A 57,671-nucleotide genomic window follows, 5' to 3' on the forward strand; every position below is an offset into this window, starting at 1 on the left:
AGGATGCCGCTTCTATCAGGGCTAGGCATTTCGGTTCTTAGAATCCTAAAGCTGCTGCGATATCATGTCTTAAAATAACAGCTCCGGTAATCATGATGTTAATGATCGAAAGCGGAATTAAAATTCTCCAGCCTAAATTCATTAATTGATCGTATCTGAATCTTGGAATTGTCCAACGTACCCACATATAGAAAAATATGAAGAAACATATTTTAGCAAACAATACTACTATACCTAAAATATTACCGGCATTTACGCCTACATTTTCTACCATCCAGCTCATTCCAGGGTAGTTGTATCCACCGAAAAATAATACAGAAATAATAGTGGCAGAGATAAACATACTCGCATATTCAGCAAATAAATAGAATCCCATTTTCATGGATGAATATTCAGTATGATAACCTCCAATTAATTCGTTTTCACATTCTGCTAAGTCAAAAGGAGTTCTGTTAGTTTCTGCAAACGAACAAATTAGGAATATCAGGAAAGATAATGGTTGGTAAAAAACATTCCAGTTCATTCCTTCTTGTTGTAATGAAATCTCTCTTAAACTTAATGTTCCTGTCATCATCAATAAAGCAATCATCGATAATCCCATGGCAACTTCATAAGAAACCATCTGTGAAGCTGCACGAACAGCTCCCATCAAAGAGAATTTATTGTTAGAAGCCCATCCTCCAATCATGATACCGTAAACTCCAACAGAAAGTACTCCAAATATGTACAAGATACCAATGTTAATATCAGTAGCCTGCAAATAAACATCACGACCAAAAACATGCAATTTGTCTCCCCACGGAATAACAGCACTTGTCATTAAAGCAGTACTCATGGCAATTGCAGGTCCTACAACAAATAAAAATTTATTAGGTGTATTTGGGAAAAATTCTTCTTTCGAGAACAATTTCATACCATCGGCAAGAGGTTGTAATAATCCTCCCCATCCGGCACGGTTTGGTCCCACACGGTCTTGAAGATAAGCTGCAACTTTACGTTCAGCCCAGGTAGAATACATTGCCATAATCATGGTTATCGCAAAAACAACAACAATAACGACACTTTTTTCTATAATAAATGCACTTTCCATTTCTTAAGATTTTTTATCATTAGTAATTAATGGAATTGCAGCCATACTAATTTTTTTACGATCAATATCTCTACCTAAAAGGATATTTTTTTCTGTATCAATTTCAACTTTCTCTAATTTTTGAGTGTAATTGTTTTGGTTGATTACAGAGTCTTTTTCGAATTCTCTTGGTCCTTCAATTACCCAGTCGCTTACATTTTTATGGTCAAAACGACAGCTATTGCAAATGAATTCTTCCACTTCATGGTACTCGTCTTTACGACCGGTTACACGTTGAATTTCTCCTCCAAACATCCATACAGTTGTTTTTCCACAACATCCAGGAGTGGTACATTCTCTGTGAGCGTTGAAAGGTTTGTTGAACCAAACTCTTGATTTAAAACGGAAAGTTTTGTCTGTTAAAGCTCCAACCGGACAAACGTCGATCATGTTTCCAGAAAACTCATTGTCGATTGCTTTAGAAATTCCAGTTGAAATATTAGCGTGGTCACCACGATCTAATACTCCGTGAACTCTGTTGTCTGTCAATTGATCGGCAACTTGCACGCATCTTTGACATAAGATACAACGGTTCATATGCAGTTGAATATTTGGACCAATATCTTCTGGTTCAAATGTTCTTTTTTCTTCAATAAAACGTGATTTTGGGTTTCCGTGCTCAAAACTTAAGTTTTGAAGATCACATTCTCCGGCCTGATCACAAATAGGACAATCTAACGGGTGATTGATTAATAAAAATTCGGTTACAGATTTACGGGCTTCTGTTACACGATCAGAAGATTTACTGTTCACTTCCATTCCGTCCATACATCCTGTTACACAAGATGCCATTAATTTTGGCATTGGTCTTGGGTCAGCTTCACTTCCTTTAGAAACTTCAACTAAACAACAACGACATTTACCGCCGCTGCCTTTTAATTTTGAGTAATAGCACATGGCTGGCGGAACTAAATCTCCTCCAATCATACGTGCAGCCTGCAGGATTGTTGTTCCTGGCTCTACGTCTATACTTTGACCGTCTATGGTTACTTTCATCTCTTTGTGTTGTTTTTTTAGTTTAAGGTTTAAAGTTTCAGGTTGTAGAACTTGAAACTAAAAAAAACTTAAACTTGAAACTATATTTTTAAACTGTTTGTTTGCCTATTAAATGTTTTACTTGCGAAAAAGGTTCAGCTACAAAGTGATCTCTGTTTTTTATTTTTTCAGGAAAACGAACGTGATATTCAAATTCTTCTCTAAAGTGACGGATTGCTGCGGCTACTGGCCACGAAGCTGCGTCACCAAGAGGGCAAATCGTGTTTCCTTCGATTTTACTTTGAATGCTCCACAATAATTCGATATCCTCTTCACGGCCCTGACCGTTTTCAATTCTCCATAAGATTTTTTCCAACCAACCTGTTCCTTCACGACAAGGCGTACATTGTCCGCAAGATTCGTGGTGGTAAAAACGGGCAAAATTCCAGGTGTTTCTAACCACACAGGCAGTGTCGTTGTAAACAATAAACCCTCCTGAACCTAACATCGATCCGGTAGCAAAACCACCATCACTTAAAGATTCGTAAGTCATTAATCGGTCTTCGCCATTTGCTGTTTTGAAAATTAATTCGGCAGGTAAAATTGGCACCGAAGATCCTCCAGGTACAAACGCTTTTAAAGGTCTGCTGGAAGACATTCCGCCTAAGTATTCATCAGAATTCATAAATTCGTCAACACTTAAACCTAGCTCAATTTCGTAAACTCCCGGGTTTTTGATGTGCCCTGAAGCCGAAATTAGTTTAGTTCCTGTAGAACGGCCAATTCCAATTTTTGCATAATCGTCACCAGAATTGTTTACAATCCATGGCACAGTAGCGATAGTTTCTACGTTGTTTACTACTGTTGGATTTGCCCAAAGTCCTGAAACCGCAGGGAAAGGTGGTTTAATACGAGGATTTCCTCTTTTACCCTCCAGAGATTCGATAAGTGCAGTTTCTTCTCCGCAAATATAAGCTCCGGCTCCACAGTGAACGTGTAATTCTAAATCGTAACCTGTACCTAATATATTTTTTCCTAACCAGCCGGCAGCTTTAGCTTCGGCGATTGCTCTTTCTAAAATTTTGAAAACCCACATATATTCTCCACGAATGTAGATATAAGAAAGGTTAGCGCCTAACGCATAACTTGAGGTTATCATTCCTTCGATCAATAAGTGAGGAATAAATTCCATCAAATAACGATCTTTGAAAGTTCCCGGTTCAGACTCGTCGGCATTACATACTAAATGTCTTGGTTTTCCTGATTTTTTATCAATAAAACTCCATTTCATTCCGGCAGGGAAACCTGCACCACCACGGCCACGAAGTCCTGATTTTTTTACTTCTTCGGTAACTTCATCCGGAGTAAGTGTTTTCAAAGCTTTTTCTACAGAGGCATATCCACCATTTTGACGATATACTTCGTAGGTTTTGATACCAGGAATGTTGATTTTATCTAATAATATTTTCTGTGACATCTTATTTATCGTGTAATATTATTTTATCATCTCTACAATCAGCAATTAACTGATCGATTTTTTCTTCTGTCAATTTTTCTTTGTAGAAATCTCCCAACTGCATCATCGGAGCGTATCCGCAAGCACCTAAACATTCTACACCGGCAATGGTAAACATTCCGTCTGGAGTTGTTTCTCCCATTTTAATGCCTAATTTCTCAGAAGTGTAATCCATTAAATTTTCAGCACCATTTAAACAACAACAAGAAGTTTGGCAAAATTCGAACATGTATTTTCCAATTGGTTTTTGGTTGTACATGGTATAAAAAGTAACCACTTCATAAACCTCAATTGGTTTGATGTGCAAAATTTCGGCGACTTTATCCTGTAACTCTGTACTCAACCAGTTGTCATGAGCATCCTGCACTTCGTGCAAAACTGGTAACAAAGCCGATTTTCTTTTGTCCTCAGGATAATGACTGATCAATTCATTGATGCGGGACATCAACGCTTCGGTCATGTTTATTTCTTGTTTGTAATGTTTTCGTTCCATTTTTATTTTAGATTTTAGATTTTGGATTTCAGATTTTTTCAATCTTTGTCCATAACCCATATTCTGCAATCTTTATTAGTTTTTAGATTTTTCAATCTGAATTCTTCAATTCTATATAAGTCTAGATTTTTAATTTTAGATATATCATTCTGCAATCTAAAATCTTCAATCTAAAATTTTTTACGCGTCTAATTCTCCTGCAATTACATTTAAACTGGATAGAATAACAATTGCATCCGAAAGTAAAGCTCCTTTAATCATATCTGGATAAGCCTGATAATAAATAAAACAAGGTCTTCTGAAATGTAATCTGTATGGTGTTCTGCTTCCGTCTGTAACTAAATAGAATCCGATTTCTCCATTTCCTCCTTCAACAGGATGGTAAATTTCTGCAACCGGTACAGGAACTTCTCCCATTACAATCTTAAAGTGATAAATTAAAGATTCCATCGAAGTGTAAACATCTTCTTTTGGAGGCAGGTAGTAGTCAGGAACTTCTGCATGGTATTCGTTTCCTGCCGGCATTTTAGCCAAAGCTTGACGAATAATGCTCAAACTCTCCCAAACTTCAGCATTACGAACACAGAAACGATCGTAAGTATCTCCTGATTTTCCAACAGGAACAACAAAATCGAAATCTTCGTAAGAGGAGTAAGGTTGTGCTACACGAACGTCGTAATCAACCCCCGCAGCACGTAAGTTTGGACCTGTAAATCCGTAAGCCATTGCCTGCTCTGCAGAGATTGCACCTACGTTTACAGTTCTGTCAAGGAAAATTCTGTTTCTTTCGAATAAGTTTACAAACTCTTGCCATGCAGCAGGGAATTCTTCTAAAAAGACATCCAGTTTGCGGAAAGCTTCTGGTGACCAGTCTCTTTCGAAACCACCAATTCTTCCCATATTTGTTGTTAAACGAGCGCCACAAATTTCTTCGTAAATCTCGTAAACTTTTTCTCTGAATTGAAAAACGTACAAGAAACCAGTATAAGCACCTGTATCTACACCCAGAATCGAGTTACAGATTAAGTGATCTGTAATACGGGCCAGCTCCATTACAATTACTCTAAGGTATTGTGCTCTTTTTGGAACTTCAATATTTAGTAATTTCTCTAAAGTCATCCACCATCCCATATTGTTAATAGGAGAGGAGCAATAGTTCATACGGTCTGTAAGAGGAGTAATCTGGTAAAAAGGACGATTTTCGGCAATTTTTTCGAAAGCTCTGTGAATGTAACCAATGGTTGGTTCAGCTTCAAGAATTCTTTCACCATCCATCAACAGGATATTTTGAAAAATACCGTGAGTCGCCGGGTGTGTAGGACCTAAATTCAGTACCGAAAGTTCACTTCCGTCTTCGTTTAGTTTATCCTTAATTATTTTAGCATATCGATGCTCTGGTGATAATAATAGTTCTGACATTTTATAATGTTGAATTATTTATTTTTAGCAATTTGTTGTTGTTCTTCCAAAGAATCTGTCGTCTTTATCAGTTCTTCCGCTGTCTTCCATTGGGAATTCTTTTCGCATTGGGAAAGACACCATTTCATCCATATTCAAAATACGTTTCAGTTGTGGGTGTCCAATAAAATTGACTCCGAAGAAATCGTAAGTTTCTCTTTCCATCCAGTTTGAACTTAAGAAAATATTTGAAATGGTTTTAATCTCCGGTTTTTCACCGTTTAGGTATACTTTGATTCGAATACGTTTGTTTTCGTACCAGTTATGCAAATGGTATACGATTGCATATTGGCGATCTGTTTCGTTGTCCGGATAATGAACACCGCATAAATCAGTTAAAAAGTGGAAGCGTAAATCGGAATCGTTTTTCAAAAAAAGAATCAGGGCTGTGATTTTATCAGCGGTAGTTTCCAGTGAAAAAATATCTCTTTCTTGTTGAAAGTTAAAAACACTTGTGTCAAATGTTTCTGTAAGTTTATCTTGAATCAGGGTGTTTTCTAAAGCCATCTTATGTAATATTATATGAAGCTAGTAATTCTTGGTATTCCGGAGAGCTTCTGCGTCTTACAGATTCGCTTTTTACCAATTCCTGAAGTTTCATTACTCCATCTACAATTTGTTCTGGTCTTGGCGGACATCCCGGTACGTAAACGTCAACCGGAATTACTTTGTCAATTCCTTGTAAAACGGAATAAGTGTCGAAAATTCCACCTGATGAAGCACAGGCTCCAACTGCAATTACCCAGCGAGGTTCAGACATTTGTTCGTAAACTTGTCTTAAAATAGGGGCCATTTTTTTTGAAATAGTTCCCATCACTAAAAGCATGTCAGCCTGACGAGGAGAGAAACTCACACGCTCAGAACCAAATCGTGCCAAATCGTAATGTGAAGCCATTGTTGCCATGAATTCGATACCACAGCATGAGGTTGCAAAAGGTAGTGGCCATAACGAATTGGCTCTTGCCAAACCTACAACATCATTTAGTTTTGTAGCGAAGAAACCTTCTCCTACAACTCCTTCTGGCGGCGCAACCATATTTACATTTGAATCGCTCATTTTTTATTTCAGATTTTAGATTTCTGATTTTAGATTTTTAACTCTGAAACCGAAATCAATATTTTAAAAATCAATATTGTGTTTTGATATATTAGCTTTCAAATCTAAAATTCCAGATCAGGTAATCTAGAATCTATGAATGTGAAATCTAAGATTTCTTTATTCCCAGTCTAAAGCTTTCTTTTTGATGATATAGAAAAAACCAACTAAAAGGAGCGACATGAAAACGATCATTTTTAACATTCCTTCGATGCCTAATTCCTTAAAGTTTACTGCCCAAGGGTAAAGGAAAATTACCTCTACGTCAAACAATACAAACAAAATGGCTACCAGGAAATATTTTACAGAAAAAGGAATACGGGCGTTACCAACGGATTCGATACCACATTCGAAGTTTTTATCTTTTACTTCAGAGCTTCTTTTTGGGCCTAATTTTCCGGAAATAATGATTGTTCCTACCACAAAACCGACAGCTAAAATTAACTGCATTAAAATAGGAATGTAACTGTATTGATCAGATTGCATAAACTTAGCTTTTTTACTTAAAGAATAAGCCACAAAGATAACTTTCAACTCTGTAAATCACAAGCTAAAAAATGATTTAAGTGTGCCCCGAAACCGCGTTACTAGCTAATTTTTATTGATTATAAATAACATGCTGAAATTTTAATATTTTTTTAAGATTTGAGCAAAAAAAAACGTTTCGAAATTAATCGAAACGTTTTGAAAACCATTCAGAGGCAAAAAAAATAAATTGCTATATTTTTCTTAGATTACTGCTACTTTAGCAGCAACTTTCCCTTTTCTTCCTTCTTCTTCTTCATAGCTTACACGGTCACCTTCGCGTAATTCTTCCGCGTTAATTCCTGAAGCGTGAACGAAGATGTCTTTTCCTGTTTCTTCGTCTGTAATGAATCCATAACCTTTAGATTCATTGAAAAATTTTACTGTACCTGTACGCATTGTAATTGTAATAATAATTTATAATAAAGCAAATGTAATATATAAATTCATACAAAAGACATATACCTGTTAAATTTTTGTAAAAATTATTGATTCACAGTCTTTTCGCTATTTATATTGCATCAAATTTGGTATGAGAGTACTTTATTTGAGAATCATTAATTATTATAAATAAATGTTAAAAAAGTAGCTTATGTTTTACAAATTTTTTGTATATTAAGCGGAATTGGTTAGTAAGAAGGTTATTTTTTGTGAGAAAATGCTTGATTTTACTGGTATTTGCTTTTGTTTGTTAAGATTTTATTAACGCGAAAAAAGAACCAAATGACGACAAAATGCATAAAAAAACGACAACTGAATCTTTAGTTGCCGTTTTTTTTATTTTTTCAAAAAGGAGAAAAAATTATTTCAAATCCAATTTAATGGCAAGTTCTTTTAATTGAGCGTCATCGATTGCGGCAGGAGCATCGATCATAACATCACGTCCTGAATTGTTTTTTGGAAATGCGATAAAGTCTCTAATGGTTTCCTGACCTCCTAAAATGGCTACTAAACGGTCTAATCCAAATGCCAGACCTCCGTGCGGTGGTGCTCCAAACTGGAAGGCGTCCATTAAAAAGCCAAATTGTGCTTTTGCTTCCTCTTCGGTAAAACCAAGATATTTGAACATCAATTGCTGAGTTGCTTTGTCGTGAATACGAATAGATCCTCCTCCAATTTCATTTCCGTTTAATACCATATCATAAGCATTGGCTCGTACTTTTCCAGGTTCCGTTTCTAATAATTGCATGTCTTCCGGTTTTGGAGAAGTAAACGGGTGGTGCATTGCGTGGTAACGCCCTGATTCTTCATCTAATTCCAATAAAGGAAAATCAACTACCCATAGCGGAGCAAATTCTTCCGGTTTGCGCAATCCTAAACGAGTTGCCAGTTCCATACGAAGTGCCGAAAGCTGTGCGCGGGTTTTATTAGCAGGCCCTGAAAGTACAAAAATCATGTCTCCTGGTTTTGCACCTGTAATTTTTGCCCATTGCCCTAAATCGTCCTGATCGTAAAATTTATCTACAGAAGATTTAAAAGTTCCATCGTCGTTACATTTTGCATACACCATTCCTGATGCTCCAACCTGCGGACGTTTTACCCAGTCAATTAACCCATCAATTTCTTTACGGGTGTAATTTCCGGCTCCCGGAACTGCAATTCCCACAACCAATTCAGCGGCATTGAATACCGGGAAATCTTTGTGTTGTGCAAATTCGTTTAATTCGCCAAATTCCATTCCGAAACGAATGTCCGGTTTGTCATTCCCATAAGTTTTCATGGCATAGTCATAGGTAATTCTTGGGAACTTGTCTACTTCAATGCCTTTAATTTCTTTTAATAAGTGTCTGGTCAGTCCTTCAAAAACATTTAAAATGTCTTCCTGCTCAACAAATGCTATCTCGCAGTCAATTTGTGTAAACTCAGGCTGACGGTCAGCACGTAAATCTTCGTCACGGAAACATTTTACAATCTGAAAATATTTATCCATTCCGCCCACCATCAATAATTGTTTGAAAGTTTGTGGCGATTGTGGTAGGGCATAAAACTGTCCTTCGTTCATACGGCTTGGTACAACGAAATCTCTGGCACCTTCCGGAGTCGATTTGATAAGGTATGGAGTTTCTACTTCGCAGAAATCTAAGTCCGATAAATATTTACGAACTTCCATTGCTACTTTATGACGGAATAATAAACTGTTTTTTACAGGATTTCTTCTAATGTCTAAGTAACGGTATTTCATTCGAATATCTTCACCTCCATCAGTTTCATCTTCGATGGTAAACGGAGGAGTTAAAGCGGCATTCAGAATGGTTAGTTCGGATACTAAAATTTCGATTTCACCGGTTGGAATATTTTTGTTCTTAGCTTCACGCTCAATTACAGTTCCTTTTACCTGAATTACAAATTCTCTTCCCAGTGTTTTTGCCAGTTCGAAAACTGTTTTTTCACTACGGCTTTCGTCAAAGATAAGTTGTGTAATTCCGTAACGGTCACGTAAATCAACCCAATTCATAAATCCTTTATCGCGTGATTTTTGAACCCAACCCGCTAGTGTAACTTCCGTGTTAATATTTGAGGCGTTTAATTCGCCACAATTATGACTTCTATACATGATCAAAATTTTAGACTGCAAAAGTAAACACAAAATTCAAATTAATATAGTAAAGTGATGACTTGATGCTTATAAATTTGAAATATTTTGTTAATTCTTAAATTTTGCGGCTCTAATTTCTTTAGATTTGAATAGCAAAATCAAAACTTTAATTTATATGAACAAATTTATTTTAACTGGTTTGTTGATTTGTAGTGCTTTAGGTGCTATCGGTCAGGCCAAGAGTCCAATTAAATTTACCGCTAAAATTACGAACAGAAACAGTGATACTTTAGTAATTACAGGAAAGAATAATTTTAAACAGGTGATTCCAATTAATAAGAAGGAAACTTTTGTATCTTCTTTTGATGCTCCAAAAGGATTTTATACGTTTTCGGATGGAACTGAAGCTTCTTATTTGTATTTAAAGCCAAATTCGGATATTAATCTGACGATGAACGCTAAGGAGTTTGACGAAACGATTGTTTATAAAGGCAAAGGGGTTGATGAAAGTAATTTTCTGGCCCAACAGAGTTTAAAAGATGAGAAGTTTCAAGCGGAAGCTTTTACTAAGGAAGCGAAAGAGTTTGCATCGCTTTTGGAAACAAAGCTGAAAACGGATCTGGAAAATTTAGAGAAAGGTAATTTTGATCCGGAATTTAAAACGGCTGTAAAAAAGAAATTTGACAGTTTTAATAATTATGCTGTAAGTGAGTACGAAAGTGCTGCGAAAGCTAATAAGATGACTGGAACTCCTTCTCCGGATTTTGATTACGAAAACCATAAAGGAGGAAAAACAAAGCTATCTGATTTAAAAGGAAAGTATGTTTATATTGATCTTTGGGCGACCTGGTGCGCACCTTGCCGAGCAGAGATTCCGTTCTTGCAAAAAATAGAAGAGAAGTATCATGGCAAAAATATTGAGTTTGTGAGTGTTTCTATTGACAAGGCAAAGGATAATGAAAAATGGAAGAAGTTTGTGATGGATAAAAAGTTGGGAGGAATTCAATTGTTTGCAGATAAAGATTGGGAATCTGAGTTTGTAACGAGTTATGGGGTAACCGGAATTCCAAGATTTATTATTGTAGATCCAAAGGGTAATATTTTAAGCAGTGATGCCGAAAGACCTTCATCTCCAGAGCTTCAGGCGAAATTAGATGCCTTATTGAAGTAATTTACATTCGAAAGTACAATCGTATTGTAATTTTTATTTTTTTATAAAACACCAGTAAAACCAAGGCATAAGCTTTGGTTTTTTTGTTTTTGGGAAATTTCCAATGTTAAGCTTTTATTCAATGTTACCAAATTGTTAAGTAAAAGTTTTTTTAATGTAAACAATTGATTATATTTGATAAAGATTTGATAACATTAATACCTAAAGATATGAAAAAGTGTGTAATTTTAGTTGCAATATTGTTCTCTGGAATTTTAGTTGCACAAGAGATAAAACCGGAATTGGAAGTTGTTGGAAATAGAGTAAAAGCTACTTATTACTATGAAGATGGTAATATTCAACAAGAAGGTTTCTTTAAAGACGGTAAATTAGATGGTGTTTGGGTATCGTATGATGCAAAAGGAAATAAGATGGCGGTTGGAGAGTACACGGAAGGAGTGAAAACTGGAAAATGGATTTTCTTTAACGACAAAAATCTTTGTGAAGTTGCTTATGAAAACAGCAAAGTAGCATCCGTTAAAAATTTACAGAAAAATGCTTTAGCAAACAGAAATTAATAAAATTTCAAATGATTTATAAAACCGCTTTTAAAGGCGGTTTTTTTATGTCTTTACTTTTTTTGATTTTTTGTTTCTTCCGTACCAGATTATAAAACCGGTTACGGGCAAGGCCGCAGCCGTGAGACTGATAAGGAAGGCAAGGATTTTTCCAGGCAGGTCTAAGATTTGCCCTGTATGAATACCATAATTCATTTCGACCACCTGTAAACCCAGACTTTTTTTGTGGTATGGGTCGCTTTGGATTAATTTTCCGCTGTTTGGATGGAAATAATAATTGCTTTGATGGTCGTATCGCAAGGTATGAGGGTAAGCTCCTGTACCGATTATATCGCCTTTTTGTTGCGGAAATGTGACATAATACATTCCGGCTTTGGGCTGAAGTTTTAAGGTTGTAGTAAAAGCACGATCGACCGCACTAATTGAATTGTTGCTGAATTTAGTGGTGTCAATTATTGGTGTTTTTGTTTCCAACACTTTATCTCCGCCAAAATTGAATGTTTTATAAATTCCGTCACCTACCCATTCGTAGGTAAAGGTTAAGCCGGTTATGGCAATAATGGCCGCTATTAGTGAAATGTAAAATCCGGAGGTGTTGTGCCAGTCGTAATTGACACGTCTCCATTTGGCAGACCATTTTATAGTAAAGCTTCGTTTCAGATCACTTTTTCGTTTGGGCCACCATTGAATGAGTCCTGAAATTAGTAATAGAATGAAGATGATGGTTGCTCCTCCAATAATATGTTTCCCAATATAATCCGGTAATAGTAAATACAGATGGATGTATTCGACAATGATAAAAAAATCAGTTTCGGGATCTTCAATTTTTAAATATTTTCCGGTGTAGGGATTAAAATAGAGATACAAACTTCCTATGTCAGAATAGGTATAAACCATTGCCGAACGGTTTTTTCCATAATACGAAACCATAGTCGATTTGTAATTTGGAAGAATTTCTTTGGCTTTTTGCTGTAATACAGAGGGCAGTACAAAGGGTTTGTTCTGAGGCTCAACAAGCCGCCATTCTTTGCGGGTAAGGTCTTTTATTTCGTCATGAAAGCAAAAAATACAACCGGTAATACTGACAATAAAAACAATAAGCCCGGAAATTAATCCGAGCCATTTGTGCAGAAATCGTATTTGCGTTTTGAATCCCATTTTTTAGTAAAACGTAAAAGTATACGCTAAATTAATGGGGAGCAAGTATTTCTAGTTATTTTTGAATAACAGCTTCTTTTTTAGGTTTTAAGGAATACGCCACATAAAGGGTTGTCGAAGCGAGAAAAATCCAGAAAACATCAATAAATAAAATCTGAATTTTGTTTTGCAGGAAAGAATCCCAAAACCAGGTTCCGGATACAATTCCATTTGTAATCGGAACTAAAAAACCTAGTATACTTCCTGAAATTAAGCAGCATTTGTTTGTAAAAGCATCATTCTTTTTGAGAATAAAAAATAGAGTAAGAATGAGCCATCCCACAAAATACACCAAGTATAGCTGGTCCTGAGTCAGGGGATAGAATATTTTGACTGCAATAAAAGCAAGTGCTGTAATGGGATACATGCTCAGGCATATTGCCAAATAAATTCGAACTACTGCTGCATTAAAACGTCTTTTCTTTTCAGGCAGGTTGTTTTTTTGTCTGGCTACCAACCAAATCATAACTCCTGAGATGATGACAAAACAGGTAATTATGCCTAAAACGAAACTTACAATTTTGAGCGCATAACCACCATAGTCTCCAAAATGTATGCGGTATAACACATTTTTTACGACATCTAAATAGTTGTTTTGAGTAACCGGATTTTTTCGGGCAATTTCTTTTCCGTCCGCAATTCGATACACTACTTTTCCAATTCCGGTGAATTTTTTATGGCTTAACATTTCACCTTCAACCAAAACGTGCATGTTGGCATCTCCGTAATTCTGAATAAAAACGCGGGTGATTTCAAAGTCCTTCCAATTGCTTTTAGCTTTGGCAACAAGCTGATCGATATTAAATGGAGCGGCTAATTTTTTGTTGTCGAATTTGTAATCAGGATCGGTGTATTCTAATTCTTTGTATAATTTATCCTGATCGCCTTTGTACAATGCCATTACAGCCGGAGCTACGATTAAAAGTTTAATCATAAAAAAAGTTCCCGTTACGGCATATACAAACTGAAAAGGCAGACCAATCATTCCTAAGGCAGTATGTGCGTCTGTCCATAGGGTTTTTAATTTTTCTTTTGGACGGAAGATGTAGAAGTTAGAGACGATTTTTTTCCAATGCAGTAAAAGTCCGGTTACGATGGCAAATAAAAAGAACAATGCAGTGAAACCTGATAGGTAGTACCCGACAGGATAGGGGATTTGTGCCAGGAAATGCAAGCGGTATAAAAATTCTCCCAGCGAATAAGATTCTTCGTAGGTAAAGGTTTTGAAGGTTTTGGTATCGAGATAAAAAAATGATCCTTCTTTTTGTTTTTTAGGAGCCAAAGTGTCCTTTGTGCCTTCCATATAAATGGCAACTCTTCGTTCTATGTTTGGTTTAGAAATGGTAAGATTTCTTCCGTGCAGGACGTATTCTTTGTCAAGTTTCTTTAGGGTCGAATTATAGTCCAGTTGAATTTCTCTATTTATAGCTGAGGATTCATTTCTTTCCCAATTGATGATTTCATCCCTGAAGAAAGAAAAGGAGCCTGCGAAAAAAATCACAAAAAGGACTACGCTGATCACAATTCCGCTAACGGTATGGGTATGAAAATAGATGTTGTAATTACGATTGTTCATAGGTTATTTTGCTATTGGATTGTAGGTTTGACCAAGGTATATTAAAAGAGAAAAAACTAAAGAAAGGAGGATGTAGATTCCCCAGATTTTCCATCCGTTTTTGGCCAGGAAAGCAATAACCATAAGGACCACCCAAAGAATGAATCCGCTAAAAGCCATGGTCATTAATATGTTGGCACGGTTGAACCAGGCCGCTAAGGCCAAATGAAAAGTAACTGAAACAAAATAGCCGCCTAATATAGCAGCTGTAATTTTGGCAAATCGTTGCCATTTGGATTGGGTTAAATATTTTGGATTTGCCGGCATATTTTGGTTAGCAATAAGTTAGTAGTAATAAAATTCCAGTAAAGCAGCGAGTATAAAAAAAGCAAGAATTGCGTATCGGTTTACTTTTTTGAGAGGTGCCAAAATGATGATGAGACTTCCAATGGTCATGAGCTGAATGAAGAACATAAAAGTTCCGCAGCACAAGGATTGTGTAAACAACCAAAGAATGTAAGCTAGTAAAAGAAGTCCCAGGCCCAAAAGTTTGGTTGGTTTAGGATTGCTTTTCATCCATTTTTCAAAACCTAAATCATACGATAATGCAGCTCTTTTTGAGGTGTAATAAAGGGTGTAAAAAGCTAAAAAAACGATTAGACTTGCAATTGTTATCATGATTGACAGAATTTAAAAACCACCTTTCCGTACAAAGAAAGGTGTTTTTTTGTTTTGTATTAGAATTTGTAAGCGAAGCTTGCCGCTACACTTCTCATGTTTCTTGGGTGAATGGTAGACCAGCCATCGTAAGTATCTGCGTTGGCGATGTTATCCATTTTTAAAGTCAAAGTAAATTTCTCTGCTGAATAGAAAATAGAAGAGTTTAGTACAGTGTATTCCGGAATTGTAAATGCTCCGGTTGTTTTTCTGTTCATGATCTTGTTATCTCCTACATAGTTTCCTCCAAAACCTAGTCCGAAGCCTTGTAGTGGTCCTTCCAGGAATTTGTAACTCGCCCAAAGATTGGCTAGGTTTTGTGCTCCGGCACTTTCAGGTCTGAAATTTACAAATTCAGGATCTCCGGCAGTTAATACCGCGTCGTTATAGCTGTAGCCAAATACGATGTTTAAACCAGCAACAGGGTTAGAAACGATTTCGGCTTCAAAACCTTTGTTCTTCTGACCTCCATTTTGGAAAGAAGTAGAGTTGGTAGCATCTGTTCTGATGCTGTAAACCTGATCGGTAACTTTGATGTCATAGTAGCTGAAAGTTGCATAAAGTTTGTCTTTGAAAAGGTTCAGTTTAGTACCAACTTCAAATTGATTAGCATGTTCCGGGTTGTAAACTCTTGGAGTTCCCACACCTGCAATCAGGTCTTCTCCGGGAGCAACGTTTGAAAATCCGTCCATATAATTGGCGAAAACAGAAACTTTATCCAAAATCGGCTGATACACTAATCCGAATTTAGGAGAAAAAGCAGTTTGATTGTATCCTCCGTTGTCGGCGTTCATAAAACGGTCTACACGTATACTTGCCATGGCAGACAATGCCGGAGTAAAATTGATGACATCCGAAACATAAACACTGTACACTTCCTGTTTTGTTTTGTTATTGTTTGTTTTTGCTTTTGCTAAAAGAGCATCGGTTCCGGCTTTGGATAAATTTCCATTATCACCGGTTGTAATGTATTTTGCAGGATCGGTAATTTTGTAGACCTCTTCGTTAACCGTTTTCAAACTGGCATTACCAATGTATACATCTCCATTTGCAACATATCCGGTACTGTTGTTTATCAATGAAGTGTTGAAGTAGTCAAAACCTGTAACAATTCTGTTTCTTAAGGCTCCTATTTTTAAATCGCCTATGAAATTCTGTTGAATATCAGTGGTTAAAGTTGTCGAATTTTGATAGTTTAAAGAACGACCTAATACTATTCCTTCGGAAATAGTGGGTATTGATTTCGTTTTTTCATACAGATAGGTGTAGTAACCTTCAGACTTTGTTGATCCTCTGGAAATAACGGTTTGAGAAGTCCATTCGTTATTAAACTTGTAAATCATCTGTCCTTGCAGGTTGTAAGATGGAGTTTCGATAGCAAGCTGGTTACTGGTATAAGAACGTTTATTGTCATAGCCCAGTTCTTTCATATTGTGAACTCTTAAAGGCGTAGCTCTGTCTAAAAATAACATGGTAGGATTCGTCGCTTTATTGTTCATAAATTCAGTATTAACAAAAAACGAAAGTTTATCGTTTACTTCGTAAGACAGAGAAGGGGCAAAAAAGAATGATTTTTTAAATCCTGCATCCTGAAAACTATTTTCATTGTGATAAGCAGAATTGATGCGTAGGTTTACTTTGTGCTCGTCGTCTAATGGGGTGTTAACGTCGGCAGTAACTCTGTTTAATCCGTAACTTGCAGCGGTGTAGCTTATCTCGCCTCCGAAATGATCGTAAGGTCTTTTGGTTGTGATGTTAATTAATCCTCCGTAGGAAATAAGGCTACTTCCAAACAAGGTTCCTGATGGTCCTTTGATTACTTCGATTCTGTCGATGTTTGCAGGATCAAGACTTCCGTTTGTTAGTCCCGGTAATCCGTTAATCATAGTAGGCTGAACAGCAAAACCTCTTAGAGAGAAATAGCCTGCACCATCATTTCCACGTCCTGTAGAAGCCCAAAGTGTGGTTAATCCCGGAGCGTTTTTAAGAGCGTCGTCGATATTGGTTACGACTTGTTCTTTTAGTAACTCGCCTGTAATAGTAGAATAAACTTGCGGGTTTTCAAGATTTTTAAGAGGTAATCTTGATACTTGCTGGTTTTCTTTGCGGGCTAATGGATTTTTTTTTCCGTGACCGTTGATTACAATTTCGTCCAGTTGTTCAGAATTGGAACTGATCGTGAAATCTTCAATTATTTCGTCTCCGGCATTAAGAGAAACACTTTTTTCTTTAGAAGAATGTCCAACAGCCGAAACTTTAATGATGTAGCTTCCCGGTTTGATGTTTTTAATCTCGTAAAAACCTTTACTGTCTGTGTTGGTTCCAATTTTGGTTCCTTTTAATACAATAGTTACATTATCGGCAGCCTGATTGTTAGTTAGGCTAATCTGACCTTTTAGAGATGCTTTTCCTTGTGCCGAAATTGTGGTAGTGGCCAATAGGAAAAAGAAGAAGCTTAAAAAGGAAATGTTAAACTTATATTTCATTTTTTATTTAGAATTAATTTGAATAGTGCAAATTTAATTGCAGAACACAAGCCAAGCAAGTTATTCTTATTTATTCTAAATAAAATATTTTTTAGGGGTTAAAATTTTTATTTGTTTAAAATTTTAACATCTTAGGCGAAATTTAAGCTAATATTAAGAAAAAAAACCTGCTCAGATAAATGAGCAGGTTTTATATGATTGTAGAAAATTATTACAATTACAATTCTAAAGCGCGTTTAGCATCGCCATTCATTAATAACTCTAACGGATTTTCTAAAGCTTCTTTTACAGCTACTAAGAAACCAACTGACTCACGTCCGTCGATGATTCTGTGGTCGTAAGAAAGTGCAACGTACATCATTGGGTGAATTTCAACTTTACCGTTTACAGCAATTGGGCGCTCAATAATGTTGTGCATTCCTAAAATTCCTGATTGAGGAGGGTTGATAATTGGCGTACTTAGCATACTTCCAAAAACTCCACCATTAGTAATAGTGAATGTTCCACCTGTCATATCGTCAACTGTAATTTGACCGTCACGTGCTCTAAGCGCTAATCTTTTGATTTCAGCTTCGATTCCACGGAAAGTCAACAATTCAGCGTTACGAACTACAGGAACCATTAAACCTTTTGGTCCTGAAACTGCGATAGAGATATCAGCAAAATCATAAGCTACTTTATAATCACCATCCATCATAGAGTTTACGTCCGGATATAATTGTAAAGCTCTTGTAACTGCTTTTGTAAAGAATGACATGAATCCTAAACCAAGACCACCATGTTTTGCTTTGAAAGCATCTTTGTATTCGTTACGAATCTGGTTGATTGGTGTCATGTTAACTTCATTGAAAGTCGTTAACATTGCTGTTTCGTTTTTAGCAGCTACTAATCTCTCTGCTACTTTACGACGTAACATTGATAATTTGGTACGCTCAGATCCACGGCTTCCGCCAGTTGGAGTTCCCATTGAAGGTACTGCGTTTACTGCATCGTCTTTAGTGATTCTGCCTCCTTTACCGGTTCCTGAAACGGTTGCCGGTGCTATGTTTTTTTCGTCTAATATTTTTCTTGCTGCCGGAGATGGAGTTCCCGCTGCATAACTTGTAGCTGCCGGAGCCTGAACCGGAGCTGCTTTTGGTGCTTCAGCTTTTACTTCAGCCTTTGGAGCCTCAGCTGCCGGAGCAGATCCTGACGGTTTTGCTGCACTTGTATCAATTAAACAAACTACAGCACCTACTGCTACTGCATCACCTTCTTCTGCTTTTAGCGTAATTGTTCCGCTTGCTTCAGCCGGTAATTCAAGAGTAGCTTTGTCTGAATCAACTTCAGCAATAGCTTGATCTTTTTCTACATAATCTCCGTCTTTTACTAACCAAGTTGCAATTTCAACTTCTTTTATTGATTCCCCTGGTGATGGGACTTTCATTTCTAAAATCATCTTATTTTTTGTTTAAGGTTTTTATGGTTTAAAGTTTCCTGTTGTTAAACCGGAAACTTTAAACTTGAAACATTTTTTTATCTGAATAAATTTTTATCGAAAACCATTCTAATCGCATCAGCATGACGACGTTTTGAACGCGTGTAGCTTCCTGATGCAGGAGCAGAATAAGCTTTTAATGAAGCCAATCTCCATTTTACTAGGTCAAAGTTCATCAGCATAAAGCTGTAAGCTCCCATGTTTTTAGGCTCTTCCTGTGCCCAAACATAATCGTCAACATTTGGATATTGTGCAATGATTTCTTTGATTTGTTCCACTGGGAAAGGGAATAATTGCTCGATACGAACAACTGCAACATCATTTCTTCCGTTGTTTTCTCTTTCAGCTACAATGTCGTAGTAGAATTTACCGGTACAGAATACTAAAGATTTTACGTCTTTTTTGTTTACTGTAGTATCATCAATCGTTTCCTGGAAAGTTCCTGTTGCCAGTTCTTCAACAGTTGATACGCATCTTGGATCACGTAATAAACTTTTTGGAGAGAAAACGACCAAAGGTTTACGGAAATTTGTTTTCATTTGTCTTCTTAACAAGTGGAAGAAGTTGGCAGGCGTTGTACAATCGGCAACGTACATGTTGTGTCTTGCGCAAAGTTGTAAGTAACGTTCCATTCTTGCAGAAGAGTGTTCAGCTCCCTGACCTTCATATCCGTGAGGTAATAATAAAACAATACCGTTTTGGTTGTTCCATTTGTCTTCTCCACAAGAGATGTATTGGTCAATCATGATTTGAGCTCCGTTAGAGAAATCTCCAAACTGTGCTTCCCAGATTGTTAAGGCATTTGGATTGGCTAATGCATATCCATAATCAAAACCAAGAACACCATATTCAGATAAAAGAGAGTTGAATACACCAAATTTCCCTTTTTTGTTCTCAATAGAATTCAATAAAATCACTTCTTCTTCAGAATCTTCCACTTTAACAACTGCGTGACGGTGAGAGAAAGTACCACGTTCTACGTCCTGACCAGAAATACGAATGTCGAATCCTTCTGTTAAAAGTGAACCGTAAGCCAATGCTTCTGCAGTTCCCCAATCAAGTGTATTGTTGTCGTATCCTACTTTTCTGTCCGTAACAATTTTAGTTATTTTGTTGATGAACTTCTTGTCAGATGGTAAGGTCGAGATTGTATCGATGATAGAGTCCAGTCCTTTTTTATCAAAAGTAGTGTCTACTTTTTCAAGCATTTGTGTATCTGTTACCTGAACAAATCCATCCCATTCGTTTTTCATGAATGGAGTTATAATTGTCAAATCTTTTTTACGGGAAGCTTCTAAGTTCTCCTCCATAGCCGATTTGTATTCTTTTTCTAAAGCATTTACATAAGTAGCATCGATTATGCCGTCAGACAATAATTTCTCTGCATAAATATCTCTTGGATTTTTATGTTTAGCGATGATTTTATATAAAACCGGTTGTGTGAAACGAGGCTCATCACCTTCGTTGTGACCGTATTTTCTGTATCCTAGTAAGTCAATAAATACGTCACGTCCAAATTGCATTCTGTAGTCTAATGCAAAAGATACGGCGTGTACGACAGCTTCGGCATCATCAGCATTTACGTGTAATACCGGTGAAAGCGTTACTTTGGCAACATCGGTACAGTACGTAGATGAACGTGCATCTAAATAGTTAGTGGTAAAACCAACCTGATTGTTGATTACGATATGAATCGTACCACCTGTTTTGTAACCGTCAAGTTGAGCCATTTGAATGATCTCATACAAGATTCCCTGACCTGCGATTGCAGCATCTCCGTGAACGGCAATAGGTAATACTTTAGAGAAATCATTAGGATAATATTTGTCCTGTTTTGCTCTTGTGATTCCTTCAATTACAGCTCCAACCGTTTCTAAGTGAGAAGGATTTGGTGCTAAATTGATATTGATGTTTTTTCCTGTTCTTGTTTTTTTGTCAGCTGTAAGACCTAGGTGGTATTTTACGTCACCGTCAAAATATTCCTGATCGTAATCTTTACCGTCAAACTCACCAAAAATATCCTGAGTTGATTTTCCAAAGATGTTAGCCAAAACGTTTAGACGACCACGGTGAGCCATTCCCATTACGAATTGTTCAACTCCTTTTTCAGCAGCTTGTTCGATCAAAGCATCCAAAGCCGGGATGATAGATTCTCCACCTTCTAATGAGAATCGTTTTTGACCTACATATTTAGTGTGTAGGAAGTTCTCGAAAGATACAGCCTGGTTTAATTTATTTAAGATTGTTTTCTTTTCTTCAGAAGAGAAGTTTGGCTGGTTTACGTTTACAGCCAGTTTGTCCTGGATCCATTTTACAACGCCGGGATTTCTGATGTACATGTATTCGATACCAATGTGCTGGCAGTAAATAGTCTGAAGACGTGTTACGATATCCTGTAATGTAGAAGGCGCTACTCCGATTGCCTGAGCAGCATCAAAAACTGTTGAAAGATCAGCAGTTGTTAATCCGAAGTTTTCAATGTCTAAAGTTGGAGACGATGTTCTGCGATCACGAACAGGGTTTGTTTTTGTAAACAAGTGCCCGCGTGTACGGTAAGCATCGATTAATTTTAGGACATTGAATTCTTTTTGTAATTTATCAGAAACTAAACTACAATCTACGTTGTCGTTTGTTACGTATTCAACAATTCGTTGAACCGGATTTTCGTCATTATAAGTCGTTTGTCCAAAATCGAAACCTTGAAAAAAACTTCTCCAGCTTGGCTCAACGCTATCTGGGTTTACTAAATACTGATCATATAATTGTGCGAAAAACTCTGTATGCGCTGCATTTAAAAATGAAAACCTATCCATAATATGAGTGAATATACTTTTTGTTAAATAGAATCGCAAAAGTACAACAATCACATTTATTTAAATCTTTTTTTTACGTACTTTTACGTAAAAATTTGTTAAAAATAGACTCAACTATGGATAAAAATCAAATTTCAATCGTTTTCAGAATTTTTTTTGTGATTTTGGTAGTCTTATTTTCAAGTTCTGCAATTGCACAGCAAAAATATGTTATAGATAACAGTAATCATTTTTGGGAGAAAGTTCAATTTGGAGGAGGTCTTGGTTTAGGAATTGGTTCCGGATATACGGATATTTCTGTTATGCCAAGTGCTATTTATAATGTAAACGAAATTGTAGCCGTAGGTGTTGGATTGCAGTTTGGTTATTTGTCCTCCAAAAATTATTACAGCTCTTTTGTTTATGGAGGAAGTCTGGTTGGACTTGTGAATCCGATTCCTGAAATTCAATTGTCTGCAGAACTAGAACAGGTTCGGGTTAATACCGATTATAAATCGACTCCTTACCGACCAAGTTATTCTGATAATTACTGGAATACTGCCTTATACCTTGGCGCGGGTTACAGAACCGGAAGTGTTACGATTGGTGCCCGCTACGATGTTTTGTATAATAAAGAAACCAGTCTTTACGGATCCGGATTTATGCCTTTTGTGAGAGTGTATTTTTAAAGGTACTAAGGTGCTGAGTAGCTAAGGTTCTAAGGTTTTTTAATGTTTTTTATAATGATAGAGCCTAAATTTAGGTGTGGTACAAGAACAGCTATTGATAAAGTAGCAAGAGAATTAGATATGCCACTTGACGATTGGATGCAGGATTGGCCGTATGAAGTCGCAAATTCAGTTGATATTGACAAATATATTAGCCAATATCGAGTATTAATAGACGATGATGAAAAATTTGTTCTTATGCGGGCTATAATTCAAGCGACTGAGGAACAAGAGAAAGAAGAGTTATTTTTAAAATATTGGATAATATTACAAGATTTATTGAAAGAAGATTTCTGCATTCATGAATATACCGTTTACTACTGGTCTTGTTTTGATACTGAAAACATAGAGGATTGTTTTAAGATTAGTTCTTTTATGAGACAACTTTTTGCTAATGAACAACAAAAAAAACTTAGAACCTCTTCTTAAAATCAAAAATGACATTTTCCTTTAAAAAGTGCTTATTTTTATCTTGAAGCTGTTGCTTAATGACATTTGAATATAAATCGATCATCTGGATTCCAAACGAAATCTAAGGAGCAGGTGTATCCCCTTAACCAAAATTGACCATTCATTTTTCTAAGGTAAAATCCTTTAGGAAAACTATCGTCTTTACTTATAGGATTGGTAAAGATTGTTAAGGAGCCAAGAGGAGCCTTGTTTTTTTGATGCTCAGAAACAGTGATTTCTTCTTGATTGAGTAATCTAAGTCGTAAATAAGGAGCTGCTTCAAGTGGACATTCCGATAATTCAAATTTCTTCAGACATTCTTTTATTTCAGATATTGTTGCGCCATTTGGAAATCCTAATTCATTTATTGAAATTTCTTTTATTGAAATTAACTTCTTTTTCTTAGAAGTTTTAAATGCTTTATTTGAAAAAATAATTTCAGCAAATTCATTGAGCATGACATTAGACTCTTTTAATTTTTGCAGTAAGTCTTCTTTAGAAAAACCTCCATATTCAATTGTTAACTCGTTTTTAAGGTTGCTATTTGAACTGTTCATTTGGTATGAATTTAGTTTAGCGATTGAAACTTTGAGTTTTTTGTTTGTGAATAATGGAGAAGCCTGGTGTTTTACTTATAATAATTCCGAAACCAAACCTTCTGCCATTCTCTTTTTAAAATTAAAAAAGAAACTTGTTCAGCAAGAATTACTAAATCAGAACCATCGAGTTTTTTAATTTCATTTTCAGAAACGTCAATAATATAAAGCAGGTTCAGATATTCAGCAAATTTGTACTGGATCATTCGGTAGATTTTTTCGTGAAGCTGAATCTTTAGTTCGTCGGGAGAGATGCTCATCGGAAAATCGATTCCTTCGTTGGCTAAATTAAAATCTTTGTTGATTTGCTCAATTAGACTTATATATAGATTTCCACTTTCGGCATCAGCCAATAAAATATCGGTATTTTCAGGAATCGGAAACATTGATGCTTTTTAAGAATTGACGCAAAGTTAAAACTAAAAAATCATTTAACGGTTGATTCTCTTTCAATGATTCTTGTAGGAAGTTCAATAATTTGATGCGTCACCGGTCGATGTTCTTTCAGGTCTGCAATTTCATCTATTAAAAGTGAAACCGCCTGATGCCCCATTTCAAAACCGGGCTGGTCAATTGTAGTTAATTTGGGTGAGATAACGGTACTCATAAACCAATTGCTAAAGCCAAAAACGGCTACCTGTTCCGGTGTTTTGATTCCTGCCTCATTAAAGTATTTGATAATTCCGATAGCGACCAAATCGGTGATGGCAAAAATCGCGTCTATGTCCGGATGTTCGGTCATTATTTTTTGGGCATTTTCATAACCATCTTCAAAATCGGTATTGTTATCACACACATAAACCAGTTTTGAATCGTATTCAATTCCGTGGGCTTCCAGAGCTCTTTTGTATCCTAAAAATCGGTCAATGGAATTTTGAGGAACGTACGAACCTCTAAAATGTGCGATCTTTTTGAATCCTTTATTAATGAGGTAAGAAACGGCGTCGAATGCTGCTTTGGCATCATTGATAACGACTTTGGAACAATCGACTCTTTTGGCAATTTTATCAAATAAAACGACAGGGGTATTTTTACGGATGGCTTCATTGATATGAAAAAAGTCATCTGTTTCATTAGAGAGTGACATCAAAACCCCGTCTACACGTTTTTGAATTAGTAAGGCCAGTTGTTTTTTCTCCAGTTCGTATTTTTCGTTGGATTGTAATATAATGACAAGATAGCCTCTTTTTTCGGCTTCTTCGAGAATACCATTTAAGACACTTGAGAAAAAATGATGCACGGTGGCCGGAATAATGACACCTATTGTTTTGGTTTCATTGGTTCTAAGGTTTACTGCAACCGAATTGGGCATGTAATTCATGGTTTCGGCCATTTCGATCACTCGGGCACGTGTAGACTTGCTAATATCTGTATAGCCTTTTAGTGCTTTTGAAACCGTGGTAACCGAAATTCCTAATGCTGAGGCTATATCTATTAATTTTGTGTCATTCATGAAATAAAAGTACTAAAAAATAAAGTGTATTAGTAAAAAATTAACTTACGAAAACGTTTTAGGTCATTTCGAAAACGTTTTCGATTTGGAATTCTTAAATTAGAGTTAATTCCTTGAGTAAGTTTACATTCACAAATGAAAGATTTACTAACTAAACCAAAAAATCATGAAACAGCAACATTCTTATTTAGGCATATTATTTTTAATATTGTGCTTAATTTCTGTTCCAAACCATCTGTTTGCCCAGAATAAAAATACCGTTTCCGGAAAGGTGCTCGATGAGAGTGGTCAAACCATTCCAGGCGCCAATGTTTCGCTAAAAGGAACAGATAAAAATACCATTACTGACGAAAACGGAAGGTTTGTATTTGCGAACCTTGCTGCAGGAGACTATACTATTGTAGCGACTAATATTGGTTATAAAACCTTTGGAAAACAAATTACAGTAAAAGAAGGGGAATCTGTAGAGGTAAATTTACTGCTTGAAGGAGAATCACAAAGCCTGAAAGAAGTTGTGGTAACGGGATCTTCAAGTCCGAGGTCTAAATTAGAATCCAGTGTGGCCATTACCACAATGGGTGCTAAGGCTATCGAAGACAGAGCTCCGGCCAGTACAGCAGCTTTATTACAGACTATTCCCGGATTTGTGGTAGAAGCCTCAGGAGGAGAAATCGGAAACAATCTTTTTGCAAGAGGAATCCCTTCTGCGGGGGCGTATGAGTATGTACAGATTCAGGAAGACGGATTGCCTGTTTTTGAAGATGGTGCCCTGCAATTTGCGAATGCCGATACTTTTTACAGATTAGACGAAACCGTGAGCAAAATGGAAGCAGTTCGTGGAGGCTCGGCATCCATTTTTGCCAATAATGCTCCGGGTGGAATCATTAATTTCATTTCCAAGACAGGTCAGAATGACTTTCAGGGAAGAGCTAAATTCTCGACTTCGGATTACGGAATGTTCCGAACAGATCTTAATTTATCGGGTGCTTTAATTCAGGACAAATTGTTCTTTAATATAGGAGGTTTTTACAGAGCCGATAATGGGGTAAGAAATACCGGTTTTACTGCTAATAAAGGAGGACAGATAAAAGGAAACATTACTTATAAATTTGATGATAACGATTATTTGAGAATTAACTTTAAACATCTTGACGACAGAAATACATTCTACCTGCCAATTCCGTTAAAAAGTAATAATGGAAAAATCGAAGGAATTCCGGGCTTTAATCCTAATTACGGAACACTGACGTCAGTAAATTTCAGTCGTTTAAACGTTCCTCAATACGGTGGCGGAACTTTTAGTGCAGATTTAGAAGATGGTTCTCATCCGATAATCAATTCGATTGGTGCTGAATTTAAAAAGAAGATATCGGAGAAAGTGACTTTTAAAAATGCATTCAAACAAACGAGTATCAATTTGAATTACAATGCTATTTTTCCAAATGGAGGTCCGTGGACACAAAGCGCTTATGCAAGCGGTGTTCAGAATACAACGGCCAGTAATCTTACCTATTCTTATGTAGATAACGGCGCAACACTTGATCCAAATGCTTTGATCATGAGAGCAGATCTTTGGCATATCGAGAAAAAGATGAGCAATTTTGCCAATAACTTCTCTTTTGCATTTGATTTAGATCCGGTAAAATTAACAGCAGGGTACTATTATTCGAACTGGAAATCGAATCAATACTGGAACTGGAATTCGTATTTAGTAGGTGTTTCAGATAATCCAAGATTGTTAAATGTAAAAGACAATACATCAGGAGTAAATCATACCTGGAATGGGGTGGAAAGAATTACATGGTTAGAAAGAGATGCGCAAACCAAAGGACTTTTGAATGATGTTTATGCCGATGCCGAAATCAAAGCAACAGACAATCTGACTTTTAATGCTGGTTTACGATATAACAAAGACAAGTATTCCGGTTATAGAGACAATGCCCGTTTTTTTGCAGAGAATTTAGGGATTTTAGATAACAATACGGCCGATGATAAGGTAACAACGGTTAAAGGAAATCCGTATACGTACTGGAGATATGACGTGAGCGAATGGTCGTATACTGCTGCCGGAAACTACAAATTCAATGACAATATGGCTTCGTACGTACGTTACAGTCATGGTTTCAGATCGCCTATCGAAGAGTCTTTTTATGATAATGCAGCCGATTTGAGCAAGCTGGAAAATACCGAGGTGAATCAGTTTGAGTTGGGGTATAAATATTCTAATTCTTTCTTTAATGTGAATGCCAATTTGTTTCACATGGGCTTAAAAAATGTTGCCTTTACAGATATTTTATCGGATGGATCTTCTGAAAATAAATTCGCCGATGTAAATAATATTGGTCTTGAAGTAGAAACGAATGCGAGATATGAAATGGTAAAACTGAATTTTACGTTCACCGTTCAAAAACCGGAGTACGATAATTTTACAGGTACAAATGCAGACGGATCTACATTTAATTTTAACGGAAATACAGCACGAAGAATCCCTAAATTTTTCTGTAACTTAAGACCGGAAGTAGACATTACAAAAGATCTTACCGCTTATGTTCAGTTTTCGTACTACGATAAAAAGTTCACGAATCAAGACAACAAACAAGTTTTACCAGCGTATAAAGAAGTGGGAGCAGGTTTAAATTATACCTATCATAATCTTCGTTTTGCCGTGGATGCTTCGAATTTGTTCAATGAAATTGGTTTAACTGAAGGTGATCCAAGACAAACAACATCAGCCGCAAGCGATGTATTTATGGCAAGACCTATTTTAGGACGTGCTTTTAGATTTTCGGTTGCGATTAATTTTTAAGAGATGTTAAATGTATGTTTGAAACCTGAAACTTGAAACATTTCATCAACTAAAAGACAAACCAATAAAAAATGAAAAACATAGGAATTAAAATATCTCTTTACCTTAATTATTTTGTCTTCGCTATTCTCCTGAATAGCGTGGGCATTGTGATTTTGAAATCGCAGAAAAATTATGGAGTAGATGAAGTTCAGGCGAGTATTTTAGAAGCGTTTAAGGATATGCCTATTGCGATTGTTTCCTTTTTTATAGCTTCTTTTTTACCCAGAATCGGATATCGAAAATCGATGCTGATTGGTTTGGGACTGGTTACGCTGGCCTGTATTTCTATGTATTTTGGAAACTCATTCGACAATGCTAAAATTCTTTTTGCAACCGTTGGAGTGTCATTTGCTTTGATTAAAGTTTCGGTGTATTCGTTGATTGGTACAGTAACCGAAACCAAAAAAGAACACAACGCCTTGATGAGCAGTATTGAAGGTTTTTTTATGGTTGGAATTGCACTGGCTTATTTTTTATTTCCGGCTTTTAACAATGAAGATGATCCCAATTCATGGCTGAATGTGTATTGGTTTTTGGCAGGATTGTCGTTGCTATCGTTTCTGTTTTTGTTTTTTATAAAATTTGAAGAAACCGAAGTCGCTGTAGGAGCAAATCTCAAAGACGATTTTATGCAGATGTTCCGTTTAATGGCGAAATTGCTAACGGTTATCTTTGTTATTAGTGTCTTTTTGTTTGTGATGATTGAGCAGGGAATTCTTTCCTGGCTGCCTACATTCAATACAAAAGTGCTTCATTTACCGGAGAACATCAGTATTATGATGGCCAGTATTCTGGCTATTTCACTGGCAGTAGGAAGATTGATTGCGGGGATTGTAACCAAGAAAGTAAACTGGATCTGGGTGTTGAGTTTCTGTATTCTTTCGGCCATGCTGATTGTGATTTTTGTACTCCCAAAAACAGTTGGATTGGAAGTGAAGAACATCAATACGCTCTCAGATATCCCCTTAATAGGTTTCGCATTTCCTTTAATCGGACTGTTTATTGCTCCCATTTATCCTCTGTTAAATTCGATTGTATTGAGTGCGCTGCCCAAAAACCTGCAAAGTTCAATGACGGGATTAATCGTGATTTTCTCGGCTCTTGGCGGAACATTAGGCTCCAGAATAACAGGTTGGCTGTTTAAAAATGAAGGACCTGAAAAGGCATTTTACTTTACTTTGATTCCAATGTCTTTATTATTAATATCCTTTTTTATTCTTAAAAAAATAACTGCAAAAGATGAAATTTAAACTACATATATCCCAAACTATCGAAAAACTATTGGCTCAGGAAGATACTGATGGCGATAAAAAAATTACGATTGACGATGAGGGTCCAAAGAGATTTTTACTGAACGGTGAGGAAGGAAATTCGACTGTTATTGAAGGAACTTATCAGCTTTCAAACCTGTTGCAGGAACTGGCTTTGGCTAAAAAAGATAATGTTGAATTTGCCGAAATCAGTCTGGATCAAATTATTGAAGATCCTGTGAAACGAATATCGGGAAAAATAAAAAATCTGTATTGGAAGGGACTGACACGTACGATTGATGCCAATGGCGTTAAAAAAATACTGGAAGACAATAAAATAGAGAATGCCATTTCGTATCTGTATGTGCCTTTTGGTGATGAAATCGTTTTTGATTATTTCAAAAAGTTGGAAGCCATTACACCAAAATTAAAAGTAGTACAGCTGCCTAAACAAATCTCACCGGAGTATGTATTGTCACTGAACCAAAAGCCGGGTATTCTGGCTTTGGCGCTTCAGATTAAAAACAATGAAATTTCGGGAGTTCCATTTGTCGTTCCGGGTGGAAGGTTTAATGAAATGTATGGCTGGGACAGTTATTTTATTGCCAAAGGACTTTTAATCGATGATAAAATAGAGCTGGCCTTAGGAATAGCAGAGAATTTTAAATACCAGATTGATCACTACGGAAAAATACTGAATGCCAATCGTAGCTATTATTTAACCCGTACCCAGCCACCTCTTTACACGTCATTGATCAGAGATGTTTTAGAAAAGTCGAATCCCGATATTTTCTGGATTGAAAGGCATTTGAAAACCGCGATTAAAGAATACCGGACGGTTTGGATGGAGGAAGGCAAAAGGCTTACAGCCAATGGACTGAATCGTTATAAAGCAGAAGGAATTGGCTTGCCATTTGAAGTAGAAGAAGGTCATTTTGATGATATTCTGGAACAATATGCACCGAAGTACAATTTGTCTACTCGGGAATTCGAAAAGAAGTATCTTGAAAGGGAAGTTATTGATGTTGATCTGGATAAGTATTTTATTCACGATCGAAGTATGCGCGAAAGCGGTCATGACACCACCAATAGACTGGTTGGAGTTTGTGCAAACTTAAATACGGTTGCCATTAATAGTTTGCTTTATAAATACGAAACGGATATTGCGTTTCTGATTAAAAAGTATTTTAAAGATGAATTTCAATATTTTGAAGACAAATCTTTCTCAAGCGAATATTGGCTTTCAAAAGCAGCTTCCAGAAAAGAAAAAATCAATCAGTTGTGTTGGAATTCAGAATACGGCTGTTATTTGGATTATAATTTTGTAAACGAGGAGCAGCATTTTTTTGAAGCAGCTCCTACATTTTACCCACTGTGGGCAAAAATAAGCACACCGGAACAGGCCGAAATTCTGGTAAAAAAGACGCTTCCGAGATTTAAAATGAAAGGTGGAATTGCGGGAAGTACCAAAGAATCTATTGCGGATGTAGACGAAAATGCACCAATTCGACAATGGGATTATCCGTTTGGATGGGCGCCTCATCAAATGCTTTTGTGGGAAGGTTTGCTGAATTATAATTTTAACGAAGAAGCCCAGGAAATGGTATATCGCTGGCTTTGGCTGATTACCAGAAATGCTGTTGATTATAATGGAACCGTTCCGGAGAAGTTTGATTTATCGATCAGTTCGCACAAGATTTTTGCAGAATACGGAAACGTAGGAACTGAATTTGATTTTATAACCGAAGAAGGTTTTGGATGGATGAACGCTTCGTACCAGTACGGTTTAACCATTTTGGAAGAAGATTTAAAACAAAAATTATCGGAGTTGGTTGATCCTGATGAACTTTTTTAATGTTCTGAAATAGTAACCCCGACAGGTTTTAAAACCTGTCGGGGTTACTATTTTGTCAAAACACACTAATTTCCACGAATCCATCATAATTAAATTAGTGAAAATTCGTGTAATTTGTGGCAAAAAAATTAAACTTTTCTACCCATTAAATTCTCGCCAAAAGTTCTAAGAATGTCTTTCTTTTCGGCATTAATATCCATTTTTTCTAAAGTTTCAAAAGCTTTAAAAGTATACATCTCTATAGCGTCCTGTGTTGCTTTTGAAGCTCCTGATTCATTAAAAATGGTTTTTGCAGTAGCTATTTTATCGGTATTGTCTTCTAATTGCAAACTGAATAATTTCTCTAATTCTAAAGCTTTTTCAGGAGAAGAAAATTCTCTTGCTTTAAGGTATAAATATGTTTTTTTGTTTTCGATAATATCTCCGCCTACTTGTTTTCCAAAGGTTTCCGGATCTCCAAAAGCATCCAGATAATCATCCTGAAGCTGGAAAGCAAGACCTAGATTCAATCCGAAATCATAAATTAAATCACCTTCTTTTTCAGATGTTTCGGCTACAATGGCTCCCATTTTCATGGCGGCAGCAACCAGAACGGCGGTTTTATATTCGATCATTTTAAGATATTCCGGAATCGTAACATCATTTCTTTGTTCAAAATCAACATCCCATTGTTGTCCTTCGCAAACTTCAAGAGCTGTTTTGCTGAATAGTTTTGCTAAATTCCTGAAAACATTTGGTTCGTATTGCTCAAAATACTGATAAGCCAGAATAAGCATCGCATCGCCGGAAAGAATTCCGGTATTGAGATCCCATTTTTCATGAACCGTTTCCTGTCCTCTGCGCAAAGGCGCATCATCCATAATGTCGTCATGTACAAGCGAGAAATTATGAAAAACTTCAACAGCCATTGCTGCCGGAAGTGCCGTTGCATAGGAGGTGTTAAAAACTTCTGCGGCCATCAAAGTAAGTACGGGACGTATTCGTTTTCCGCCAAGTCCGAGAATGTATTCAATAGGAGCGTAAAGATTTTTGGGTTCTTTCTGTATGCTTTGGTTTTTTAAATAACTAATAAAAAAATCCTGGTACTGACTAATATCGTGCATAAAATGAAATTCTGATTTGCGAGGCCCAAAGATACAATTCATTAATCAATTATCCCTTTTTTAAAAATTGAAATGATTCAGTAGGGTTTAGAATAGGCTTTAAATCTTCTAATTTGTAAGATGTTAAAATTTTTTTTGAAAAAACTTGGAAACTTTTTTGGTATTCACAGTTTCCTGTTTATATTTGCACCGTTAAACGGAAACTTAGAACACTGTAAAAGTTTCCGTGAAAAGTTGAGTAATTTATAACCTCAGTAAAATCAGTAATTTATGAAAACAACATGGACCTTAGATTCTAGCCAGTCAGATGTTTTAATTAAAATGAGACATTCGATAATCGCTTATATGGGAGGAACTACGAATAAATTTGGTGGTTATGTGAACATTGAAGACAATGAAATTGAAGATGCATCGGTTGAGTTTTCACTTGACATCAATAACAAAATTGATAATTTTCAGCAAATCGATACATATTTACAGCTTCAGGACCTGTTTGATGTAAACGAACACCCAATCATTAGTTTTAAATCGACTTCTTTTCAGAAAGTAAACAACAATATCAATTTTTTCAAAGGTGACTTAACCATTAAGGACGTTACGAAAGTAGTAGAACTTGATGCTGAGTTTATAGGAGTCAATACTTACAATGGAGAGAAAAAAGTTGCTTTCGAAATCAAGGGAGATATTAAGCGTCAGGATTTTGGCTTAGATTATAATTCATTCAATCATAATGGAGGTTTGGCTTTGGGAAAAGACATTAAACTTATTGCAAACTTAGAGTTTAGCATATAAATCATACATAATGAGTAAATTAATGTAAAATTATTACAAATATTACGGAAACTTTTTTTGTGAGTTTAGTTTCCTAAGTATATTTGTAGTACAATTTGAAAATTAAAATGAAAGAGAAAATTATATCAAAAGCAAGTGAGCTGTTTTTAAAACTTGGTTTCAAAAGTGTTACAATGGATGATATTGCAGGAGAAATGTGTATTTCGAAAAAGACGATTTACAAATATTTTTGCAATAAAGAAGTTTTGATTGAAGAAAGCACATCATTAGTTCATAAACAGGTACATGAAATAATTAATACAATTGTAGCGAAAGGTTATAATGCGATCCATGAGAATTTTGAAATCAGAGAAATGTTTAGAGATATGTTTAAAAATAATATGGATACTTCTCCCATTTATCAATTGAAAAAACACTATCCGGAAATTTATCAAAATATACTGAGTCAGGAGATTGATTTGTGTAGTCATTGGTTCAAAGAGAATATTGAAAAAGGAATTCGTGAGGGGCTTTATCGTAAAGATCTGAATATAGACATCTATGTGAAATTTTATTATACACTTATTTTTCACATCAATGAAACGACTGTTTCAGAACGGGAAGCACAAAAAATAGAATTAGAGGCGCTGGAATATCACACTAGAGCTATGGCAACAGAAAAAGGAATACCGGAATTGGAAAAACAACTTAAAAAAATTACTATTTAATCATCAATCTATGAAACGAATAATTCTTATATTTTTGTGTTCTATTGGCTTGTCTGCCAACGCACAAGTCAAAACCCTAACCTTAAAAGAAGCTCTTACGTATGCGCTTGAAAACAAAGCGGATGCGAGAAAAGCAAGATTACAGGTTGAAAACAGTGAGTATAAAATTCAGGAAGTACGTTCAAGAGCGTTACCTCAAATTTCTGCCAACGGAAATCTAACTCACAATCCGATAATTCAAACCACAGTAATCGATGGAGCAGGATTTGGTGCACCGGGAACTACAATTCAGGCGGCGTTTGGTCAAAAATGGACTTCAAATGCAGGAGTTTCTTTAACTCAAACCCTATTCGATCAATCTGTTTTTACAGGATTAAGAGCAGCAAGATCTACTCGTGAGTTTTATCAAATAAACGACCAGTTAACAGAAGAACAAGTAATCGAAAGAGTTGCAAACAATTATTACTCTGTTTATGTGCAACGCGAAAGACTGACTTTGTTAGACAGTAATTTTGTAAATACCACTAAAGTTCGCGATATCGTAAAAGGACAATTTGACAATGGACTGGCTAAGAAAATTGACTTAGACCGTATTATCGTAAAAATGTCAAACATTGATACAGAGCGTCAACAAATTAAAAATCAAATTACTTTACAGGAGAATGCTTTAAAGTTTTATATGGGAATGCCTATTGAAACGGTAATTGATATTCCAAAAGAAGAATTTGAAGTTGTGCCGGCTGCTTTAACAGAAGCACCTAATACTGAAACCAGAACAGAGTATCTGCTTTTGAAAAAACAACAGGAACTTTTAGTATTCAATAAAAAAGCAGTTGAAGCAGGATATTACCCAACACTTTCATTAACTGCGGGTTATAACTATATTGGTCAGGGACCTCAAATGCCTTGGTTTGCTAAACCTTCTCAGGGAGTATACTGGTCAGATTTCTCTGCAATTGCATTAAACCTGCACGTACCCATCTTCACAGGATTTGGAACCCGTGCAAAAGTAAGACAGGCAGATGTTGAACTCAGATCGCTTGAAGAAGATATCAAAGACACCAAACTTTCACTTGATTTAGATTATAAAAATGCAACGGCAGAAATGGACAATAACCTTGTGACCATTAATAATCAAAAAGAAAATATGCGTCTGGCGACTGAGATATTAAGCAATACAAAAAACAATTACCTTCAGGGATTGGCGTCTTTAACAGACTTATTAGATGCAGAAAACGCATCACTTGAAGCACAAAATAATTATACCAGAGCGGTTTTGAATTACAAAATTGCCGAAGTAGCACTAATCAAATCAAAAGGTCAACTTAAAACTCTTATTAAATAACTAATTACAATGAAGAAAACTATTATAACAATCGTAATCATAATTGCAGCCCTGGGTGTGATTGGATATGTCTTAAATAATAATAAGAAAGAGAACAAGGAGAAAACAGATATTGTAGCCGAAAAAAATGCTGCCGTTTCCGTAAAAGTATCTCCTGTAAAAACAGAAGAAGTTTCACTGGATTTCGTGGCCAACGGAAATTTTCAACCAATTCAGCAATTGACATTTTCTGCCGAAAAATCAGGAAAAGTAATCAGTGTTCTGGCTAAAGAAGGAGACTACGTAAGAGTAGGTCAAACCTTATTGACCATGAGAGGCGATATTATTAATGTAGATGCTCAGACTGCAGAGGCAGCGTATCAAAATGCAAAATCAGATTATAACAGATACGAAAATGCGTTTAAAACCGGAGGTGTTACCAAACAACAACTGGATCAGGCAAGATTAGCATTAACAAATGCTCAGTCACATTATACACAAGCTAAAATTAATGTTGGTGATACCAGAGTAAAAGCGCCAATTAACGGTTTTATCAATAAAAAATACATTGAGCCGGGATCTATCTTAACAGGTATGCCAGCAACGGCATTGTTTGATATCGTAAACGTTTCTAAGTTAAAATTGGTAGTTACGGTAAACGAAAATCAGGTAGCGAGTTTAAAAGTTGGAGATCACATTAATGTATCAGCAAGCATTTATCCGGACAAATCGTTTTCAGGAAAAATTACTTTCATTGCTGCAAAAGCAGATGAGTCTTTAAACTTCCCGGTTGAAATTGAAATTACAAACAATACCAACAACGACCTGAAAGCAGGTATGTACGGAACTGCAAACTTTGCATCGAAACAACAAAAACAACACCTTATGGTGGTACCTAGAAATGCATTCGTAGGAAGTGTGAGCAGTAACCAGATTTTTGTAGTAGAAAAAGGTGTTGCAAAATTAAGAAAAGTAACCGCTGGAAGAATTTTGGGTGATAAAGTAGAGATCATCAACGGATTAACCGATGGAGAAACTGTAGTAATTACAGGTCAAATCAACCTGCAAGACGGTAACACAGTAGAAATTATTAAATAAATTAAAGCATTAAGCTATAGGCCGTAAGCATTAAGCTTATTGCCTAAAGCCTAAAGCCTAAAGCAACAAATATGAAATTAGCCGAAATATCCATAAAACGTCCGTCGTTAGTAATTGTACTGTTTACAATTCTAACATTAGGTGGACTGTTTAGCTACAGCCAGTTAGGTTATGAGCTGATCCCGAAATTTGAACAAAACGTTATTACCATTTCTACCATATATCCGGGAGCTTCTCCTAGTGAGGTAGAAAATACAGTGACCAAGAAAATTGAAGATGCGATCGCATCCTTAGAGAATGTCAAGAAAATTGACTCGAAATCGTACGAAAGTTTGTCTATTGTTTCGATTACACTGACTTCAAATGCAAAAGTCGATTTCTCTTTGAATGATGCACAGCGAAAAATAAACGCGATTATCAGTGATTTACCCGATGATGTGAAAACACCGGCACTAACCAAGTTCTCGCTGAGTGATTTACCAATCATGACGCTTGGTGCAAACGGAAAAATGGACGAAGCAGCATTTTATGACTTAATTGACAAAAAAATTGCACCTATTTTATCGCGTGTACAAGGTGTGGCTCAGGTAAATATTATTGGTGGTTCAGAGCGTGAAATTCAGGTAAACCTTGATGCATTAAAAATGCAGGGTTACGGACTATCTGTTCCGCAGGTACAACAAAACATTCTGACCTCGAATCTGGATTTCCCAACGGGTAACATTCAGACACGTGATCAAAAAATATTAATCCGTTTAGCGGGTAAATACAAAAGTGTTGAAGAATTAAGAAACTTAGTGGTTTCTTCTCAAAACGGAATTCAGGTTCGTTTAAGTGATATTGCAGATGTTCAGGATACGCAAAAAATTGCTGAAAAAATATCACGTGTAGATCAGAAAAGTGCGATCGTTTTGCAAATTGTAAAACAATCAGATGCAAATGCGGTTGCAGTAAGTGAGCATTTATTAAAAACAATTGCAATTCTTGAAAAAGATTATAAAGTAAACCAGTTAAAACTGGAAGTTGCAAAAGACAGTACTGTTTTTACATTAGAGGCGGCAGATTCTGTAGTACACGATTTATTGATTGCGGTAGTACTGGTAGCTTTTGTAATGTTGTTCTTCCTGCATAGTATCAGAAACTCGCTGATTGTAATGGTATCTATTCCGGCATCTTTGATTGCTACTTTTATTGGTATATATTTAATGGGATACACCCTGAACTTAATGAGTTTATTAGGATTGTCTCTTGTAGTAGGTATTCTGGTCGATGATGCGATTGTGGTACTGGAAAACATCTACCGACACATGGAGATGGGTAAAAGCCGAATTCGCGCTTCGTATGACGGAACAGCAGAAATTGGCGGAACGGTAACTTCGATTACTTTAGTAATTGTGGTAGTATTCTTGCCTATTGCAATGAGTTCCGGATTAGTATCTAATATCATTACACAATTCTGTGTTACGGTAATTATTTCGACTTTGTTGTCGCTTTTGGCTTCATTTACTATTATTCCTTGGTTATCATCTCGTTATGGTAAATTAGAGCATATTGAAGGAAAGAATTTATTTGGAAGAATCATTCTTGGTTTCGAAAGTTATTTAACACGTTTTACAGACTGGGTTTCTCACTTGTTAACATGGTGTCTGGATCATTATATTAAAACATTTGCGGTAGTAATTGTATTGTTTTTTGCTTCAACCATAGGTTTAATGGCCGGAGGTTTCATTGGAGGGGAGTTCTTCGCTTCTTCTGATAGTGGGGAGTTCTTAGTTCAAATCGAAATGCCGAAAGACGCTTCGTTAGAGCAAACCAACTTCATGACCCAAAAAGCAGAAGCGTATTTAAAAGCACAGGAATATGTTCACAGTCAGATTACAACGGTAGGACAAACCAGTGAAGGTTTTGGAGCATCGCAGGCAACAGCTTACAAAGCAGAGATTGACGTAAAAATGATTGAGCAAAAAGACCGTACTGATGATGCCAACGTTTATGCAGCAAAAATCAAACGTAAGTTAGAGAAAGTACTTGTTGGAGCTAAAGTAAAAACAGTTCCGGTAGGTATCTTAGGAACTGCTGAGGATGCTACATTAGGATTGATCGTAACCGGTCCGTCAACAGAAAGTGCTATGGCATTTGCTAAATTGGCAGAGGCAGAATTGCGTACTATTCCGGGAACAACAGAGATCAAATTAACGGTTGAGGACGGAAACCCGGAGATCAACGTTAAGGTAGATCGTGATAAAATGGCAGCATTAGGTTTAACACTTCAAACAGTTGGTTTAACCATGCAGACTGCTTTTAGTGGAAATACAGATGGTAAATACAGAGCTGGTGAATACGAGTATGACATCAACATCCGATACAATGCTTTTGACAGAAAAAGTATTACAGACGTTAGTAATTTGATTTTTGTAAATGCTGCAGGACAGCAAATTAAATTGTCTCAGTTTGCAGACATTACAGAAGGATCAGGACCTAGCCAGTTAGAGCGAAGAGATAAATCGGCTTCGGTAACGGTAAAAGGACAAAACGTTGGAGTACCGTCAGGAACAATTGTTCAGCAATGGCAGGTGAAATTAGACAAACTGAAAAAACCTGCTGGTGTAAACTACATCTGGGGTGGAGATCAGGAGAACCAATCGGAAGGATTTGGTACGTTAGGAATTGCTTTATTAGCTGCTATTATTTTGGTTTACCTGGTAATGGTTGGACTTTATGACAGTTTCGTTCACCCGTTTGTGGTATTGTTTGCTATCCCGCTTTCGTTTATCGGTGCGATGTTAGCCTTGGCTTTGACCAACAACTCATTGAACATCTTTACGATTTTGGGGATCATCATGTTGATCGGTCTGGTGTGTAAGAATGCGATCATGCTGGTCGATTACACCAACCAGAGAAGAGCTGCAGGTGAATCCATCAGAACAGCATTAATTCAGGCCAATCACGCTCGTTTGCGTCCAATTTTGATGACAACTATTGCGATGGTATTTGGTATGTTCCCAATTGCATTAGCATCAGGAGCAGGAGCTGAGTGGAAAAACGGTTTGGCATGGGTAATTATCGGAGGATTGATTTCTTCTTTATTCCTTACCTTAATTGTAGTTCCGGTGATCTATAATATCATGGAGAAAATTATTCATAAATTCTCTAAAGGAGAAAAAATCGACTATGAAGCTGAAATGGTGGCTGATTATACGCCAACAGAATTAAGCGAAGATGGTTTTAATCCTAAACATACTCATTAAGATCTAAAATCTCAATAAAGAAATTCCAAATTCTAATCCCGACACTTCGGGAGGAAATGGTAAAAAAAATCCCAAATTCCGAAAGGAGTTTGGGATTTTTTTATGGTTTAAATTTAGATAATCTTTTAGGTGTAATTAATATAGCATCTATGTCTCTATGTGTTAAAAATAACTACTCTTAATAGATTATTAGTATGCATGTTATTAAATGAGTACTTTTTTGATGTGTTGGTTTTCTATAGCCGAGTGTATTCTTGTTGAGATTTCGTTATAATCAGGATTGTAGTTGTCCCATATTTTCCAGACATCGTCTCTTTTTTTGATGAAATAGGTTTGCCTGTTTACTTTATTCAGAACAATTGAAGTAACCTCATTTTCGTCCTTCCATTCCAGATTCCAAAATTCTTTTGCCGTGATAATAGCAATGTTCTCTGTAATACTCGAAATCTTAAAATCAAAAATCTCAAAATTAGAGCGGTTGTTCTCGCAGTTCAAATGGTATTTTAACGTCGAATAATTCTCGAATAGATCCATAATCCTTTTTGAAAACGGCCCTTCTGTAAATACAAAATCAGACAAGCTTTCGATATTAATCAACGGTAACCTTTGTAAAGAATTAAACTCTTCCTGACAGTAGTCGGCAACCAGTTTTTCAAAAAATGTGACGGATTCAATTTTGTTCTCCACTTTAACAGCATCTACCGCCTCCTCATTTAGAAAATGGTTTAAAGAAGGGTATCCAATAAAAATAGCCAGTTTGTCGAGACTTTTTAAAAAACGCAAATCAGAGTTTTTGGTTTTAGAAGAATCATTGGTAAAAATTCTTTGTAAGGTCATACTCGAGATAGAGCATCCGAGTTCATTTCTTTTAGCCCCCTGCATAAATTCTGATTTCTCTAAAACACCAGAGATGATTTCCGACAGGATGATATAATGTGCTCTTTTCCACTCCTGAACACCAGACAGGGTGCTGTTTTGTATAATTGGATGCGATTGTATGCCTTTTATTAATTTTTCTATAATGATTTCCATGGGCGAATTTTTTTAATAATGGAGGTTCTTTTTCAAGATAATTAAATACAATTCCTGCTAGTTAAATCCCGGTTATAGATTTGTGTGTAAGATAAGTTATAGTTGTGATCTTTTTATTGTTAATGTTATGCCAAAATTACTAATAAATTTGTTAAATAGTTTAACAGGCTGAAAATTAACAACAAAAAACCAATAATTATGAAAAAAACACTTATTAAATTCTCAATTAGAAAAATTGCTCTTGTACTGTTTGCATTACTTGCTTTGTACTCTTGTGATAAAGGTAATGATCAGGCTGAAGCCGATGTTCAGGAAAAATTAATGGATGGAGATGTCAATCTTTTGGACAAAGGAAGATACGGACTTGCTCAGATGCCGGATGCCTATTTAAAGAGCATCGAATTTTTAACTCCTGTTGATTACCGTGCCAGAATCGCCGAGTTAAGACCGGATTTAATTACAAGTACTCAGAAAATGTCTTTGACGGCTAAAGTTGCGGCAGCCAAAAGCTTACCAACACCACCAGTTGGAGATCAGGGAAGCGAAGGTTCCTGTGTAGGCTGGGGAGTAGGATATGCAGCACACAGTATTGCCCGATACCTTAATAACACTGTTCATCAAAGTAATTGGAGTGGTGCTTCGAGAAGTGCGGCATATGTTTACAATCAAATAAAATTAGGCAATTGCGGAGCGGGTTCTTATCCAAATGACGCCATGAATTTGATCAAAAATCAGGGAGAATGTTCAGATGCACAAATGCCATATATTGCCGGAGGCTGTTTTACACAACCGTCTACACAGCAGAAAAACTGGGCAGCTGCCAGAAAATCAGGAGGCTGGTTTAATGTTAACCCAAGAAGTACAGCAGATATTAAGTATTATTTAAACCAAAATTATGCTGTTGCAGTATGTTTTGATGTGAATCAGAGTTTTTATGATATCCGTAACAATAACCATGTTTGGTCTAGTCTTTACGGCAGCAGACAGGGAGGTCACTGTGTTTGTATCGTAGGATATGACGATGCGACCGGACTCTTTAAAGTACAAAACTCTTGGGGATCAGGTTGGGGACGCAGCGGTTTCTTTTATGTGACTTACAATAATATTGCAAACGGTGCCTTCAATTGGGCGGGATGTATTATTCCGAATCCAGGAGCAAATTCTTAACGTTAGGTTAGTTTAATTAAAAAATGAGACCGTCTGAATTCAGACGGTCTCATTTATTTTTAATAGAAAGTTTGTAGCACTTAACGGCTTTATTTCTTCACAATTTTAATTGTTTTAAGCTGTCCTTCTGCTTTTACTTTTAAGAAATAAAATCCAACGGCAACATTCGACAAATCAATTTCAGAATGAGTATCGTTTATTTTCTTAGTTAAAACAGATTTTCCGGATACTGATATTAGCTCAATTTCATCAATAGCAGAAGTATTATGTATTGATAAAGTATGGTGAACAGGGTTTGGATAAAATTTAAAATCAGGTAAAACAAAATCTGATGTAGCAAGCGATCCGTTTACTTTTGCAGTAACCGCAAGACGTTCTGTACTCTCGATTCCGTCAATGGTTTGGGAAGCATAATAGGTAACCCCGTCTACCAAAAGAGTGGTGGGAGGCAAAGGAGTTTCTGAAGTTTTACTCGTTTTACCTGTTGAAATACCTTTACTGCTATACCATTTTATATTTTGACCTTCAATGACCAAATCCCCTAAAGTTTGTCCTGCTTTAAATGTAACAGCGATTTCTTTTTTACCATCAATTAAAGGAGCCGGAGGATCTACTACAATAGAAATAGATTCAACACAGCCATTTTGATCCCTTACAACTATGCGATATACTCCATAAGTAGCGATGGTAAAAATGTTACTGGATTGAAAAACGATTCCGTCTAATGAAAATTTATAATTTCCAGAACCACCGGCAGCGGTAACGGTTATGTTTTGATTGTTGACAGTTGCAACTGCGGTTACAGGTACAGGCGGAGCCAAATGAATAGCGATAGTCTGCTTACAATCGTTAGCATCTTTTATGGTTATAACATGATCACCGGGATTTAGCCCCGTAAAAGTTGTTGTAGACTGAAAGGCATTTTGAAAAGAACCTCCGTTTATCGAATACAGATAAGGGGCTTTGCCACCATTAGCGATAACTTGTGCTATTCCTTTTGAGAAGCAGGTTACCTGAGATACAATCGCTGCAGTCGCAACAAACGGATCCAAAGGCACTATTGAAAAAGTAAGAGCGTAGGTAGCATTGTTAGCGTCGCGAACGGTTATCGAGTAATTTCCAGGAGCTAAATTAGAAAACACATTTGAAGTCTTTGCAGCTTCATTATCTAGTGAATAGTTGTAAGGAGCAATTCCTCCGTTAGCCGTAACCGTTACTTTTCCTAAAGAACTACAAGTTGCTGGGATAACTTCAGTGATAGCCGAAAGAGGCGGAGCGGGAATCACATTTATTCCTCCTTGCATATAACCGCAACCGTAAACATCTGTAATCTGTGCCGTATAAACACCAAGTGGTAATTTGGTAAAAACTCCGTTATCTTTTGGGCCTGCGATTACAACTCCTAAATTGTTTTGTAAAGAATACAGATAAGGAGCAGTTCCTCCTTTTGCATTAACAATGATACCCTGATCATTTATCGGGATTGCCGTTGCTGACAAACCCTCTGTTGGTTCTGAAATATGAACGCTGGCTAATGCTGTACAGCCATTGGCATCCTGTACGGTAATGTTATAAGTTCCGGTACGCAGATTCGTAAAAGTGGCAGCCGAACTGAATGGACCTCCATCTATTGCATATACATAAGGAGCCTTTCCGCCGGTCGCAGTTACCGATACCGAACCGGTGTTGTCTCCTTTACAGCGTAAATCTGTCAAAGTAGTTACATTAACCAATGGACGATTTAGAGGAGAAATTTCGAGAATAAACTGGATTTCGGTGTTTTCTGCGTCACGTACTTTTACCGTATAAATTCCGGCTGTCAATCCGCTAAAAATATTCAAAGTAACAAACGTATTTCCGTTGTCCACCGAATACTTGTAAGGCGCTTTACCTCCCGTTGCAACAACCGTTATTGTTCCGGTTGCACTAAAGCAGGTTATTGGAGATACATTTGCGATCGCAGTTAATACGGCAGGTTTTTTAAGAATGGAAATATTGGTTTGTGATGCAATACAATTAGTAGCATCGTTCACCAGAACACCATAGATTCCTGATTTCAGACCTGTAAAAACATTTGATGGCTGAGAAGGTTTAAGAGGATTACCGGTATTATCAGTTAGTGTATACGTATAAGGTTTAAGGGCTCCATTGGCGGTAACGGTTATAGTACCGTCATTGTCATCGTTAGTTGTAGCGTCTGTTTTTGCTGTTGCTATTGAAAGAGGAACAAATTCGGCTATCGTGACATTAGCATAACGTACTACATTTTGGACATCCTTTACTTCAAAAACATAATCTCCTGCGGCAAGGTTCGAAAAAACATTTATAGGTTGATAAGGACCTTTGTTGACTGCGTAAAGGTACGGAGCACTTCCTCCTGCTGCAAAGACACTAACTCTAGCCTTCTCAATACAGTCAATAGGTTTTAATATCTGGGTTCCTACAGCCAGTGGATAATAAACATTCACCGATTCTGATGTTACACAACCCTGAGCATCTTTTACCCTAAAAGTGTATGATCCGACAGGCATATTTGAAAAAACATAGTTCGTTTGATAATTGATTCCATCCAAAGAATATTGATAAGGAGATGTTCCTCCTGAGGCAGTAACCACTACCGTTTGATTTTCAGTAAATAGCTTTACTGTCAAAGCAGAAGGTTCGGTAATCTGAAACGTCTGAAGCATCGATTGACAACTTAAGGCATCTTTTACAGCAATGGTATGCGTGCCTGCTGACAAGTTAGTAAAAGTACCTATGGGGTTACCGATATGAACGGTAAAAGGGCCTCCATCCAGACTATAAGCATAAGGTGTTTTGCCTCCTGACGGAGCTACAGTTAAAATACCATTGTTTTCTCCTTTACATCTTACAGGTGTTGTAAGGGGTATAGCATTGATCTGATTATATATTTTTAAATTAAAATAGTTTGTTGTAACAGTTCCTTTATTGTCTATTCTGGCATAAATAGTGGTAGACGGTGCGGTACTATTGTAGGAGGCAGGCTGTGCAATTGCGTTTGTATTATTCGCAGCATCCTGAGCGCTAAGATGATAACTAAGCGTAGTTTCTACCGGATTTAAGTTAACAAGTAAAGCAGATTGATTGAGCGTTAAGTTAAACCGGGTATCCCCGTAACAATGCTCCATATCACTGACCTGAGCATAAAAATAATTGGAAAACAGTAAAATAAAAAAAAGTAAAGTTTTTTTCATACGTATCGGTTTGTTAAAATAGCCAAGCAAATATATATAAAAAAGCGTATTAAAACTCTGGTATTGGAATTTGGAATTTTAAAATTTGGAGTTTATTATTTAAGGTACAAATAATGATTGTAATAATCGATAATTGCTTTACCTTCAAGCAAAACGTCGGCCCCGATAATACCCTGAACCGGTTTTGTTTTGTACGATTCTAAAGCTTCATTGACGTGTGAAAGATCAAAAATAACCAGACTAAAATCGTGGTTTTTCCAACTTCCAAGCTGTAGGCGATTGTGCTTTGAAATTTGGGTTAACATTCCCGTTCCTCCGGCTCCCGAAGCTTTGGTTTTGGATTTTTTTGCTGTCAGTTCAAAACGTTCAATACTCTCAAAACCTACACAGGAATTAGAGGCCCCGGTATCTAAAATGAAGTTTCCCGAGACACCATTGATTTTTGCCTTAATTAATAAGTGCTGTGTTTTGGTGACCTTGAATTTTATTTTTTTGTATTTCTCTTTTTTGAGAACCTCGTGAAGATTTTCCATTTTCGGTAATGATTGAAAATCAAAAATAAACCAATTGAAGCCAATAAACTAATGATATAAAAGATATAATTTGGAGACTTCTCTTCGGCCGAAACAGCACCGTAGTACACAAAAGAACTCCAGTAATAAGGAGATTTTTTGGCATTCGAAATGGACTTGTCCTGTAAAAAAGCAAGTTTTGCATTGGTATTGGCTTCAAAATAAGGCACATCCTTTTTTACATTTTCATAAAAATCAGTCATAAAAACAGAGGTGGTATAATCGTTGACCTTCCACAGAGAAAAGAGTAAATTTTGTGCTCCTGCAAACTGAAAACCCCTTGCTACACTCATTGCACCTTCACCTTTATACAATTTCCCGATTCCGGTTTCGCAAGCACTCAGAACTACCAAATCGGGATTGATGTTGAGATTGTACAGTTCTGAATATAAGATTTCCTGGTCGTAAAACCTGATGCTTGCCGGCGTTTCGACATCACCCGAAGAGGCGTGAGTACTTAAATGTAAAATGGAGTAGTGGTTAGCGTTGTTTTTGAAATTGGAGAAATTGGCTTCGGAATTTTCTAAATATTTTCCTTTGAAATTAGTTCGGATGGCTTCGAGTTCTTTCTTCGAGTAGCGCAGTTCAAAAGGAGTATTTTTGAAAACAGGAAAAACGCCCAAAATTGTATTTCGGGAATGTAAAACCGGTTTGGAATTGAGATATAGGTTTGCCGAAGTATTGTAAGCGATCCTGAAATCATTTAATAAGTAATGCATTTTGGCAAAATTTGTCGTTTTTGATGCACTTGTAATTAGTGCCTCAAAAGGCAGGAAGTTCAAAATACCGTCAGGAATAATGATGAGGTTTTTGTAAACGTTATTTTGTGGCAATCGCAATAAATCGTATACTTTTTTACCGTAATAATTGTATCCGGAAATATCATTTGTAATGGCTGCCGCAGTATTAAAATAATTGATGAATTTTAGGATATTCGGCATCGCCGTATGAGCAGTATAGAGATGATTAAGACTGATTCGGTTATTTTGCAAGGTGAAATAATACAGGTTTTCGGCACCCATAAAATAGTATACCAGTACTGCTTTGTCTTTTTCTAATTTTGAAAACAGCTCCTTTAAATCACAATTGTCAGGAAGCGAATTTGGATTCTTAGATTGAATTTGCTTTAAGGAAAGCATCAGTTCATTCTGCTTTTTAATTGCGTTGTTGAGGTTCGGAATATTCGCTGAATTGCCTTTTTGCTGTTCTTTTACAATAGAATTGTTTAAATTTTGAAGTTGCTGTAGAAGCAATTTCTCTGCTGTCGTTGCCTTTTTAATATTCGATTGATAACTTTCTAAAACTCCGGATTTTGTTCGTTCTGCCAATTGAAAAGCTTCCTCCAGATATTCCGTTTTATTTTCCTTTTGAAATAAGTGATCGTAAATCAAAAGACATTTTTCGGTACGATTGCGAGAGCGTAGTTGCGTAATTATTTTGGAGTTTTCATACAGTGTAATATTCATCAAGAGATCTTCGATATGAAGAGAAAGTCGGTAAGATTCCAATGCTTTTTTAGGCTGATTTTGGTTTAGAAAAATCTGCGCTCGCAAATCGAGGGCATCAATTAAAACCGTTTCAGCATACAATTGATTTTGATTTGGAAGCACCTCTTTGGCCTTGTAATCTGGGATTAAAATTTTAAAAACGCCTTCAATCTGTTGCGCGCTTTCGGTATATTTTCGTTCATCAAAAAGTAATAAAGCCTTTTCATAATACAGTTTTGCCATTTTTCGGATTTGTACGTGCGGCGTTTCCAGTAAAAGTTTTTCAGCTTTTTTCAAAAAAGAATCTGCTGCTTCAAATTGATTGCTCTGCCGTTTAAGAATGGCCAGATTCCGATACGAATTAGATAAAGTCTCGGATTGGTCTTTTTCATTTTTCAGATAATTTATAGAAGACCCAAAGCTGTTTTCGATTTTTTGATAAATCTCAGGACGCATTAAACCTTCGGTCGAACTCAACAGATAATTGTTTCCCAGATAATTGTTTCCCAGATTATTGAGTACGATTCCTTTCTGAACATTTGACAGTTTTTCGGTTCTTAGTATTTGTTCTAATAAATCAATGGCCGGATTAAACTTGCCCAAGCTCTGATATACATTGGATAAATTCAGGATTGCAGCAAATTTTTGTTTTTGGGAATCGGGATAACCGGGAGTCGTATTTACAATAAAAAAATACTGCTTTATCGTATTCTCGGCACTGTCGTAATCGCCTAAAACGGTGTATAGGTTTCCTAGAGGTTTCAGGCAGTATTCGATAATGTCATAACCGCCAAGTTTGTTTTTCTGATAAATTTGCCATGCCTTTTCATAACTCGTAATAGCGTTTTCCGTTTTACCAAATTGATTTTCATAGTAGGCTTTATTGCAGTTTAAAACCACAATTGCAAGTAATTCGTCTTTGGTTTTTGACTTCGGATTTTTCCAGAAAGCGGCCTCGGTATTCTTTAAATTTTGTAATGCCTGAGGGAAAGGATGGGCAATAAAAGAGTCAATTGCAGTATATATTTGATCTTCCTGATTTTGTCCAAACAGAATCATTGTTGTAAAGAATAAAATAGAGCAGTATCGTTTTATCATTGTTTAAAATTTTCGCCACGAATTCACGAATTCTTGTTTTTTCTCAGAGATTTAAAAAGAAAGTTTGCCACGAATTCACAAATTTTTAGAAATACATAACGTAGTAATAAATAAAAATATCTTGAAAATTCTTGGCAAAAAAATTAACGTATCTCGGTGAAAACCCTCTGTGAATCTCCGCGGGATAACTCCTAAAACTTCCAGATTCCATAGAGCTGAAAATAGTTGAGATTCTGTTCAAAATTAATCACATAGCGCGCTCCAAAACTGGGTCCGATTCTGGCAAAACCAGCGGTTAAATCAAACAAAACACCAGTTCTTAAATTCACAAAACTGTTCTTTACGGAGTTTGACTGCGTTCGGGTATTAATCAAAAACTGATCTGTCCCACCTTCAAATGTTTCAATTTTTTGAGTTTGGTTTTGTTCTGACGAAACATCAAAATTGGCCTGAATTCCGGCGCCAATTCCTATATAATTGTTAAGGTTATACCGAATTAATACCGGAATTTCCCAGTTAACATTTTTGTTTTCGGTTGTGGTGGTGGTGCGTTGCAATTGCTTCACGCCATTTGCACCTGCCACAGTCTGATCGATCACTGTTAGCCCGCTTTCGTATTTGTTCAGGGCGTTAAGCCATTCTGCCTGCCAGTAAAAGCGATACGATTTAAAAGGCGAAATAGTGGCACCCACAAAATAACTTGTCGATTTTTCAAGATCAGGATACAAGTTATAACCTGCTTTTGCCCCAATTGAAATTCCGGGAAGGAATCGGGTTGTGGCATAGTTGGTGATTATCGGCTCATTTTTATCAAAAATAATTGCCGTTCGGCTTCGGGTTTTTACTTTGTGAAAGTCTTCGCCAAACTTCATCGAATATTTTACAAAACCTTTTGTACTGTCCTTCTCGTGTACATTTTTCTGTTCGCTTCCAGGTAAGTAAATATTTTTGAAAGTAAAAAAGATTTGATTTTTTTTGATAATGGTATCCAGACAGCTTGTAGTTGGAATTTCGTCTTTTGGACAAATGGGGCACTTAGGATACATGTCTTCAATCTGGAAGGTTTTTTTGTCAAACATATCGGGAATATCCGTTTCAAGTCTGATCATTCGGGCAGGACCTTCGCCATTGTTCTGAAAACGTGTTTTAAAATTTACTCTTTTAAAACGTACCAGTCTGTAATTCATAAAACTTCCGTTAGAGCCCATTTTATTAGGGTCGTGGGAAGTTACGATCTCCATTTCGAGATTCTTTATTTTATGATTTTTATAACTTCGGTTTGGAACAAAAATACCACGCATTGTAACGGTTGCGCTGGTATCTTTGATCATTTCGGGAGTTGTTTTAAAAGTGTAAAAAAGATTTCGGGTCTCATTGGGATTGGCATCATCAAATTCTATTACCGAAACATTATGATAGGTTTTATTGGCATCCAGCAACGATGCATCCAGATCTTCTTCGCTGGTTGTATTTCTGTATTTTCTGGTTTTGAAAGCGTTTTCAGCCGAAGCCACATAATTTTTAGAATCATCCAGATCGTCAATAAGAGCTACCGCTTTTTCTTTTACTTCACGTTCATTGGCATAGGTTCGAAAATCGACCAGTTCGAAATTGTTGTCCTTAAATTGTTTCTCATTATAAAACAAATAGAGTTTTCCGCTTGAAACATAATTCTCAAGATTTTGATAACTTACTACAACTACCATTTCCTGTTCGGGAATAGGATCGCAATTTTTTAAGATCGCAAATCCGTTTTGATCGGCTATGGACGCAATATCTTTATAGTTAGTATCGGTAATATCGTTTATAGCCACCTTTTTTGGGCGTGTTGCCGGAGGTTTTCCGTTGTCGTAATTGTTGGTTACGGCAAGTTTGGTGGTGTAAGTTCCCTTGTTTTTGTAGACATGTTTGGGTTCTGCTTCTTTGCTGTAATGTCCATCGCCGAGTTCCCATAAATAAGAATAGCTGGGTTTTGGAGCTCCCGCAATCGGAATTAAGGGCGGAGTTTCGGGTTTATACGTAACCGCATTTCCGTTCTGAATGAAAACAATATTGGCTCTTCGGGTTATGGTGTCTTTTACCTTCGTTTGTCCCATTGCGAAAACAGAAAGCAGCATCAATAAAATAGAGGATAGTGGTTTCATAACTAGAGGGTTTTAGCCCTGATGGGAGCGGCATCCTTTTGTATCGGGGTTCGGTACAAAAGATACAGCGGACAGCAGGATTAGCTTCTATAAAGCATCAGAATTAATTTGAAAACTGGATTAAATGTAAAAAAAAGCGATGAGCAAATCACCACTTTTTCTTAAAAAGAATTTTGTAAGTTACTGAATAGCATTGATTGCGGCTACCAATTGGGCTTCGGTACCTACGACTGTTTCGGCAAGTGTAAAGGTGTACACATCATTTGCAGCAATGGTTACGGCCTTGATTGCGTATCGCCATTGACCATTATCTTCGGTTGCAAAAATCACATGACATTTTAAGCCAATCGGAATTTGTCCGTAGTGCTCGCTGAATAATCCTGCTGCAGTGTAGGTGTCTAATTTCGCAAGTGCATTTCCTTCACCATCGTATGACAGGTAAACGGCACTATTTGTATTGTTGTAGCCATCGGGAGCATCAACCAACAGTGTAGTTTTCGGTCTAGGGTCGCTGTAAAAACGGTCTACGTTTGTCCATCCAAAGTTTCCAAATGTCACAAAGTAATTGGTTCCCTCACCCTGAACACCGCCTTTTCCGCCCGTTCCGTCTGCATTTGGTTTAGGTACTTCCCAAGTCAATTCGTCATTTTGATCCATTACACCGGTCCATAAAGTCATGGCATTGTCTACACCATCTGTTAAAGCAGCGGGAACAATTAAATTCATAGAGCAGGAAGTTTTAAGTTCTACTCCGCCCTGTGTGGCTTTTATGAAGAATTCTCCACCTGAAATCAGTAGGTTTTTCTTTCCGTCTGGCATAACTCCCATCGTAGGTTTGTTCGTAATCAGCATAGTTCCTTTGTCAAAAAGTTCAATGTATTCAATATCAACTGTGCCCGTCACTGCGGTCCCGTTTTTAGTCAGACAGTTTCCATTGATGCTTAATTTTACTCCTTTTACTGAAGTTACAGTAACTACACCGGTTCCGGCTGTAATCGTAAATTTTTGCGTAGCTGACTTTACTCCTTTGGTGCTTATGCTTTTAAAAGCTGCAGGAGAAGGTGGTAAAATAAGATTATCATCGCTGTCGCCATTGTCGCAGCTTGCAAAGCTGATTGTTAGTAAAAATAAAAGTCCGATTTTTTTAAAGTTTGTGTTCATGATTTCTAGTTTTTATAAATCTGTCCTGATGATCAGGTGGTTTTCAGATTTCGGTTGTTAATTATCTTTATATCAATTTGGGTTTGATATTGTTACCCTTACTGTTGAAATTTATTTCTGAATTTGCAGATATGTTGTTATATCAATTTCTTTAAACAATTGTTACCTCTGCTTTTTTGTAATTCAGAATTTATGCAGAGAGGCACTTGTCTTCAAAGAGATTGCCGTCTTCGTCTACTGCAACGAGAATGTTTGTTTTTCGTGAAAGCGTCAGAATAAAATAGCCCCATACCATAAACCACAGCCCAAATGTGATGCAGGTAAGAAAGAGATGTAATGGATGATTGATTGCTTTTTGTTTTTTGGATAAAACGACATACGGAAGTTTCTCGTTATGCTCCACAATCACAAAACCATTTCGTGTTTTGGCAGAAATCATTTGGTGAAATTGATCTAAATTCTTCTCGCTTACAAATTGACAGGTTTCCATTTTTATTGATTTTTGATGGTTCTCGGAACATTTTTTTTACAATTTTTATGAGTCCTTTGGTGTTATATCAACTTGATTTGTTAATTGTTACCCCTTTGCATGAAATTTATTTCCAATTGTTTTTTAAATTAGCTTCAAAAAGGTTTTTATGGTTAAGGCTAAAATTCATCCCGATCAAATGTATATTGATGGCATTGCTGCAAATAACTCAGTAATTATTCAGATCATTTACAAAAAATTTGTTCCTAAAGTGGTGATGTTTGTCATGAACAATTCCGGAGATAAGGAACATGCGCAGGATGTGGTTCAGGAAGTGATGATTTTGCTTTTTAATCAGGCCAAAGCGAAGACACTGCAGCTGACTTGTCCCTTTGATGCTTACTTTTTTCTATTGTGCAAAAGGAAGTGGCTTAACGAACTTAAAAAAACAGCTAACAAAGGGGTAACAATTAATGAAGATGCGGTATCTATGAATGAATCTGCACTGGAATTAATTGGTCAAACAGAAGAATTTGATGAAAGGCAACAGCTCTTTGATGCCATGTTTCAGAAATTGGGAGACAAATGCCAGGAGTTATTAAAACTTAGTTTTGCCACTAAAACGATGGAAGAAGTTGCGGCTAAACTCAATGTAACTTATGGGTATGTCCGTAAGAAAAAATCGTTGTGTGTGGGGCAATTAACACAGTGGATTCAGGAGGCTAAAAATTTTAATTCGCTAAAAAAATAAGGAATCATGAACGATGAACGTTACATATTATTCGATCAATATCTTGAAGAAGAAATGACTGCTGAGGAACAGGATCGTTTTGAGAAACAATTGTCTGAGGATCATGAACTGGCTTCTGAGTTTGAAACTTTTAAAGAAGTACAGTTGCAGCTTAGAAACAAATTTGTACATGAGGAAGAGAGAGAAGCCTTTACGGCAAACTTGACACAGATTTCGGAGAAACATTTCAACGCTAACAAGCCCAAAGTTGTCCGAATGCGACCTTGGTATTTCGCGGCAGCGGCATCGATTATTATTTTATTCGGACTGTTCTTTTTTGATTATAATGGGACTCCTCAATTTGACGATTTTAATCATCCGGAAACAGCTTCTTTTGTCGAACGTGGCGATACAGACGAAACCTTAAAACAGGCAGAAAAAGCTTTCAATGAAGGAAAATATGTATTGGCAATTCCGTTTTTTGAAGAACTGTTAACAGAAAATAAAACCGCTGAAATGCAATATTTTTACGGAATTTCTTTATTGGAAGAAGACCATTATAAACAGGCAGAAGCTATTTTTAATGAGTTAAAATCAGGTACTTCTGCTTATAAAGAGAAAGCCAAATGGTATCTGGCATTGTCCAGACTAAAACAAAAAGATTACAAAGGCTGTAGAGAAATCCTGCAGACCATTTCGCAGGATTATGAAAACTACGACGATGTTCAGGAGCTGCTGGACGATTTGGATTAATTGCTTGTTAGAACATCAAAATCGCTAAGAATTTTATACTTATTCAAACCGGACAGGTTTTAAAAATCTGTCCGGTTTATTTATATAAAAAAGGTTTTTACACAAAGCCGTAAACGAATCCGGATTTTTAGTTTTACATTCGGCTGATTTTTTTTCAGAAAAATTTACCAAAAAACAATTTCAACCTAACCAGTTATTTACATGAACAAAATTACTTTAGTTTTTCTTATTGTATGCACTCAGACGATCTTTGGCTATGCCAAAATTACCCAAACCGAAAAGCTTGCTGCGACCTGCAAAATTTGGGGGTTCTTAAAATATTACCATCCTACAGTTGCCAGTGGGAAAATAAACTGGGATGAAAAACTCTTTGAGGTTTTGCCTAAAATTGAAAAAGCACAAACCAAAGAAGAATTTTCTGCTACAATCGAAAAATGGATTGAAAGTCTGGGAGAAGTACCGGTTAACACACCAGTGGCCCTGAACTCCAAAATAGACTATTTTACTAAAAATTTGAATTTAGAATGGACGCAAAAAGACAAGCTGTTTTCTAAAAGTCTTTCTCAAAAATTGAAATTTATTACAGAGAATAGATTTCAGGGCGCGAATCATTATGTAAACCAAGACGGAAAAAATGTTCGTTTGCAGTTCGTTAATGAACCAGCGTACACTGAATTTAAATGGACAGATAGAAATTTACGTCTTTTGGCACTATTCCGTTTTTGGAATTATATAGAGTATTTTTTCCCATATAAATATGTAATGGATCAGAATTGGGACGAAGCGCTTATGGAAATTCTTCCTCATATCGATACTCCTGCTTCCGAAAAGGAATTTTTATTGGCAATGCGTGAAATATCGATAAAGCTTAACGATACACATGCCGGTACTACTAGTCCGGATATGATTAAATATTTGGGTGGAGAGAAGTATATTCCTTTTACAGCTAAATTTATAAACGATAAAGCTGTAATTGTTGCGATAGCAAATGATTCCTTAGCCAAAATAGATGACTTAAGAATTGGCGATATTATAACAAAAGTGGATGGTAGTACAGTTGCACAACAATTAGTAGAGCTTTCAAAATACATGCAGGGATCTAATAAAGCTGTAGCGACTTACTTGGGAGGTTTTATAATGTTTACAGGGGATACAGATGATTTAGAAATTGAATTCATTAGAGATAATGTGACATCAACAAAGAAAATACATCGTTACCCAAACGAAAAAATTAAAAGATCACCACCCAAAAAAACTGCAAAATGGGAAATTATGGCAGATAATATTGGTTTTGTAAGAATGAGCAAAGTGCCAAAAGAGGAAGTTGCAAAGATGATGGAGGAATTAAAAGGGACACAAGCGATTATTTTTGATGCCAGAAGCAGACCAATCAATACCGATTTTTTAATCAGCGAATATCTAAATCCGGAGCCAAAACCAATTTTGAGATTGCTTCGACAGGACTTAAGTTATCCTGGTCGTTATTATTTTATGGACGATATGGAAGAATGTGGTAAAATCAATCCGGATTATTATAAAGGTAAAGTAATTGCTCTGGTAGGTTCAGGAACTCATAGTTTTGGGGAACAAACCGTAATGAGCCTTCAGACAGCACCAAATGTTACCGTTGTAGGTACTCAGACATCGGGCTCCGATGGACCAAATTATGAATTTAACATTATCAACGGATTTGATTCTTCATTTACTTCAATGGGTGCTTTTTACCCAAATAAAAAAGAAACACAGCGTATTGGGATTGTCCCGGATATTAAAGTAATCCCAACCATTTTAGGGGCTCAACAAGGTAAAGACGAAGTTTTAGACCGCGCTTTATTGTTTGTTAAAACAGGGAAATAACTTAGTATCTCATATTGATTCAAATCCGACAGGTTTTTAAAACTTGTCGGGTTTACTATTTTGTTCAGTCAGATAAACAGTACAGATCTAAAAAATCCGTTTTTATTTGCGTTTTCACGAAGTGAATCCGTAAAAATCCGCGTGCTATTTTTCCTCATTTCATTCAAATTGGGAAAGTTTTTAATATTATCGTAATTTTGGGCCATTAAAAATTATAACAATTGAATTTGAAGCCCATAATTACCGATACACATACACATTTATATTCTGAAGAATTTGATCAGGACCGCGACGAGATGATGCAGAGAGCTATAAATGCCGGAGTAATCCGTTTTTTTATTCCTGCGATTGATGCCGCTGCCACACAGTCGATGTACGATCTGGAGCAAAATTATCCGGATTATGTATACTTGATGATGGGGTTGCATCCTACCTATGTGAAAGACAATTACGAAGAAGAGTTAAAACATGTAGAAACGGAGCTGGCCAAACGAAAGTTTTACGCTGTAGGTGAAATTGGAATCGATTTGTATTGGGATAAAACACATCTAAAAGAGCAGCAAATTGCCTTTAAAAGACAAATTCAACTGGCAAAACAATACAAATTACCTATTGTAATTCATTGTCGTGAGGCTTTTGATGAAATCTTTGAAGTACTGGAAGAGGAAAAATCAGCTGATTTAATTGGAATTTTTCATTGCTTTTCAGGAACATACGAACAGGCACTTCAGGCGCTGTCTTACAATATGAAGCTGGGAATTGGTGGAGTGGTAACTTTCAAGAACGGAAAAATCGATCAGTTTCTAAATCAGATCGATTTGAAACACATCGTTCTGGAAACCGATTCTCCTTATTTAGCGCCAATTCCGTACCGGGGAAAGCGAAATGAAAGCAGTTACTTAGTAAATGTTATTGCGAAATTAGCCGATATATATGATGTTTCTGAAGAAGAAATTGCGGAGCGAACAACTCAAAATTCGAAAGACGTTTTTGGGATTTAACCCATACCTTACAATAGTTTAATTTTTTTTTTGTTCTTTTGCCCACTTAAAACCAATATAAATAATGCAGAGATTTGATGCCATTCGACCGTTTTATGATTCTGAAATAAATGAAGCACTTCATGATGTTGTCAATCATCCGATGATGAAAACCATGATGAACTTTACTTTTCCGGAAGTAGCAGATGAGGTTTGGAAAGAGCAGCTTAAAAAAACACATTCGATTCGTGATTTTCAATGCAACTTTATTTACAACACCATACAAAAGGTTTTAGAGAAAAGTTCAGAAGGGCTTACCACTTCAGGATTTGAGAAATTAGAAAAAAATACTTCTTACTTATTTATCTCCAATCACAGAGATATTTTATTGGATACCACCTTATTAAATGTTTGTCTTTTCGAGCATGGCTTAGTCATGACGGCATCTGCAATTGGAGACAATTTGGTTAAAAAAGCATTCCTGAGTACTTTGGCAAAACTAAACCGAAATTTTTTGGTTTTAAGAGGTTTAACGCCAAGAGAAATGTTGCAGAGTTCTAAATTATTATCTGAGTATATCGGGCAATTATTACTTCGCGAAAATCGTTCGGTTTGGATTGCACAAAGAGAAGGCCGAACAAAAGACGGAAATGACGAAACCAATCCGGGAGTCTTGAAAATGATCGGAATGGGGTCTGATGAACCCAATTTGATGGATTATTTTAAAAAATTAAAAATTGTTCCGGTTTCTATTTCATACGAATACGATCCAACAGATGTTCTGAAGATGCCACAGTTAATGGCAGAAGCCAATAATGAGGTTTATATTAAAGAAAAAAATGAAGATTTCATGACCATCATAAGTGGTGTCATGGGAACTAAAAAAAGAATTCATATTTCTGTTGGAGACGTTTTAGATACAGAGATCGATCAGATTGTAGCTGAGAATGACAATGCCAACAAACAAGTGCAGGCTTTGGCACAGGTTATTGATGATTCGGTTTTGAAAAATTATCAATTATGGCCAACGAATTTTATTGCTTACGATATTTTAAATGAGACAAATAAGTTTGCTCACTTGTACAAAGAAAGTGAAAAATCATTGTTTGAGCGCCGTTTAGAAATGCGTATCGGAAGTGATAACCCAGTGACAAGACAAGGATTTTTGGCAATGTATGCCAATCCTGTTGTCAATAAATTAAAATATCAGGATGTCATCTAAAGCTAAAATACTACTAATTTATACCGGAGGAACTATCGGTATGAGTAAAGATTTTGAGACGGGCGCACTTAAGGCGTTCAATTTTGGTAAATTATTGCAAAAGATACCCGAAATCAAACAATTAGATTGCGAGATTGAAACGGTTTCATTTGAAACTCCCATTGATTCTTCGAATATGAATCCTGAAGAGTGGACAAAGATTGCTACAATTATTGAGGAAAATTACGCTGCTTACGACGGATTTGTAGTGCTTCATGGTTCAGATACTATGTCGTATTCTGCTTCGGCCTTGAGTTTTATGCTGGAGAATTTAGCAAAACCGGTAGTGTTTACAGGTTCTCAGCTTCCGATAGGTGACTTGCGAACCGATGCTAAAGAAAACCTGATTACAGCCATTCAGATTGCTTCACTTCAGGAAAATGGTAGACCGGTAATCAATGAGGTTTGTTTGTATTTTGAATATAAACTGTACCGGGGTAACCGAACTTCAAAAGTAAATGCAGAACATTTTAAAGCATTTACCGCACCAAATTATCCTGAATTGGTAGAATCAGGGGTTCATTTAAAACTAAACACACACCTGTTTCTCCCTGTAAATACAGAAGGAAAACTGATCGTTCATAAAAAATTAGACAATCACGTTGCGATTATC

Annotated in this window: 47 protein-coding genes (1 of these 47 only partly in view); 19 read left to right on the forward strand and 28 right to left on the reverse strand. The window is 36.4% G+C overall.

All coding sequences use genetic code 11. The features are described 5' to 3' along the window. Window positions 1–37: 37 nt before the first annotated feature. From nuoH to aspS, 10 genes are all read right to left on the reverse strand, one after another. Window positions 38–1,090: an NADH-quinone oxidoreductase subunit NuoH gene (nuoH, locus tag AC3IS6_RS06080; RefSeq protein WP_173965356.1), complete on the reverse strand. Its 1,053-nt coding sequence runs from the start codon at window positions 1,088–1,090 to the stop codon at window positions 38–40. 3 nt (window positions 1,091–1,093) lie between these two features. Then, entirely contained in the window at window positions 1,094–2,125 is a 1,032-nt protein-coding gene (locus AC3IS6_RS06085) for an NADH-quinone oxidoreductase subunit G (protein WP_173965355.1), read from the reverse strand. Between the two features lie 88 nt (window positions 2,126–2,213). Continuing rightward, the gene (nuoF, locus tag AC3IS6_RS06090) at window positions 2,214–3,581 is read right to left on the reverse strand and encodes an NADH-quinone oxidoreductase subunit NuoF (protein ID WP_489164108.1); all 1,368 of its coding nucleotides are present in this window, start codon (window positions 3,579–3,581) and stop codon (window positions 2,214–2,216) included. A 1-nt stretch (window position 3,582) separates the two neighbouring features. Beyond that, on the reverse strand, window positions 3,583–4,113 hold the full coding sequence (locus AC3IS6_RS06095) for a complex I 24 kDa subunit family protein (protein WP_133505971.1): 531 nt from the start codon (window positions 4,111–4,113) through the stop codon (window positions 3,583–3,585). A gap of 180 nt (window positions 4,114–4,293) precedes the next feature. After that, window positions 4,294–5,532, reverse strand: coding sequence for an NADH-quinone oxidoreductase subunit D (locus tag AC3IS6_RS06100; protein ID WP_489164109.1), 1,239 nt, complete (start codon window positions 5,530–5,532; stop codon window positions 4,294–4,296). 24 nt (window positions 5,533–5,556) lie between these two features. Continuing rightward, complete coding sequence (locus tag AC3IS6_RS06105; protein WP_017494607.1) at window positions 5,557–6,078, reverse strand: NADH-quinone oxidoreductase subunit C; 522 nt, start codon at window positions 6,076–6,078, stop codon at window positions 5,557–5,559. A 1-nt stretch (window position 6,079) separates the two neighbouring features. Further along, on the reverse strand, window positions 6,080–6,628 hold the full coding sequence (locus tag AC3IS6_RS06110; protein ID WP_173965353.1) for an NADH-quinone oxidoreductase subunit B: 549 nt from the start codon (window positions 6,626–6,628) through the stop codon (window positions 6,080–6,082). 159 nt (window positions 6,629–6,787) lie between these two features. Then, window positions 6,788–7,153, reverse strand: a complete 366-nt coding sequence (locus AC3IS6_RS06115) for an NADH-quinone oxidoreductase subunit A (protein ID WP_173965352.1) — start codon at window positions 7,151–7,153, stop codon at window positions 6,788–6,790. A gap of 243 nt (window positions 7,154–7,396) precedes the next feature. Continuing rightward, complete coding sequence (locus tag AC3IS6_RS06120; RefSeq protein ID WP_007137066.1) at window positions 7,397–7,591, reverse strand: cold-shock protein; 195 nt, start codon at window positions 7,589–7,591, stop codon at window positions 7,397–7,399. A gap of 403 nt (window positions 7,592–7,994) precedes the next feature. Continuing rightward, complete coding sequence (gene aspS, locus AC3IS6_RS06125; RefSeq protein WP_489164110.1) at window positions 7,995–9,746, reverse strand: aspartate--tRNA ligase; 1,752 nt, start codon at window positions 9,744–9,746, stop codon at window positions 7,995–7,997. A gap of 157 nt (window positions 9,747–9,903) precedes the next feature. Here aspS and AC3IS6_RS06130 point away from each other — a divergent pair, with 157 nt between their 5' ends. Both AC3IS6_RS06130 and AC3IS6_RS06135 read left to right on the forward strand, forming a co-directional pair. Further along, entirely contained in the window at window positions 9,904–10,899 is a 996-nt protein-coding gene (locus AC3IS6_RS06130; RefSeq protein ID WP_489164111.1) for a TlpA family protein disulfide reductase, read from the forward strand. 209 nt (window positions 10,900–11,108) lie between these two features. Then, entirely contained in the window at window positions 11,109–11,456 is a 348-nt protein-coding gene (locus tag AC3IS6_RS06135; protein ID WP_489164112.1) for a toxin-antitoxin system YwqK family antitoxin, read from the forward strand. A 45-nt stretch (window positions 11,457–11,501) separates the two neighbouring features. Here the strand turns inward: AC3IS6_RS06135 and AC3IS6_RS06140 are convergent, their stop codons facing one another. The 7 genes from AC3IS6_RS06140 to AC3IS6_RS06170 form a co-directional block, all read right to left on the reverse strand. Then, a complete protein-coding gene (locus tag AC3IS6_RS06140) occupies window positions 11,502–12,614 on the reverse strand; it encodes a PepSY-associated TM helix domain-containing protein (RefSeq protein WP_489164113.1) in 1,113 nt (370 codons plus the stop codon). 55 nt (window positions 12,615–12,669) lie between these two features. Beyond that, window positions 12,670–14,229: a PepSY-associated TM helix domain-containing protein gene (locus tag AC3IS6_RS06145; RefSeq protein WP_489164114.1), complete on the reverse strand. Its 1,560-nt coding sequence runs from the start codon at window positions 14,227–14,229 to the stop codon at window positions 12,670–12,672. 3 nt (window positions 14,230–14,232) lie between these two features. Beyond that, a complete protein-coding gene (locus AC3IS6_RS06150; RefSeq protein WP_489164115.1) occupies window positions 14,233–14,535 on the reverse strand; it encodes a hypothetical protein in 303 nt (100 codons plus the stop codon). Between the two features lie 18 nt (window positions 14,536–14,553). After that, the gene (locus tag AC3IS6_RS06155) at window positions 14,554–14,886 is read right to left on the reverse strand and encodes a hypothetical protein (RefSeq protein ID WP_489164116.1); all 333 of its coding nucleotides are present in this window, start codon (window positions 14,884–14,886) and stop codon (window positions 14,554–14,556) included. A 59-nt stretch (window positions 14,887–14,945) separates the two neighbouring features. After that, complete coding sequence (locus AC3IS6_RS06160; protein ID WP_489164117.1) at window positions 14,946–17,411, reverse strand: TonB-dependent receptor domain-containing protein; 2,466 nt, start codon at window positions 17,409–17,411, stop codon at window positions 14,946–14,948. A 217-nt stretch (window positions 17,412–17,628) separates the two neighbouring features. Beyond that, window positions 17,629–18,849 (reverse strand): 2-oxoglutarate dehydrogenase complex dihydrolipoyllysine-residue succinyltransferase, encoded by a 1,221-nt coding sequence (gene odhB, locus AC3IS6_RS06165; RefSeq protein WP_489164118.1) that lies wholly within the window; start codon window positions 18,847–18,849, stop codon window positions 17,629–17,631. A 77-nt stretch (window positions 18,850–18,926) separates the two neighbouring features. After that, on the reverse strand, window positions 18,927–21,701 hold the full coding sequence (locus AC3IS6_RS06170; protein WP_173965342.1) for a 2-oxoglutarate dehydrogenase E1 component: 2,775 nt from the start codon (window positions 21,699–21,701) through the stop codon (window positions 18,927–18,929). 116 nt (window positions 21,702–21,817) lie between these two features. On the opposite strand from AC3IS6_RS06170, the gene AC3IS6_RS06175 reads away from it, so the two are divergent. Together AC3IS6_RS06175 and AC3IS6_RS06180 are read left to right on the forward strand one after the other, a co-directional pair. Continuing rightward, entirely contained in the window at window positions 21,818–22,369 is a 552-nt protein-coding gene (locus tag AC3IS6_RS06175) for a hypothetical protein (RefSeq protein ID WP_489164119.1), read from the forward strand. 54 nt (window positions 22,370–22,423) lie between these two features. Continuing rightward, complete coding sequence (locus AC3IS6_RS06180; protein WP_489164120.1) at window positions 22,424–22,837, forward strand: hypothetical protein; 414 nt, start codon at window positions 22,424–22,426, stop codon at window positions 22,835–22,837. 56 nt (window positions 22,838–22,893) lie between these two features. Here the strand turns inward: AC3IS6_RS06180 and AC3IS6_RS06185 are convergent, their stop codons facing one another. The 3 genes from AC3IS6_RS06185 to AC3IS6_RS06195 form a co-directional block, all read right to left on the reverse strand. Beyond that, a complete protein-coding gene (locus AC3IS6_RS06185) occupies window positions 22,894–23,415 on the reverse strand; it encodes a hypothetical protein (RefSeq protein ID WP_489164121.1) in 522 nt (173 codons plus the stop codon). Window positions 23,416–23,486: 71 nt separating this feature from the next. Further along, window positions 23,487–23,840: a hypothetical protein gene (locus AC3IS6_RS06190; protein ID WP_489164122.1), complete on the reverse strand. Its 354-nt coding sequence runs from the start codon at window positions 23,838–23,840 to the stop codon at window positions 23,487–23,489. 41 nt (window positions 23,841–23,881) lie between these two features. Beyond that, window positions 23,882–24,907, reverse strand: a complete 1,026-nt coding sequence (locus tag AC3IS6_RS06195; RefSeq protein ID WP_263362413.1) for a LacI family DNA-binding transcriptional regulator — start codon at window positions 24,905–24,907, stop codon at window positions 23,882–23,884. A 166-nt stretch (window positions 24,908–25,073) separates the two neighbouring features. Between AC3IS6_RS06195 and AC3IS6_RS06200 the strand changes: the two genes are divergently transcribed. The 3 genes from AC3IS6_RS06200 (at window position 25,074) to AC3IS6_RS06210 (ending at window position 30,860) form a co-directional block, all read left to right on the forward strand. Beyond that, window positions 25,074–27,713 carry a TonB-dependent receptor gene (locus tag AC3IS6_RS06200; protein WP_489164123.1) on the forward strand — a complete coding sequence of 880 codons (2,640 nt, stop codon included), beginning with the start codon at window positions 25,074–25,076 and terminating at the stop codon, window positions 27,711–27,713. 71 nt (window positions 27,714–27,784) lie between these two features. Continuing rightward, entirely contained in the window at window positions 27,785–29,005 is a 1,221-nt protein-coding gene (locus AC3IS6_RS06205; RefSeq protein WP_489164124.1) for an MFS transporter, read from the forward strand. Next, on the forward strand, window positions 28,995–30,860 hold the full coding sequence (locus AC3IS6_RS06210) for a trehalase family glycosidase (protein ID WP_489164125.1): 1,866 nt from the start codon (window positions 28,995–28,997) through the stop codon (window positions 30,858–30,860). The genes AC3IS6_RS06205 and AC3IS6_RS06210 overlap by 11 nt, the downstream gene beginning before the upstream one ends. Window positions 30,861–30,988: 128 nt before the next feature. On the opposite strand, the gene AC3IS6_RS06215 is transcribed toward AC3IS6_RS06210, so the two are convergent. Then, a complete protein-coding gene (locus tag AC3IS6_RS06215) occupies window positions 30,989–31,963 on the reverse strand; it encodes a polyprenyl synthetase family protein (RefSeq protein ID WP_489164126.1) in 975 nt (324 codons plus the stop codon). Between the two features lie 270 nt (window positions 31,964–32,233). On the opposite strand from AC3IS6_RS06215, the gene AC3IS6_RS06220 reads away from it, so the two are divergent. The 5 genes from AC3IS6_RS06220 (at window position 32,234) to AC3IS6_RS06240 (ending at window position 39,132) form a co-directional block, all read left to right on the forward strand. Next, complete coding sequence (locus AC3IS6_RS06220) at window positions 32,234–32,755, forward strand: YceI family protein (RefSeq protein WP_173965334.1); 522 nt, start codon at window positions 32,234–32,236, stop codon at window positions 32,753–32,755. A gap of 107 nt (window positions 32,756–32,862) precedes the next feature. Further along, a complete protein-coding gene (locus tag AC3IS6_RS06225) occupies window positions 32,863–33,462 on the forward strand; it encodes a TetR/AcrR family transcriptional regulator (protein WP_173965333.1) in 600 nt (199 codons plus the stop codon). A 10-nt stretch (window positions 33,463–33,472) separates the two neighbouring features. After that, complete coding sequence (locus tag AC3IS6_RS06230; RefSeq protein ID WP_489164127.1) at window positions 33,473–34,807, forward strand: TolC family protein; 1,335 nt, start codon at window positions 33,473–33,475, stop codon at window positions 34,805–34,807. Window positions 34,808–34,816: 9 nt separating this feature from the next. After that, window positions 34,817–35,884, forward strand: coding sequence for an efflux RND transporter periplasmic adaptor subunit (locus AC3IS6_RS06235; RefSeq protein ID WP_489164128.1), 1,068 nt, complete (start codon window positions 34,817–34,819; stop codon window positions 35,882–35,884). Window positions 35,885–35,955: 71 nt separating this feature from the next. Then, window positions 35,956–39,132 carry an efflux RND transporter permease subunit gene (locus AC3IS6_RS06240; RefSeq protein WP_489164129.1) on the forward strand — a complete coding sequence of 1,059 codons (3,177 nt, stop codon included), beginning with the start codon at window positions 35,956–35,958 and terminating at the stop codon, window positions 39,130–39,132. 204 nt (window positions 39,133–39,336) lie between these two features. On the opposite strand, the gene AC3IS6_RS06245 is transcribed toward AC3IS6_RS06240, so the two are convergent. Continuing rightward, window positions 39,337–40,164: a hypothetical protein gene (locus tag AC3IS6_RS06245; protein WP_489164130.1), complete on the reverse strand. Its 828-nt coding sequence runs from the start codon at window positions 40,162–40,164 to the stop codon at window positions 39,337–39,339. A gap of 198 nt (window positions 40,165–40,362) precedes the next feature. Between AC3IS6_RS06245 and AC3IS6_RS06250 the strand changes: the two genes are divergently transcribed. Beyond that, complete coding sequence (locus tag AC3IS6_RS06250; RefSeq protein WP_489164131.1) at window positions 40,363–41,331, forward strand: C1 family peptidase; 969 nt, start codon at window positions 40,363–40,365, stop codon at window positions 41,329–41,331. An 89-nt stretch (window positions 41,332–41,420) separates the two neighbouring features. On the opposite strand, the gene AC3IS6_RS06255 is transcribed toward AC3IS6_RS06250, so the two are convergent. The 6 genes from AC3IS6_RS06255 to AC3IS6_RS06280 all read right to left on the reverse strand — a co-directional run bounded on the left by AC3IS6_RS06255 (window position 41,421) and on the right by AC3IS6_RS06280 (window position 51,498). Beyond that, window positions 41,421–44,546, reverse strand: coding sequence for a T9SS type A sorting domain-containing protein (locus AC3IS6_RS06255; protein WP_489164132.1), 3,126 nt, complete (start codon window positions 44,544–44,546; stop codon window positions 41,421–41,423). Between the two features lie 95 nt (window positions 44,547–44,641). Then, window positions 44,642–45,079 carry a retropepsin-like aspartic protease gene (locus AC3IS6_RS06260; protein ID WP_489164133.1) on the reverse strand — a complete coding sequence of 146 codons (438 nt, stop codon included), beginning with the start codon at window positions 45,077–45,079 and terminating at the stop codon, window positions 44,642–44,644. Then, window positions 45,031–47,703 (reverse strand): CHAT domain-containing protein, encoded by a 2,673-nt coding sequence (locus AC3IS6_RS06265; protein WP_489164134.1) that lies wholly within the window; start codon window positions 47,701–47,703, stop codon window positions 45,031–45,033. Before AC3IS6_RS06265 ends, AC3IS6_RS06260 begins: the two co-directional genes overlap by 49 nt. 191 nt (window positions 47,704–47,894) lie before the next feature. Continuing rightward, on the reverse strand, window positions 47,895–49,847 hold the full coding sequence (locus tag AC3IS6_RS06270; protein WP_489164135.1) for a PKD domain-containing protein: 1,953 nt from the start codon (window positions 49,845–49,847) through the stop codon (window positions 47,895–47,897). 180 nt (window positions 49,848–50,027) lie between these two features. Continuing rightward, a complete protein-coding gene (locus AC3IS6_RS06275; protein WP_489164136.1) occupies window positions 50,028–51,008 on the reverse strand; it encodes a hypothetical protein in 981 nt (326 codons plus the stop codon). 190 nt (window positions 51,009–51,198) lie between these two features. Beyond that, the gene (locus AC3IS6_RS06280; RefSeq protein ID WP_489164137.1) at window positions 51,199–51,498 is read right to left on the reverse strand and encodes a hypothetical protein; all 300 of its coding nucleotides are present in this window, start codon (window positions 51,496–51,498) and stop codon (window positions 51,199–51,201) included. Between the two features lie 148 nt (window positions 51,499–51,646). Here AC3IS6_RS06280 and AC3IS6_RS06285 point away from each other — a divergent pair, with 148 nt between their 5' ends. From AC3IS6_RS06285 to AC3IS6_RS06310, 6 genes are all read left to right on the forward strand, one after another. Continuing rightward, a complete protein-coding gene (locus AC3IS6_RS06285; RefSeq protein ID WP_489164138.1) occupies window positions 51,647–52,228 on the forward strand; it encodes an RNA polymerase sigma factor in 582 nt (193 codons plus the stop codon). 6 nt (window positions 52,229–52,234) lie between these two features. Beyond that, on the forward strand, window positions 52,235–52,960 hold the full coding sequence (locus AC3IS6_RS06290; protein ID WP_489164139.1) for a tetratricopeptide repeat protein: 726 nt from the start codon (window positions 52,235–52,237) through the stop codon (window positions 52,958–52,960). A gap of 201 nt (window positions 52,961–53,161) precedes the next feature. Beyond that, the gene (locus tag AC3IS6_RS06295) at window positions 53,162–54,817 is read left to right on the forward strand and encodes a S41 family peptidase (protein WP_489164140.1); all 1,656 of its coding nucleotides are present in this window, start codon (window positions 53,162–53,164) and stop codon (window positions 54,815–54,817) included. A 221-nt stretch (window positions 54,818–55,038) separates the two neighbouring features. Continuing rightward, window positions 55,039–55,818: a TatD family hydrolase gene (locus tag AC3IS6_RS06300; protein ID WP_489164141.1), complete on the forward strand. Its 780-nt coding sequence runs from the start codon at window positions 55,039–55,041 to the stop codon at window positions 55,816–55,818. A 64-nt stretch (window positions 55,819–55,882) separates the two neighbouring features. Then, on the forward strand, window positions 55,883–57,019 hold the full coding sequence (locus AC3IS6_RS06305; RefSeq protein ID WP_489164142.1) for a 1-acyl-sn-glycerol-3-phosphate acyltransferase: 1,137 nt from the start codon (window positions 55,883–55,885) through the stop codon (window positions 57,017–57,019). Then, window positions 57,009–57,671: the 5' portion of an asparaginase gene (locus tag AC3IS6_RS06310; RefSeq protein ID WP_489164143.1), read on the forward strand. The gene runs 369 nt beyond the window's last position; only the first 663 of its 1,032 coding nucleotides appear in the window; its start codon is at window positions 57,009–57,011; its stop codon lies off the right edge, out of view. Before AC3IS6_RS06305 ends, AC3IS6_RS06310 begins: the two co-directional genes overlap by 11 nt.

The organism is Flavobacterium sp. KH_035 (genome assembly GCF_057839565.1).

Coding starts and splice junctions, on each gene's coding strand:
- nuoH (WP_173965356.1), bottom strand. CDS start 1,090: ATGGAAAGTGCATTTATTATAGAAAAAAGTGTCGTTATTGTTGTTGTT.
- AC3IS6_RS06245 (WP_489164130.1), bottom strand. CDS start 40,164: ATGGAAATCATTATAGAAAAATTAATAAAAGGCATACAATCGCATCCA.
- AC3IS6_RS06145 (WP_489164114.1), bottom strand. CDS start 14,229: ATGAACAATCGTAATTACAACATCTATTTTCATACCCATACCGTTAGC.
- AC3IS6_RS06215 (WP_489164126.1), bottom strand. CDS start 31,963: ATGCACGATATTAGTCAGTACCAGGATTTTTTTATTAGTTATTTAAAA.
- AC3IS6_RS06100 (WP_489164109.1), bottom strand. CDS start 5,532: ATGTCAGAACTATTATTATCACCAGAGCATCGATATGCTAAAATAATT.
- AC3IS6_RS06175 (WP_489164119.1), top strand. CDS start 21,818: ATGGATAAAAATCAAATTTCAATCGTTTTCAGAATTTTTTTTGTGATT.
- AC3IS6_RS06115 (WP_173965352.1), bottom strand. CDS start 7,153: ATGCAATCTGATCAATACAGTTACATTCCTATTTTAATGCAGTTAATT.
- nuoF (WP_489164108.1), bottom strand. CDS start 3,581: ATGTCACAGAAAATATTATTAGATAAAATCAACATTCCTGGTATCAAA.
- AC3IS6_RS06255 (WP_489164132.1), bottom strand. CDS start 44,546: ATGAAAAAAACTTTACTTTTTTTTATTTTACTGTTTTCCAATTATTTT.
- AC3IS6_RS06085 (WP_173965355.1), bottom strand. CDS start 2,125: ATGAAAGTAACCATAGACGGTCAAAGTATAGACGTAGAGCCAGGAACA.
- AC3IS6_RS06160 (WP_489164117.1), bottom strand. CDS start 17,411: ATGAAATATAAGTTTAACATTTCCTTTTTAAGCTTCTTCTTTTTCCTA.
- AC3IS6_RS06305 (WP_489164142.1), top strand. CDS start 55,883: ATGCAGAGATTTGATGCCATTCGACCGTTTTATGATTCTGAAATAAAT.
- AC3IS6_RS06185 (WP_489164121.1), bottom strand. CDS start 23,415: ATGAACAGTTCAAATAGCAACCTTAAAAACGAGTTAACAATTGAATAT.
- AC3IS6_RS06110 (WP_173965353.1), bottom strand. CDS start 6,628: ATGAGCGATTCAAATGTAAATATGGTTGCGCCGCCAGAAGGAGTTGTA.
- AC3IS6_RS06150 (WP_489164115.1), bottom strand. CDS start 14,535: ATGCCGGCAAATCCAAAATATTTAACCCAATCCAAATGGCAACGATTT.
- AC3IS6_RS06250 (WP_489164131.1), top strand. CDS start 40,363: ATGAAAAAAACACTTATTAAATTCTCAATTAGAAAAATTGCTCTTGTA.
- AC3IS6_RS06200 (WP_489164123.1), top strand. CDS start 25,074: ATGAAACAGCAACATTCTTATTTAGGCATATTATTTTTAATATTGTGC.
- AC3IS6_RS06265 (WP_489164134.1), bottom strand. CDS start 47,703: ATGATAAAACGATACTGCTCTATTTTATTCTTTACAACAATGATTCTG.
- aspS (WP_489164110.1), bottom strand. CDS start 9,746: ATGTATAGAAGTCATAATTGTGGCGAATTAAACGCCTCAAATATTAAC.
- AC3IS6_RS06155 (WP_489164116.1), bottom strand. CDS start 14,886: ATGATAACAATTGCAAGTCTAATCGTTTTTTTAGCTTTTTACACCCTT.
- AC3IS6_RS06195 (WP_263362413.1), bottom strand. CDS start 24,907: ATGAATGACACAAAATTAATAGATATAGCCTCAGCATTAGGAATTTCG.
- AC3IS6_RS06235 (WP_489164128.1), top strand. CDS start 34,817: ATGAAGAAAACTATTATAACAATCGTAATCATAATTGCAGCCCTGGGT.
- AC3IS6_RS06210 (WP_489164125.1), top strand. CDS start 28,995: ATGAAATTTAAACTACATATATCCCAAACTATCGAAAAACTATTGGCT.
- AC3IS6_RS06225 (WP_173965333.1), top strand. CDS start 32,863: ATGAAAGAGAAAATTATATCAAAAGCAAGTGAGCTGTTTTTAAAACTT.
- AC3IS6_RS06270 (WP_489164135.1), bottom strand. CDS start 49,847: ATGAAACCACTATCCTCTATTTTATTGATGCTGCTTTCTGTTTTCGCA.
- AC3IS6_RS06105 (WP_017494607.1), bottom strand. CDS start 6,078: ATGGCTTTAGAAAACACCCTGATTCAAGATAAACTTACAGAAACATTT.
- AC3IS6_RS06140 (WP_489164113.1), bottom strand. CDS start 12,614: ATGGGATTCAAAACGCAAATACGATTTCTGCACAAATGGCTCGGATTA.
- AC3IS6_RS06230 (WP_489164127.1), top strand. CDS start 33,473: ATGAAACGAATAATTCTTATATTTTTGTGTTCTATTGGCTTGTCTGCC.
- AC3IS6_RS06220 (WP_173965334.1), top strand. CDS start 32,234: ATGAAAACAACATGGACCTTAGATTCTAGCCAGTCAGATGTTTTAATT.
- AC3IS6_RS06275 (WP_489164136.1), bottom strand. CDS start 51,008: ATGAACACAAACTTTAAAAAAATCGGACTTTTATTTTTACTAACAATC.
- AC3IS6_RS06120 (WP_007137066.1), bottom strand. CDS start 7,591: ATGCGTACAGGTACAGTAAAATTTTTCAATGAATCTAAAGGTTATGGA.
- AC3IS6_RS06180 (WP_489164120.1), top strand. CDS start 22,424: ATGATAGAGCCTAAATTTAGGTGTGGTACAAGAACAGCTATTGATAAA.
- AC3IS6_RS06285 (WP_489164138.1), top strand. CDS start 51,647: ATGGTTAAGGCTAAAATTCATCCCGATCAAATGTATATTGATGGCATT.
- odhB (WP_489164118.1), bottom strand. CDS start 18,849: ATGATTTTAGAAATGAAAGTCCCATCACCAGGGGAATCAATAAAAGAA.
- AC3IS6_RS06095 (WP_133505971.1), bottom strand. CDS start 4,113: ATGGAACGAAAACATTACAAACAAGAAATAAACATGACCGAAGCGTTG.
- AC3IS6_RS06205 (WP_489164124.1), top strand. CDS start 27,785: ATGAAAAACATAGGAATTAAAATATCTCTTTACCTTAATTATTTTGTC.
- AC3IS6_RS06280 (WP_489164137.1), bottom strand. CDS start 51,498: ATGGAAACCTGTCAATTTGTAAGCGAGAAGAATTTAGATCAATTTCAC.
- AC3IS6_RS06130 (WP_489164111.1), top strand. CDS start 9,904: ATGAACAAATTTATTTTAACTGGTTTGTTGATTTGTAGTGCTTTAGGT.
- AC3IS6_RS06190 (WP_489164122.1), bottom strand. CDS start 23,840: ATGTTTCCGATTCCTGAAAATACCGATATTTTATTGGCTGATGCCGAA.
- AC3IS6_RS06260 (WP_489164133.1), bottom strand. CDS start 45,079: ATGGAAAATCTTCACGAGGTTCTCAAAAAAGAGAAATACAAAAAAATA.
- AC3IS6_RS06135 (WP_489164112.1), top strand. CDS start 11,109: ATGAAAAAGTGTGTAATTTTAGTTGCAATATTGTTCTCTGGAATTTTA.
- AC3IS6_RS06295 (WP_489164140.1), top strand. CDS start 53,162: ATGAACAAAATTACTTTAGTTTTTCTTATTGTATGCACTCAGACGATC.
- AC3IS6_RS06170 (WP_173965342.1), bottom strand. CDS start 21,701: ATGGATAGGTTTTCATTTTTAAATGCAGCGCATACAGAGTTTTTCGCA.
- AC3IS6_RS06290 (WP_489164139.1), top strand. CDS start 52,235: ATGAACGATGAACGTTACATATTATTCGATCAATATCTTGAAGAAGAA.
- AC3IS6_RS06240 (WP_489164129.1), top strand. CDS start 35,956: ATGAAATTAGCCGAAATATCCATAAAACGTCCGTCGTTAGTAATTGTA.